This window comes from Alkalihalobacillus sp. MEB130, assembly GCF_032335535.1.
Taxonomy (GTDB): domain Bacteria; phylum Bacillota; class Bacilli; order Bacillales; family Bacillaceae_D; genus Halalkalibacter.
In genome coordinates this window covers 1-57,671 of record NZ_JAOANA010000026.1, presented here as the reverse complement: position 1 = coordinate 57,671, position 57,671 = coordinate 1, and the positions used below count along the sequence as shown (strand labels likewise).

Below are 57,671 nucleotides of genomic sequence, written 5' to 3'. Positions count from 1 at the left end.
AATTACAGCGAATAGATACTATAATTATAAGACTAAAAACTATCGTTAAAATATTATACTAATAACGAATTAATGGCATTTTTCCATTCAGTATAATATTTCTCTCTAGTTGCATAACCCATTTTAGGTTCAAACACTTGTTTTTCGCTAGTGAGTTGCCTGATCTCTTCTATAGAATTCCAGATACTCGTTCCTAATCCCCCAAGGTAAACGGACCCTAAAGCAGATAACTCTGAAACAGATGAAACAATCACTTTAACCCCAAGCATATCAGCAAGATATTGCATTAAAAACACATTTGTTGTTGCACCGCCATCTACTCTTAATTCTTTGACCTCAACATTTGTTTCTTCATATATGAGTTGTAGAATATCTTTTACTTGATAAACGATACTTTCAAGTCCCGCTCTTACAATGTGAGCTTTACTTGTATTTCTACTCATTCCTATAATTCCAGCTCGTGTACTTGGACTCCAGTAAGGTGCTCCTAATCCAACAAAGGCAGGAACTAAATAAACACCTTCGTTATCCTCAAGCTCTTCCACTAATCTCTCTGCTTCTTCAAAACTATTAAATAAGGTAAGATCCTCTTTCATCCAACGGATAATATCACCTGTTGTATTAATAATTCCTTCCAACGCATAATGAATCTTTCCGGAATAACCCCAAGCTATAGAAGTAACTAAACCTTTACTCACTTCTTCCAATTCATCTGTAAAAACCATAGCGGAGGTTCCTGTACCGAAGGTTGCTTTCGCCATCCCTTTTTCAAAGCAATGTTGAGCAAATAGCGCCGCTTGTGAATCTCCTATCACTCCTGATATGGGAATAGAAGGTACTTCTAAATCACTATCTTCTACTAATCCAAAATCATTATCAGATAATTTCACTACAGGTAGCATCGACTTTGGAATTTGAAATATTTTAAGTAACTGATCATCCCAATTCATAGACTTAATATTAAATAATAGCGTTCTACTCGCATTTGTAACATCAGTTGCATGAACATTACCTTGTGTAAGTTTCCAAATTAACCAACTATCAATCGTGCCAAGGAGAAGTTCACCCTTTTCAGCTCTCGCTTTTATACCTGAAACATTATCTAAGATCCACTTCACTTTTGTTGCCGAAAAATATGGATCAATCGTTAATCCTGTTTTCGTATGGACCGTCTCTTCATGGTCTTCTTGTTTCAAGAGTTCACACATCGTGGTCGTTCTACGACATTGCCAGACGATTGCATTATAAACTGGTTTCCCAGTTTGTTTATCCCAAACAACAACGGTCTCCCGTTGGTTCGTTATTGTAAGGGTCTTCATTTTATCTACTATATTATGATTGGCTCGAGCTATTTTATTTATTACGTCCTTTACATTTTCATATATCTCAATCGGGTCATGTTCGACCCAACCCGATTGAGGATATACTTGTTTGTGTGAAGCTGTCTCTTTTGCAATTATTGAACCCTGTTGATTTACAAGAAGAGCTTTGGTCCCAGAGGTGCTTTGGTCTATTGCTAGAATATAACTTTCATTCATAACAGCAACCTCCTAGTTACTTATCATCTTTTTTGCAATGCTTGAAACATTCTCTACACCCAAACCATAATGTTCAAACACCTCTTTTGTATTCCCCGTCACTGCTGGTTCATCAGGAATACCTATAATCTGGACTGGAACAGGATGGTTTTGTGAGACCACCTCTGCCACAGCTGAACCAAGTCCACCATAAATACTGTGTTCTTCAATCGTGATGATACGACCTGTCTCTCTTGCTGCTTTCAAAATTGCTTTCTCATCTAAAGGTTTAATCGTGTGCATATTAAGTACTCTACATTTGAATCCCTCTGCTTTAAGTGCATCAGCTGTATCAAGAGCGACTCTCACCGTTTCACCTGTAGCAATAATGGTTAGATCATTCCCCTCCTGCATCGTAACCGCCTTGCCAATTTCAAAATTATACTCCTCATTTACATAACAATCTTCCACAGGGTTTCTACCAATTCTCAAATAAACAGGGGTATTATAATCTACTAAAGCTTCAATCATTTTCTTCGCTTCGTGACGATCAGCTGGCATCATTACATGTAACCCTGGTATTGCCCTCGTTACAGCTAAATCTTGTAGTGAGTGATGAGACATACCAAGTGCCCCGTAACTAACACCACCACTAATTCCGATTAGCTTAACATTCGTCCCTGAATAAGCAATATCGACTTTAATTTGTTCAATACTTCGCATGCTTAGAAAGCAAGCAGGTGAAGCCACAAAGGGTTTCTTACCAGAAGCAGCCAACCCCGCAGCTATCCCTACTAAGTTCTGTTCTGCAATCCCCACTTCCACTAACTGTTCAGGTAGTGCTTCTCCGAAAGGGACCATGGAAGCAGAACCTCTAGAGTCACTAGTTAACACTAGTATTTCTTTATTTTCAGTTGCTAAATCTAATAATGTGTCACTTATTACTTTCCGATTTGCAATCTTATTCTTTTCAGCATTTTTCTTTAGTGCTACGTTATTCATGCTAATACCTCCAATTGCTCAGAAAGTTCTTGCATTGCTTTTTCATACTCTTCCTTCGTCGGAACATGATGGTGCCAGCTTGCAACATTTTCTGCTATTGAAATTCCCTTACCTTTAACTGTATTGGCAAGGATGATTGTAGGTTTTCCACTTATTTGAGGCGCTTCATTAAAAACTTTCACTAGTTCTCCTACATCGTTACCATCTACTTGAACAACATGCCAGCCAAAACTTTCCCATTTTTTATCAAGGGGCTCATTGCTCATCACGTCATCTGTAGTACCAGAAATCTGCAATCTATTTCTATCAATGATTCCTATTAAGTTATCAAGTTTATACTGCGATGCAGACATCGCTGCTTCCCAAACCGAACCTTCAGCTAATTCTCCATCCCCCATTAAAGTAAAGACTCTATAGGCTTTATTATCCATCTTCGCAGCTAATGCCATACCTACCGATACGGATAAACCATGTCCTAATGCCCCTGTGTTCATTTCCACACCTGGTACCTTATTATTTGGATGCCCTATTAATCTAGAATTATATTTAGAGAAAGTTTTTAACTCCTCTTTCGGGAAGAAGCCTTTGTCAGCCAACACCGCCCAATAGGATTCCACGGCGTGACCTTTACTTTGGATATAGCGGTCTCGATCTTCCCAGTTCGGATTATTAGGATCTACATTCATTACACCATAATATAGAGCTACTAAGATGTCAGTATTGGATAACGACGATCCTGTGTGACCTGTACCAGCTTCATAGATCATTTCAATTAATGACTTTCTAATATCAATGGCTTTACGTTTTAAACTATTTATGTCTGTCATACATGTACCTCCATAGAATTAATGATTTATGTCACTACCTCGTAACCATGCACGAATTTCTTCTTCTGTTGGATCTACAGGGTCTGGATTTAGTCCTGGAATATATTGACACGCTTCAAATATGACCGGTATGACATTGGCATGAATTCCTGTAGAATGATGAATGTATGGGCCCTTTACCAACTTTTCTTCCCATAGTGGCCAATCATTTACTTCAACCCATACATAAGATCCTCTTGAATATGGACCTTCAATACCTTTTGCTTTACCTAAAAAAATAGAGTATTCTCCATGATCGCCATCAAAGCGTGCTATGGTCATTTCTCCACCTTTTATTTCTCCTTCATGTGTACCTGGAGAGTGATCTTCAAACAAGAAATGCTTTTCTAGCCTTGGTTTTTCTTCAACGCTTAACGAAACTGGGAAATTTCCACAATGGAATAACAGTTCCCCGTTTGAATTTTCTGGGTGTCGAATGGTAATATCCGCAAAGAATGTTGGTACAGTATTTAAAGTTGCTGCTTGCACTATAATTGAAGTTATTGCACCATGGATATCTGTTTCACACGTAACTGGAATTTGTTCATCGGTAAGGATCGCATTGGCAAGACATGGCATAATTCCAATAATATCTTGTAATGTAGACCAGCATTGTATCGCAATTGCCGAACAGCCTGTCTCATCGGCATATTGCTTCATCGCCACTTTTAGTGATGCAATACGATAAACACTCTCTTCATCAACCGAACTCCAGTCTAGCGTTTCTTTAATATAGTTCACCGCTTGCTCTAATTCTTCACTTCGTTCTTTTTCAACCTTTAATGTTTTCTGTTTAATTTGATCAAGGGTTATTGGATATATCTGAATTCCAAACTTTTCTAATAGCTCCCCTTCGTTACAAATAACAGACCAGAAATCAGAAGGTCTAGTTGAAATTTGGAGTATTCTCAGTTGTTTAAATTGCTTTACAACATTTGCTGCTCCAATAAAGTTTTTAAATCCTCTTTCGAAAACTTTAGAGTCTACTGCACTGTTCGTTATGTAAGTGAACGGTACATTAAACCTGCGAAGTACCTTACCAGTAGCAAAGATTCCACACTGTGTATCCCTTAATCGCATTCCATTTTCTAGTGGCGCTTCATCTCTAGGACCCCAAATTAATATAGGTTTATCAATCGCTTTCGCTATCTTTGCAACAAGATCCTCCGTACCAAAATTACAATGTGGAAAAAAAACTGCGTCTACCCCTTCTGTTTTAAACCTGTTTACTATTTCCACTTCATCTGAACGGTCGTACAAGAGCCCTTCCTCATTAATTCCTTCTAAATCAACAATTTCTATATTTAACCCAAAACTTTTGATTTTCTCTATGATTAACTCTTTATGCTTATAAGCGTCCTCTTTACTAAATACAAATCTCCTCGTTGGCGCAAAGCCTAATTTCAGCTTATCCATTTCACTCCCCCTACTAATCTCTCACTAAATATTTTTATAAACTACAACTAAAAATAATTAAAAAAATTAATTCCCCCCCGCTTTACAGGAGTAAATCTTGAGTTAACTTTAACACCTTTAATAAACCCAGGTCAATGGATTTATATAAAGTTTATAAAAAAATATAAAATGAAAGTGTTTTCTTTTAGTTCGATTTAGTTGATAGAACTAAACTAAAACCATTTAATTTAGACGGTTCTTCTTAACAAACCCTTCATAAACCTTAATTTCCAATTAGATTGACATAACTAAACTTTATAACTAAACTAATATTACAGATATCTTTTTTGGTAAATAAACTTTTAAATTTATGAAGGCGGTTGATATAAATGAAAATAGATGATATTGCGAGGATTGCCTCAGTGTCCAAATCTGCAGTTTCATTGGCATTAAACGGAAAGCCTGGCGTTAGTCAGGAAACAAGAGAAAGAATATTAAAAATTGCAGAGGAGAACGGGTATACTCTAAAGCCACTTTCAAAGGGACAGAACAATAACCAGTCAAAGGTTTTCCGTTTTGTTGCATGCACTCATACCGGAATCATAACAGAACAATATCATTCCCAGTCCTTCTTTATGGAGTTAATCAATAATATAGATCAGTCATTGACATCGAAAGGATATTCATTAATCATTTCCTCCATTAATGTTGATTTCCTCGAGCAGGAAATCGTAAATCTAGAGAAGCAGCAACGCTCTTCCGGTATTATACTTCTTGGAACTAACTTAACTGAAGAACAAATCAAGACGGTTGCAGATACACAACCTAATCTAATTGTGCTAGATACTTGCTTCGAAACTTTAGATATCAACTTTATCCTTATGAATAATGTCTTTGGGGCTTATCAGGCAGGAGAATACCTTATAAAATTAGGACATAAAGAAATTGGTTATGTTGAATCTAGTTACAGTATGTACAATTTCGATATGAGGAAAAGAGGCTTTAAAAAAGCGATACTAGAAAATAACCTAACTATCAAACCTGAACATACATTCCAAATGTCACCTACCGATATCTCTGTACACGAAGGCTTTAAAGAATCTATTTTAGAATTAAAAGATAACTTACCTACTGCAATATTTTGCGAGTCTGACTATATGGCTATTAGTGTTATAAAATCACTTAACGAATTGAACATAAACGTTCCAGCTGATCTGTCTGTAATCGGTTTCGATAATATCGTTGAGTCTCAAATTGTAAGTCCTGAATTGACTACAATTCATGTAAAAAAAGACAAAATCGCCGCCCTTGCTGTAGAAAAGCTCATTAGAGAAATTGATAATAACGAAGATGATAAAATGAAGATTTTTATCGATACGGAGCTCGTCGAAAGAAAATCATGTATTAAAAAAGAAGAAAGCGTAATAGCTCGTTTAGATACAGATGTAGTCCTTTAAAATAATGTAATTATTAATTAAGTGGTTGCAGTTGTTTAATACCAAGACTGAGTGAAAAGGCGTAACAAGTAGTAATATTTACCCGTTACGCCTTTTCTATAAAAGAACTGATAGCCTATCCAAGATAACTGTTTTTAATACATTTAGTTATTTTGTCCTTATAGTTCAATTCATGACTTAGAATTTGCAGATTTTCAATTAGTGTACCATTACCCTTTCTTTGCTATCCGCCTTGGACTTCCAGAAGATACTAATATCCTTTTATTAGTACTTGTAAGTCTAGTCTCTTTTTAGTTTTATGATTTTTATGTTCTTCAGTACTTTCTACCTGTTTAGTTTCCTCCTTCCACTAGGGGATCAGCAGAAATAGACCATAAACCTCCTCGTCGCTGGTACTTTGTAAATTTCATTGTCATAATCTGTTCTCCTATACTTTCACTAACATTACTTGAAAGGAGGTGAGAAAGTGGCTACCTACAAAAAGTATCCTGTAAGAACTAACTCTAAAGGTTATAAGTGGATGTACCAAGTTGACCTTGGGACTGATCCAGCAACGGGCAAAAGATTACAAAAGTTAAAGAGAGGATTTTATACGAAAAAAGAGGCTGAAGCTGATTGCGCAAAATTAGTCAATCAATATAGCCGCGGTACCGTTGTCACACCAAAGAAACTAATGTTGCATGAGCTGATAGAAAAATGGATCCTTAGCAAAAAGAAGATTCGTGATGTTACCTTAAATAAGTATAAACGTCTTTTAAACAATCATATTATACCGGCTTTAGGTTATATCCAAGTCTCAAAATTAACTGACGAACACTTAAACCTCTTCTATGATCAACTAAAAACAGAAAAAAACCTCTCAAGTACAACCATCAATGATGTCCACAAACTGTGTAAACAAATCCTATCATATGCTGTTAAAAAGAAATTCATTGTTGAGAATGTTGCTAGTATCGTGGAAGCACCTCGTCTAAATAAGAAACAAATCCAAATTTGGGACTATGATGAGTGTAGAAAGTTTCTTGATCACGTTAAAGAGCATCGAGAATATGTAGCATTTCTATTAGCACTAACTACCGGAATGCGGCAAAGCGAGATCTTAGCATTAACCTGGAAACATGTATACTTTGAAAGAAATACAATCTCAGTTGACCAGACATTAGAAAGAGGCACGAGAGCACTAGATCCAAAGGTTAAATCAAAAAATAGTCAACGAAGCATCCGTGTTGATAATGAGACAATGTTAGAACTTAAGAAGCAAAAACGTAGAGTTACTAAAGAGAAGATGTTTTTAGGTGAAGAATATACTGATTTTGACTTAGTGATCCCTACAACAAAAGGAACACCTATTAACCAACGTAACCTGCTGCGAACATTTTACCGCTATATCAAAAAAGCTGGAGTTAGACAAATTGATTTTCATGATATGCGTCACACTCACGCATCGATGTTACTACAAAATGGGGCAAATCCCAAAGCTGTTTCCGAGAGACTTGGACATGATGTTAGAACTCTAATGGAGACATACGCCCACATCATGCCAAATATACAAGAAGAAATTGCAGCCGATTTCGGATCTACTTTTTATCAGAAAAAAACACCTAAAAAACGCAACGCAAAATAATGTGATCAAAATGTGATCAAAACCCTCCTCTCTCTCTTTCAAACACAAAAAAACACGCCTCTCAAAAACTGAGAAGGCGCGTCATTACTGACTTTCTTATAAATGACCCGTACTGGGTTCGAACCAGTGACCTCCACCCTGTCAAGGTGGCGCTCTCCCAGCTGAGCTAACGGATCAAGTTTAGTAATAATTCATAATGATAATTAATAATATACTTGATTACTAGGACAATGTCAATTTAAATTTGGCGCGCCTAGTAGGACTCGAACCTACAACGCAAGAACCGGAATCTTGAATGATATCCCTTTCACCATAGGCGCACAATTCATAAGCGACATATTTTAATATAACGGAAGAGAGAGCAAATGTCAAGCTTACTTGCTCTCTCTCTTCTATTACTTTGCTTCTGATGGACTGCCTTCTTCTAGCATTTTGTTGAAACGTTCACTGATATCTTCTTCCGTGTAGCCAGCTTCTCCTAAACGAGATGCGAGGTTTTTCGCCCATAATTCAAGACGTTGAGCCATTTTCGCATATTTCTTAGATTCAGACCCTTTTACTTGGTTGGCACGGCCTTCTGCATTAGACATCACATTCTCTACGATAAATAAGCTTTTCCAAACCATTTCTTCATCTAGAGTTTCATGAACTTCTCCTAATTCAGCTAAGACGTCACGGTAAAACTTACTAAATTCTTTAAATGAAATTTCCTCGTCCATATTTAAGTAAACTTGAATTTGATCATACAACGCTTGCATGTAATGCACTCTCCTTAATTAACTTATAAATCATTATAGCATATTTTTAAATCAATGTTAGTAATCAGAAAATTACTGACAAAAGAGAAAGAGCTTAAAGGACCTTACCTTTAAGCTCTTTCCAAGACAAATCTGTTTTATTCCTTGCAATAGTCATCAAATGCTTTTTCAAGCTTTTGAACAACTTGGATTGGTTCATGACCTTCAATTTCAAAACGCTCTACCATCGTTTTGATTTCACCATCTTTTAATAAAGCAAATGAAGGGGACGATGGAGCATAGCCTGTAAAGAATTCTCTTGCACGAGCAGTCGCTTCTTTGTCTTGTCCTGCAAAAACGGTAACAAATCGGTCTGGCTTTGTTTCATAATTTTTCATGTAAGCTGCAGCAGGACGAGCAATTCCGCCAGCACATCCGCAAACCGAATTAATCATAACTAACGTCGTTCCTTCTTTTTTTAGTACTTCATCAACCTCTTCAGGAGTTTGTAACTGTTCGTAACCTGCTTCCACCATTTCTTGGCGCGCAACCTTTACTACATCATTCATAAAGAAATTAAATTGTTGCATGGAGTCCTTCACCTCTTAAACGTATGTTACTCTTATTGTAACCCTTTCAGCTAATAAAACCAATTCTTTTGCATATAAAAAGAAAGATCAGCTCGTAAACTGATCTTTCTGCCTATTCTATTGAAGAGCTGTTTCTAGCACTTCAATATTTCTTCTCATTAAACTGAAATAATCATCACCATTTTCAACATCTTCTGCAATAAGGGCCTCTAGATTATGAAGGTAAAGAGCTTCTGCTCCTACTTCCTCTTTCACAACTTCAGCAACCTTCGCCGGGATATTTTGTTCAAACATGACATATTGTAATTCATACTCATTTGCTAATTCGATAATATCAAGCAATTGACGTTGTGATGGCTCATTCGTTGGTGAAATTCCCGCTATTCCAATTTGTTTCACACCATAACGTTCTTCCCAATATCCATAGCCTGCATGTGACACAAGGAATGTATCTTTTTCTGCACTTTCTACCATAGCTTGGAATTCAGCATCGATTGCTTCTAACTCAGCTTTCACATCTTCAAAATTCGCTTGAAATAATTCTTCTTGCTCTGGCAATAGCTCCACAAGGGCATTTTTAATATTCTCTGCAAGAGTAATAGAAAGAATTGGATCTAACCATACATGTGGATCTTCATCATGATCATGGTTATGATCGTGGTCATGACCGTCATGGTCATCATGACTGTGATCGTCATCTTCTTCATGCGCATGGTCATCATGGCTGTGATCGTGATCTTCTTCATGTGCATGGTCATCATGACTGTGATCATGATCTTCTTCATGCGCATGGTCATCGTGGCTATGATCGTCATCTTCTTCATGTGCATGATCATCATGGCTGTGATCGTCATCTTCTTCATGCGCATGGTCATCGTGGCTATGATCATAATCTAATAAATCAATACCTTCAGAGGCCTTGACAATGGCTACCTCTTCACCTTCTAATGTTTCAATTAATGCATCTGCAAAGCCTTCTAGCCCTGCACCGTTGTAAATAAATGCATCTCCTTCTGCCACACTAATCATCTCACGGGCAGTTGGTTCAAATGTATGCGCATCTGCTCCTACAGGGACTATATTTGTGACATTTACAAATTCGCCTCCTATTTTAGTAGCAAAATCTTCTAACGGAAAAATAGTCGTGTATAATTCCAATGTTTCTCCTTCTACTTCCTCAACTGGCTGTTCGTCTGTTGGCTGTTCTGCAGCTTCTTCATTAGCGCCACAAGCAGCTAAAAATGAAGATCCAATTAAAATGGATGCAAATAAGCCTGATAATTTCTTCATAACAATCCCCTTTCGTAACGATTACGTTTTATCACTGTTACAGATTATATCGGAATACTTACGATTTGTAAATATAAAATTACAAACAAAATAAACTTATCTTCAATCACCTTTTGAAGATAAGTTTATTACGTCTATTATGTTTGCTTTGTAAGATCTAAACGTTCTTTGTAGACATCATTTAATTTCTTGTAATGATCAAATAGTTTAGGCATGATGGTACGTAATTGTTCTTCATCACGCTTTTCAATCGCTGCATTAAAAGCATCGGTTAACTTTTTATGTTCATCGACCCACGTTTTATCGATCGCTTCTCCATTTTCAAGTTCGCCTTTTTGTTTCGCTTCCTTTAACTTTTTCTGTAACAAATCACGTTCTGATCGAATCTCTTTCCATTTTTCAATTTCATCTGGAGCATATTTTTCAGCAAGCAACTCATAGTAAAAATCTAAATGGACTTTCAACTCTTGATTCATTTCTTGCTGTTCATGCTGGCAACATTCCTGTTCAGGGTCTTCATTTGGTACTTCTGCTTGTACAGGTGCCAATGAGGTTATCGCGACGGAAGCAAGCAAGACAATTTGTGTAAGTAAAAACAACTGGTGAAAACGTTTCATGAATTGGTCACCCTTTCCTATCTGTTAGTTATAGAGTAACCAGCAGTCACCTTTTTCATGTAATACAAAAAGCTGTTAAGAAAAATGATTTTCTTAACAGCTTTGCCTTTAATAGATAGACGTTGTCTCTTTGCTCATATTTTCTAATATTTCTTTTACTCTTGCTAAGAACCGACCACACACGAGTCCATCTAATACTCGATGATCAAGTGAAAGACACAAATTAACCATACTGCGAATCGCAATCATATCACCAGCTTCGCTTTCCATAACAACAGGTCGTTTCACAATCGATTCTATTGAAAGAATCGCTGCTTGTGGGTGATTAATAATAGGTGTAGAAAGAATAGATCCAAATGAGCCTGTATTATTAACAGTAAATGTTCCACCTTGCATATCTGCTCCACTTAAAGTACCTGTTCGAACTTTATTAGCAAGGTTTTGAACTTCGCGACCAAGCCCTTTGATTGTCTTCTCATCAGCTTGATGAATAACAGGAACAAATAAGGCATCATCTGTTGCTACAGCAAGAGAGATATTAATATCTTTCTTTTGTATGATCTTATCTCCAGCCCACATCGAGTTCAACTGCGGAAATTCTTTTAAAGCTTCCACCGTCGCCTTAATAAAAAATGGAAGAAAGGTTAAATTAAACCCTTCTTTTTCTTTAAAGCTTTGCTTTACTTGATTTCGATAGTGAACGAGTTTTGTAACATCCACTTCTACAGTCATCCAAGCATGCGGGGCTTCGTGTTTACTTTTCACCATATTACTAGCAATTGCTTTTCGAACACCCGAAACAGGAATTTCAATATCTCCCTGCTTTGTCTGAACCAGTTCAGGCTCTTTTTTTACAGAAGGCGTTTGAGTAACCTCGTTTCGAGTTTTAGTATTAGCTACAGGGTCAGTAACTGAACTTACTTTTTTAACTCCACCATTGTCAATAATCTGTTGGAGGTCTTTGCGAGTAATACGACCACCTTTCCCAGATCCTGTTACTTGCTCAAGGTCAATATTATGTTCTTGGGACATACGTAACACTGCAGGTGAGTACCGACGTTTTTGTGATTGATCATTTGCAGGTTCACTAGCCGAACTTTGACTTTTTTCTTCACTTTCTTCTGCCAAAGTCTCACTCGTGCTAGTTTTCCCTTCCACCTCAATCGTACAAATAACCACTCCTACTTCAACCGTTTCGTCTTCTTTCACACGAAGTTCTTTAATGGTTCCTGAATACGAAGACGGTACTTCTGCGTTCACCTTATCTGTCATCACTTCAGCGATCGGATCATACTTATTAACAAATTGACCTGGTTGAACAAGCCATTTGCTAATCGTACCTTCCGTTACACTTTCCCCTAACTGAGGCATTGTCATTTCTGTTGCCACTTCATTCCCTCCTAGCAATTAAAATTCAGCTAGCTCCCGCATTGCTTTCTCAACCTTCTCTGGATTAATCATGAAGTATTTTTCCATCGTTGGTGCATAAGGCATAGCTGGCACATCTGGACCTGCTAAACGTTTGATCGGTGCGTCCAAATCAAATAGACAATGCTCAGCAATGATCGCTGCTACTTCCCCCATAATACTTCCTTCTTTATTATCTTCTGTTATAAGTAAGACTTTCCCTGTCTTACTCGCTGCTTCAATAATCGCATCTTGATCCAAAGGATAAACCGTACGTAAATCAAGAAGATGCACTCCAATGCCTTCCTTTTCCAAGCGCTCTGCTGCTTGCAAGGCAAAGTGTACACATAACCCATACGTAATGACGGTTATATCATCACCTTCCCGTTTCACATCTGCTTTGCCAATCGGAAGGGTATAATCCTCTTCTGGCACTTCCCCTTTGATTAAACGATAAGCACGTTTATGTTCAAAAAACAGAACGGGATCCGGATCACGTATAGCTGCTTTTAACAACCCTTTGACATCATAAGGTGTAGAAGGCATGACAATTTTCAAGCCCGGAACACTTGCAAATATTGCTTCTACAGATTGCGAGTGGTACAGAGCCCCATGAACCCCTCCACCATATGGGGCACGTATTGTAATGGGGCAACTCCAATCGTTATTAGAGCGATATCGTATTTTTGCTGCTTCTGAAATAATTTGATTTACAGCTGGCATAATAAAGTCAGCAAATTGCATTTCAGCAACAGGCTTCATTCCGTACATGGCAGCACCAATTCCGACACCGGCAATCGCGGATTCAGCTAAAGGAGTGTCAATTACTCGTTGCTCGCCGAATTGTTCGTAAAGTCCATTAGTAGCTCGAAATACACCGCCTCTAGCCCCAACATCTTCGCCTAATACAAAGACTTTCTCATCTCGTTCCATTTCCTCTCTTAACGCTTGCGTCACTGCTTCTATATATGAAATAACAGCCATCGTCTTATTCCCCCTTTCTATTCTTCAGCGTACGTATAAAGCATCGTACTTTCTGGGTCTGCATAAGGAGCTTGTTCTGCATATTCAGTAGCTTCATCAATAATTTCTGCTAGCTCTTTTTCGATACTTGTTGCAATTTTTTCCGTTAAGACGCCTACTTCTTTTAAGTAATTTGCAAAAGTAAAAATGGCATCTAATTTCTTCGCTTCTTCTACTTCCTCACGCGAGCGATAAGCCCGATCATCGTCATCACTTGAGTGAGGAGTTAACCGGTAAGACACCGTCTCAATCAAGGACGGTCCTTCACCCTTTCTAGCACGGTCTGCAGCTTGTTTCACGGCTTCAAATACAGCAAGAGGATCATTGCCGTCCACCGTTACTCCTGGCATTCCATATCCAATTGCACGATCTGAGACATTTTTACAAGCCAATTGTTTCTCAATAGGAACAGAAATCGCATATTTATTATTTTCACACATGAAAATAACTGGCAGCTTATGAACTCCAGCAAAGTTTGCACCTTCATGGAAATCACCTTGATTAGAAGAGCCTTCTCCAAAGGTAGTAAAGGTGACAAAATCCTTCCCTTCCATCCTACCCCCCAGAGCAATTCCTACTGCATGCGGGACTTGTGTTGTTACTGGGGATGATCCCGTTACGATACGGTTTTTCTTTTGCCCAAAGTGTCCTGGCATTTGTCGCCCACCTGAATTAGGGTCCTCTGCTTTTGCAAAGCCAGATAGCATAAGGTCCCGAGCTGTCATACCAAATGTAAGTACGACGCCCATATCACGGTAATAAGGTAAGATATAATCCTTATTGCGATCTAGAGCAAATGCTGCCCCCACTTGAGCCGCTTCTTGCCCTTGACAAGAGATTACAAACGGAATTTTCCCCGCACGATTTAAGAGCCACATTCGCTCATCAATTCTCCGAGCAAGAAGCATCGTTTTATACATTTCAAGAACGCTCTCGTCTGATAAGCCTAGTGCATGATGTCGATTTTCAGTCATCTTACTTCCTCCCTCAACAACTATTTAAGAATGTATAGCCAAACCTTCTACAGCTAAAGCAGCTTCCCCGATTACTTCGGACAACGTAGGATGTGGGTGAATCATTTCGGCTATTTCAAAATGAGCAGCATCTAGAACTTTAGCTAAAGCAGCTTCAGAGATTAAATCTGTTACATGCGGTCCAATCATATGAACCCCGAGGACATCTTGATTGCTATCATTAACGATGATTTTAGCAAAACCATCCGATTGCCCATACACCAACGCTTTCCCGACTGCTTTAAATGGGAATTTCCCTATTTTTATCTGGAAACCTTGTTCTGTCGCTTGTTTTTCGGTTAACCCTACACTGGCAATCTCAGGGGAACTATAAATGCATTTTGCAACCGTCTCATAATTAATAGCTTCTGGATTCTTTCCAGCTATATGATCGACAGCGACAATCCCTTCATGCGACGCAACATGAGCTAGCTGCAACCCACCGATCACATCACCGATAGCATACATATGAGATTCTTTCGTTTGATTAAATTCGTTCACAACAATAGCGCCATTCTCTACTTGTATATCCGTATTTTCTAAACCGATATCAGCTACATTGGCACTTCTCCCTACGGAAAGAAGCAGTTGATCAGCATGGTAGACATGTTGTTCTCCGTTGCGCTCAGCTTTAATACTCACGCCTTCGCCTTTTTCTAAGGATTCAGGTAACACTTTCGCGCCTGTTACTAATGTGATTCCTTTTTTCTTCATCAGCCTAGCAGCTTCTTTTGCGATATCCGCATCTTCAGTAGGAAGAATTTGGTTGCTATATTCAATAACCGTCACTTCAACACCAAAATCATTGAGCATGGACGCCCATTCTATTCCAATTACTCCACCGCCCACAATGATGATGGACTTAGGCAAAGATTCAAGAGTAAGAGCATGATCTGAAGTTAAAACATACTTGCCATCGGCACTAAGACCCGGCAACTCACGTGGAGAGGAACCTGTGGCAATGAGTACATATTGTGGAATAAGCATAGTATTTTCTTCACCATCATTATGTTCAATAGAAATCGTACCTGGTGTAGGTGAGAAAATAGACGGTCCAAGGATCCGACCTTTCCCCTCAAACACATCTATTTTCCCTTTTTTCAATAGTTGTTGGACACCACGATGAAGCTGTTCGACGATTGATTCTTTTCTTTCCTGTACTTTTGAAAAATCTAAACTTACATCCCCAGTTAGAACTCCAAAATCACTTGATCGTTTTGCTGTTGCGTATACTTCTGCACTCCTAAGAAGTGCTTTACTCGGGATACATCCTTTATGTAAACATGTACCTCCGAGTTTTTCTTTTTCTACTACTGCTACCTTCATTCCATGCTGGGCTGCGCGTATCGCGGCTACATATCCTCCTGTACCTGCACCCAAAATGACAAGATCATATTCTTCAGCCATCTACCGTTCCCCCTTGCTCTTTCACTCTACAATTGCTTCGAAATTTTATAAAAAGGGAAGATCACCCTTTTTATAAAATTTCTCTATCTTCGTGATAAAATATGTTGTCCGTTTTGTAAGAATTGACGTCTTGAGCGTCTCATTCGTTCAATGCGTTCTTCTGCCATTCGATCTGCGGCTTTAAATGTTGGAATTTGATCGCGTTTTGAGATATCCAACACCTTCTCAATGTTTTGATAAATTCCTTCTACTTTTTTTAGAGCGCGCTCACTGTTGTATCCATTTAGTTCATCAGCAACATTGATAACGCCACCTGCATTAATAACATAATCTGGTGCATAGACAATGCCCATTTCGTGTATAAGGCTTCCATGACGCTCTTCTTTTAACTGGTTATTGGCAGCTCCTGCAATGACCTTTGCCTTTAATTGCGGAATCGTATGATCGTTAATAATGGCTCCTAATGCACAAGGAGCAAAGATATCACACTCAACTCCATAAATTTCGTTCACCTCTACTGCCTTCGCGTTAAAGTCAGTAACTGCACGTTGTACAGCATCCTTATTAATATCAGTTACGATAAGAGAAGCTCCTTCTTCGTGAAGGTGTTTACAAAGGTTATAAGCAACATTCCCGACTCCTTGTACAGCTATTGTTTTCCCAGCTAAATCATCTGTACCAAACGCTTCTTTAGCAGCTGCCTTCATTCCTACATAAACGCCATATGCTGTTACAGGCGACGGATTTCCTGACGAACCAAAGGCCGGAGAAATTCCTGTCACATAATCTGTTTCTTCATATATAGTGTCCATATCTTGCACCGTTGTCCCAACATCTTCAGCTGTAATATAGCGCCCGTTTAAACCTTGAATGTACCGACCAAATGCACGAAACATCTCTTCATTTTTATCTTTTCGTGGATCACCAATAATGACGGTCTTCCCACCACCAAGATTCAAACCTGCCGCTGCATTTTTATAAGTCATTCCTTTTGCCAATCGTAATGCATCCTCAAACGCATCTGCTTCTGTATCATACATCCACATTCTTGTTCCTCCAAGTGCAGGTCCAAGTGTCGTATCATGTATCGCTATAATAGCCTTTAAGCCTGATAATTTATCTTGACAAACAACGACTTGTTCATAATCATAATTTTCCATATAAGAGAATAATTCCATGATGTTTTGTAGCCTCCTTGATTATGTCATCCTTTGATGACACCTTTGCTATCCTCTTTTGCAAAATTCATGCCACAAAAGTAAATTACTTCAATCCTTTTCTAGTCTTCACAAAACGATCACAATCCAAAAACAAACGTGCAATTTTTTTCATAGCCATGCAAGATTTTGCATGCACTTTTATGCAATGTGGTATTTTTCCATTTTATAATAAAGAGATCGTATCGATATTCCCAATGCCTTTGCTGTTTTTGTCCTGTTACCTTCAAAACGTTTTAATGTATCTATGATAACTGACTTCTCGTACTCATTAAGCAAATGCTGAAGATCTCTTTTATCTTCATTTATTAATTCACTTTTTTTATTCGTGTCTTCTACTAATTGACTTGTTGAAGTAAGAGCGGGAAGATGATAGCGCTCCACTTGTCGGCTAGCTGGTTCCATATAAATCATCGTTCGAGCCAAAACGTTTTCTAACTCTCGAACGTTTCCTGGCCATTGATAGTTAGTCAAATACTCTATAGCTTCGGTAGAAATCGCTTGAATATACCTGCCGTAATCTTTATTTAATTTCTGAATCAAATGAATAGCAAGTAGCTCTAAGTCATTCATCCTTTCACGTAATGGGGGAATAGATATCGGGAATTTATTTAACCGATAATAAAGATCTTCACGAAATCGCTGTTCTGCTATTGCCTTTTCTAAATTTACATTAGTTGCAGCAATAATTCTCACATCAATCGATATCGGTTTTGTCCCTCCAACCCTCACGATTTCTTGTTCTTGAAGAACTCGTAATAACTTAGCTTGCATCGAACTAGATAACTCACCTAGCTCATCAAGAAAAATGCTCCCCTTATGTGCTTCTTCAAATAACCCTCTTTTCCCTCCACGTTTCGCTCCTGAAAAGGCACCTTCTTCATAACCGAATAATTCACTTTCTAACAATTGTTCAGATAAGGCTGCACAATTCACACGAATAAATGAATCGTTTTTCCGATTGCTTTCATTATGTATGGCATGAGCAAACAGCTCTTTCCCTGTACCTGATTCTCCTCTCAAAAGAATAGTCGCAGGTGTGGATGCTGCTAACTTCGCTTGTTCAATTGCCACTTTCATTTCAGTAGAGGTTCCAATGATCTCATTAAACGAATACTTGGCCTCAAGAGTTTGAATTCTTTTCTTTGCTTTTTCAAGCTGACCATGTAAGGACTTTAATTCCGAAACGTCATGAATGACCCCAACACTTCCTCTTTTCTTTCCATCAACGATTATAGGAGCTACATTCACGATAACGTCCTTTTTCGTTGGACCAACCTTTAACGAGACGCCTCTTACTGGTTTACCCGTTTCAAGCACTTGTAAATGCATGCTCTCGCCTTCTGAAATATCAGCTGTTGCCGGTTGCCCTATAACATCCTCAGGTTGCAAACCTGTTAAGCGGGTGTAAGCTGGATTTGTCATTAGTCCGATGCCATTCTCATCAACAACGGAGATGGCATCAGCTGATGATTGAATAATGGCCTCGAGCATCGTTTGAATACTTTTTAAGTTCGTTACCTGATCGGCCATATCAACAATATCTGTTATATCTTTAAATACAGCTAACGCTCCAATGCAACGACCTTCCTCAATCATCGGTACTCTTGTTGTAATCACAGTTGCCCCGTTTTTCAGTTGCTGCTTACGGTTATGTTCTGCTTGTTGGGTTTTCATCACACGTGGAAGACCACTTGATTGCATTATCTCAAGTAGAGGCCTGCCAATAGCTTCTTGAGCTTTTGTTCCAGAAATTCGTTCAGCCGCTTCGTTAAATATAAGAATTTGCTCATCTGTATTGATAGCAATCATTCCATCGTGAGTTGAGTTTAATATTGTTTCTTGAATGGACATTTGCTCATTTAGCGTAATGATAAGTTGGTCCTTTTCCTTCAATAACGTATAGAAGAGACGGGCAAGTTGAGAAGGAACAATCATAGTGTCTGGTTGGACTGTTCGTCTAAGTTCTGTTACAACACCCGGATCTCCCGTAGATTCAAAAATAAAGTCTACCTTTTCATTCTGCAAGTCTCTCCAATTAGACCCCGTCTTTACATGGTGTTTCTTTGCTTCAAAAATACCGGGAGCCGCTGAACGAATATCATACACGGCAACAACATAAATGTGTTCCATATTCATAAGCATACGAAACAACGCCGTTCCACCTTGTCCAGCACCAATGATAACCGCTCGTTTCATCACGACTCCTCCTTTTTATGACTTGGTCTTAACTTCTACTATTAATTATCTCCCTTAACTATTACGCAAATGACACAAAAATGCAACTACTAACATGTACACTTTCAAGTTTTTTCGTTAAGATAGAAGTATGAGTTTATTATGAAAGAGGAATGTTCATGGGACGTTTTATTGCGTTAATGATATTAGTTATACCTGGTGTTATTGCTGGTTATGGTATTAAATTAATGCGAGATACCATTTTTCAAATAGTGAATAGCCCATTTCCCAATTTGTCGTTACAATTTCTCATAGGGCTGCTTTTGTTCTTTGCTGGATTAAGCTTTATCGGAGGCTTCATCTTTTACCGCGACCGCAAAAACGGGAAAATCGCACCACGATTTCAAAAGAAGTAAAAATCTTGTAAAGCATCGTAGGGTGACTCTATGTAAGAGTCACCCTCCTTGTTGTTTCTTCATAATTCCAATTTGATCAATCATACGCAAAAATTTCGAGCTATCAACAATTTTAGAAAATGAATATCTTTCAGCAATAAGCACAAAAAGCGCTGACAGACAAAGTAAAACAACCTGCATTCCTAATGGCAAATGATACACCGAAAAAACCGCCATAATTGCACCTACAAGTGTTGCCCCATTATCGCCAAGCATCGCCTTTTTATATCCTTCTAACACATACCAAATATAAAACGCAGCTAAAAGCATCAGGATAAACCGAAACGAAGGCAGAGGATTAACAAGTAGCGTCACTAATACAAATGAAAATGTTACTTTCCAGACCCGTAGCGGCCGTGTATCAAATAAATTCATAACATGAGGCAGTCCTACACATAAAGAGAAAGCTATAAATGCTACTAGGAGAGAAAATGGAAAGGCTCCTGTTACAAACAACACAGAAAAGATAATCGTTCCTACTGCTTTTACTAAACCAGTTGTGATCGTTTTTTTGTGTAGAGCATAACCAACATGCCCCCTTAACCCTTTTGGATATGGTTTTCCCCATATATCATCAATGAGCCCTAATATCCAGATCGAAGTAATGAATAAAAAGGATAGAAGCGAAAATGACTGTAATCCAGTAGAAAGAGCATAAAAGTAACCATAACTATAAATAATGACGATACCTAAACTATATGGAACAAACTTATTTTCAAAGTTGTAGGCACCGAGCTTCATTGTTTGGAATGCGATCATACTTAAATAAGCAATGATTGGCATAGAAACAAAGAAAGCGATCATGATTGAACCCCTCTAAGTTGTCTTTCAATATCAACCCATTGTTTTAAGCGATGATAAAATCCTTTCACATCTCGTCCCATTTCGCGATGCTTCATCGTTGTTGGAATTTCTAGACAAGTTGCTCCCGCTTTCAATAAATCAATGGTCATTTGTGTCTCAACTCCAAATCCGTGGTACGTTTTTGTAAGCAAGACTGGAAGCCACTTTCTATGAAAAGCTCGTTGCCCTGATAAAGGGGCTTCTAGTTTGACACCCGTCTTCTTATAAACAATGGATTGTACCCGCCTTTTTACAACACCCATCCCAGATTTTTTTCCAGGATTGATTATCGAAATAGTCATATCTACTTCTCCATTTTGAATTGGCTGAAGAAGGGAAAAAGCTTCACTTGCGGACTCTTCAAGATCTGCATCCAGACAGACGATGTACGTCCCTCTAGCTTCTTTCCAACCTTGTTGAATGGCATATCCTTTTCCGCGATTCGTTGGATAGGAGACCACTTTATCAGCATGTTTCTCCGCTATTTCCTTCGTACCGTCACTACTTCCATCATCAACAACAATTATTTCACTCTGCTTCTCGTTGTTAGCCTTGAGCGCAAGTAATGTATTTTCAATTGTTTTCTCTTCATTAAAGGCCGCAATGACAAATGATGTTTCAATCATGACGTAGTACCTCCTTCTTTCTCCACCCTCCAAAGCGTTCTGATACAAGTTGTTGAATGGTTTCGAGCAACGAAGGTTTTAACGAATTTTGTCGTTGCCCATGTATAGAGAAGATAGATGAATGCGCAAGCTGATGGATTCCTTTTAAGTCTGTAATCTTATCCCCGGCTTGAATTCGGCATAGCCAAGTCGACCCCATTCCCGCTCGACCCTTTTCAAGAAATTCGGTCATTCCTATTCTACAACCTATTAAATAAAGTCGACTTGCTCCTGACCAATAAGTCGCAGTTATCGCCACGTCTTCACTTGTTCCTACGAAGCGTATGGTTTCAACGATTAAGCCCATATTCTCTAGCCGTTCTTTCCCCGGCGAAGTCCCATTGGGATGTTCATGACAAATTAACTGTGCACCGCAATAGACGGCTTGTTCACTTATTGAATCCATATCACCTATTATATAGTCAGGAATAATTTTATGTTTCAACAGTCCATCTGCTGCACCATCTACTGCAACTATGACCGTTCCTTTTCTCATCAATGCGTGGCGAACAGCCTTGATATCTTTTTCATAATGCGTATTTCTTGCTACAATGAATACTTCCTTCTTATCGATCGCAGCAAAGGATAAAGGAATATCAGGGATCTGTTGGAACCACCCACACTCTTTTTCGGCATAACGTAAAGTATTACGAACGAATTTATCATATTGCGCAGAGTAATTCGTTTGAGCTTGGTTTGTTTTTTCCTCAATCATTCCCTTCGTATACGGAAGCAATGTTGCTACAAATATCGGTTCAAAATCTTTATTATCTACATATAATTCATCTTGAAAAATAATCGCTTCTTCACCTTGATATGGTTTCTCCTGTTTAGCAGAAGAAATCACATCAAAGACTGGAATTCCAGCTTGAAGAAGAGTATTTACATGTTGTTGTGGATAACTGCCTGTCATGGATGCTCTTCCGTTGACGACCGCTTTTACCTGTGCATTTATCAAGCCATCGACCGCAACTCCATCAAGATCCTCATGCCAGAGAAAAACAATACTTCTCTTTGGCAAAAAATGTAGCAATTTTTTCGTTTGTTCATGCTCATAGATAGGTCCTTTTATTAGATTCATCATTTGAAAACCCTCTTTGCACCGTTTGGTCATAATATGAGCAATTTTTACGATTTTATTTATCTTTTCAATGCATTCCCTTTCTTAGTCTTTTATGTTATAAAACGAAAAAAGCACTCCCTATAGTCGGAATGCTACCATCGCCCTTTTTCTTTTCCTTTTTTCCATAAACGAAAAATGACTAACACTACAATTAACTTTACAGCCATTGCCAATCCGACCGTGAATACGGCTGTTACTTTACTACTGAACAAAGGATCCCTCCTCTCCTATCTATTTATTACTATATAGATAGTGGAAACCCTTTTATTTTTTAAGAATATTACTTTTTCACTTTATTTCCCACAAAAAAAACACTTCATTTTGAAGTGTTTTTCCTTAATCATCTTCTTGCTGTTTCTTTCAAGAAACTTTGTGCTCAATTCTTAGTTTGTCAGCCACCATCGCAATAAACTCACTGTTAGTTGGTTTCGCTTTAGAATGACTAACTGTATATCCGAATAAGCTAGAAATAGAATCAATATTACCGCGACTCCATGCAACTTCAATCGCATGACGAATCGCACGTTCTACTCGGCTCGAAGTAGTATTAAATTTCTTTGCAATATCTGGATAAAGAACTTTTGTAATAGACCCTAATAATTCGATGTCATTATATACCATTGTAATGGCTTCACGAAGGTACATATACCCTTTAATATGAGCAGGGACACCAATTTCATGAATAATACTAGTGATACTCGCATCTAAATTAAAGCTTTGAGGTTCTACTGATCTAGCCGAATTATTCGAGATAAATGAGCTCGTCGGCGCTTGTTGAATGAAGGACCTTGATTGACCACTAATTTCCCGGATATTTGAGATTAACACTTCCATATCAAATGGTTTTAATACATAATACGCTGCTCCTAGATCAACCGCTTTTTTCGTCACATCTTCTTGACCAAATGCTGTTAACATAATAATGTTCGGCTTTTTCTTTAGATTTAATTTGTGAATTCTTTCTAATACCGCCAAACCATCTAAATGAGGCATAATAATATCTAATATCAACACGTCTGGTTCTTTATCCTCAATCAAACTTAAGCATTCCTGGCCATTATATGCTGTCCCCACAACCTCTAAATCATTCTGAGCTGATATGTATTCATTGAGTAGATTAACTAACTCACGATTATCATCCGCAATACAAACTTTAACTTTTTGCACAATAATGCCTCCTCTGTCCTTTTTTTTGTCATAAATTAACGTTTTCGACAACGAATTTTAATTCCCTTTATTTTTTTTTATTTTAATTAGATTTTTTTAGATTTTCTTATCTTTCCTTCACTATACTACGTTTTTCGACCTCATTCGAACGTTGACAAAACTTTTTTATCCTCTTTGTCGAATTTTCTTTACTCTTTAATCATATCACAAAAATTAGAAATGAAAAGAAGCCAAAACGAATTAACTCGCTTTGGCTCCCTGTGTATTTGAAAAATGATCCGTTACTCCCGCTTCTTCTAACATCCAACTTATGTGACATCCATATCCACTCGTTGGATCATTAACGAAGACGTGTGTAACAGCACCAATGATTTTGCCATCTTGAATAATTGGACTTCCACTCATTCCTTGTACGATCCCACCTGTAGCTTCTAGTAGCTTAGGGTCCGTTACTTTGATAACCATGCCTTTTGTTGCTGGTTGCTTCTGAGGAACCGAACTTACGATTTCAATATCGTATTCTTCTACCTCTTCCCCTTCTACAACCGTTAATATTTTGGCAGGGCCCTCTTTTACATGAGTCGAATGAGCAATTGGCATTTTCTTATCATGAATTTCATTTTTTAAATTTGCTTCTTTTAACGTTCCAAATATCCCAAAGGAACTATTTTTTTCAATTGTACCTAAAACGTCTCGTTGATCAGATAAACTTGCTAATTTTTCACCAGGATCTCCATTGCTTCCCTTTTCAATAGATGTGACAGAAGAACGGATAATCTGTCCATCATGAACAACAATTGGTTTTTGTGTATCTACATCTGAAATAACATGACCCAATGCCCCATATTTCTTTGATTCTGGATCATAAAAGGTTAAGGTTCCTACTCCGGCTGCTGAGTCACGTATATAAAGACCCATCCGGTAAGAATGTTCTCCTTTTGCCTTAATTGGCGTTAACTCTTTATTAAGCGTTTGTTGATCTCGCTTAATTTCAAGTTTCAATGAATTACCTTTTTCTCCTGCTGATTGGACGTATTCTCCAACCTGACTCATACGTTGAATCTCATGATCATCAATTTTGGTGATCATATCTCCTACCTCAATACCGGCAATTTCACCAGGAGATGTGTTTCCATCATCACCTTCAATTAAATGATGACCCACAACAAGAACTCCTTCGGTATTCAGTTTTACACCAATTGATTGACCGCCAGGAATAACTTCCGTTTTTGGTAAAACATTTACATCGATACTTTTTACAGGAAAACCTGCGACCTCTACCGATGCATGATTCGTAATTTCTGTTTCACTTGCTCCACTCATTTGAAAAGTAAGTGCTGATGGCGCAGTAGTTGCAGTTATAGCTTTTAGTGATTTGGTTGCATCCACTATTGGTGTCATTTCCCCTTCATAAACAGTCATAGCTGTGGGAATCTTAACCCATTCACGTACACCATCCGAAAAACCTAAACTTACGACAAATAGTAAAACAAGAATACCCAATGTTTTTCTTACTGCATCGCCTCTCACTCACTTCACTCTCCTAGCTCCTTGCCCACACCTCCGTTACTGGCTGTACTATTAATGTTGCCTTAGAGTTGTACATTTATAACTGGAACAAAAAGAAAAAAGCTATCCTTTTTTGGCTAGCTTTTCATGCAGGCTGTTTGAGCGATTCAGCAAGTTCTAAGAGCTCTTTTGCGTGTTCTCTCGTCAACTCTGTAACCTCTACACCAGAAATCATACGTGCAATTTCGTTTATTTTTTCTTCTGTTGTTAATGCCTTAACAGAAGTTTTTACACGATCATTCTCTTCTTGTTTTTGAATATAGAGATGAGAATCAGCCATTGCAGCAACTTGAGGCAAGTGTGTAATGCAAAGCACTTGCGAACCTATCGAAATGGCATGTATCTTCTCGGCAATGGCTTGAGCAACACGACCGCTTACACCGGTATCAACTTCATCAAAAATAACAGCTGTAACCCCTTGTTCATTTGAGAAAATTGATTTAATGGCGAGCATGATCCGCGAAATCTCTCCTCCAGAAGCTACCTTCGAAAGAGGTTTCATCGGTTCTCCAGGGTTTGTCGATAAATAAAATTCAACTGCATCCATTCCGTCTTGGCTAAAAGGAACCTTTTTTCCATCAATAACGGGAGATAGTTTACTTGCAGGCTTTTCCATCACTCGTACATCAAAAATCGTTTTCTCCATATATAACGATCGTAATTGCTCATGAATGGAATTTGTTAACTCTAAAGCCGCTTGTTTTCGAATATTGCTTAATGCTTTTGCTTCCACTAATAAGTCTTGCCACAAACCATCGAGTTCATTTTGCAACTTGGATATTCGATCATCTTTATGAATGATGGAGTCTAATTCCTCTTCCACTTTCGAAGAATAAATCAAAATATCATCCACTGTTTCTCCATATTTTCGTTTTAAACGCTGGATCTCATGCAGTCGTCCTTCAATAAATTCAAGGCGATTCGGATCAAATTCAATCTGTTCGACTCGATCTCGTAAAGCGTAAGCCGCTTCTTCTAATAAGTAATAGCTGTTACTAACAGATTCAAATACGTCTTTGAGCTCTTGATCAATAGAAAGAGCTTCTTCCAGATGGGATACAGCATGATTGATAAAATCAAGGCCTTTCCCCTCTCCATATAAGCTCAAATAACTATCCTGCAAAAGAGAGTATAATTTTTCACTATGAGCAAGCTTATGTCTTTCATTCATCAATTGAACGTCTTCTTCTGGCTTTAATCCTGCTTGTTCGATTTCTTCTAATTGATATTGATATAAATCCACTTTTTGAGCGAGTTCTTGTTCATTTTCACTCAATGAAAGAACTTGTTTTTGAAGATGCTGTGCTTGTTGAAATAACGTCTGGTATTCCTTAAACGTATCTCCAAGCTTCTTAAAGGCAAATCCATCCAACATAGAAATATGCTCTTCTGCTTGCATCAGGCTTTGATGTTCGTGCTGACCATGAATATCGACAAGTGCTTGTCCAATCTCACGTAAAATCGCCAAAGTAACCAACTTTCCATTTATTCTGCAAATGCTTTTACCTTGTGATGTAATATTTCTTCTTAAAATAAACATAGAATCCTGTGCATCAATGCCAAACTCCATTGCTTTTGTAATGATCGGATGGTCATCTTCCACTATAAATAAACCTTCAATTTCCGCTCGTTTTTCACCATGTCTTACATATTCGGCAGATCCACGGCCGCCAAGTAGGAGCCCAATTGCATCAATAATAATCGATTTCCCAGCCCCTGTCTCTCCCGTCAATACGGTTAAACCTTTTTCAAATTGTACAGTTAATTCATCTATTATGGCAAAATGTCGAATAGATAATTCGATTAACATTTCACGATCCCACCCTTATAACATATCTAAAAATCGTTGAGTTACTTCTGGTCCGTCTTCTTTGTTCTTACATATGATTAAAATGGTATCGTCCCCACAAATCGTTCCCATGACCTCAGTCCAATCTAAATTATCAATCAAAGCACCAATCGAATTGGCGTTACCCGGTAGAGTTTTCATCACAATAAGATTATCTGACCTGTCAATACTAACAAAGCTATCCATTAAAGCACGCTTTAACTTTTGTAATGGATTAAACCTTTGGTCAGCTGGTAAGCTGTATTTATAACGTCCATCCAACATTGGTACTTTAACAAGATGAAGTTCTTTAATATCTCTAGATACAGTAGCTTGCGTAACATTATAGCCCTCTGTACGCAGCTGTTCCACTAAATCATCTTGAGTTTCAATCTCATTATTCACAATGATATCTCTAATCTTAATATGTCTTTGTCCTTTATTCATCTTTATCACCTATTTCTACACTGTCTCATATCTTCATTATCTACGTAATGTAGCAACAATACAACATTTGTATCGACAATTTCTTTCAAAAAAAATAATTTGTGCCCTTATTTCATACAAATTAGTGAATAAATAATCATTTTCTTTAATCTTTAATAAAAGTGAGAGGTCAGATGCCGCTCCCGGGATGGGGGGCACGCTTTCCGCAGGCGGGCGTTGAACTAACCGGCACGCCGGTGGATTTCAACCTGCCCTATCCTCCTGCAGGAGTCGGCCTCTCCATCCCGTCCGCTAAATGTTACTTCCTATCAAAAACACAAAAAAAATCGCTCAATACTTTAGAATAGAGTTATCACACAACATACTAAAGAGAAACGATTTTTATACGTAACCAAAAAAATAAAGATAACATAAACAACTTTGTTCCTTATAGATTATACCAATTTATCAGATTGTACATGAGGCCAATTAATTGGTTAACTAACCTGCCTTAAAAAGATGAAAACCTGGAGACAAATCCTATGTCTCCAGGTTTCTTCTTTTAAGAGGGCGCGTGTGAGACGCCTCCGAATTATTCTTCAAGTTTTGCTTTTAATGATTCATGCGCCTCTGCCACTACATCACGTACGGCTATTGATTCATTTACGGAACCATTATCGCCGAGATATTGTAGATGCATTAAAAATTCGATGTTTCCTTCTCCTCCTTTGATAGGAGAATAACTTAGTCCAGAGACAACATATCCTTCTCTTGATGAAAATTCAATGATTTGATTCAATACGTCTTCATGAACAGATTTATCACGTACAATTCCTTTTTTTCCAACCTGTTCTCTCCCTGCTTCAAACTGCGGTTTTACTAATGCAACTACTTCACCGTTTGGAACAAGAATCGTTTTTAAAACAGGCAAAATGAGCTTTAAAGATATGAAGGACACATCAATGGTGGCAAATTGTGGTAAGCCTTCATGAAGATCTTCTGGCTTAACATACCGAAAGTTCGTTCGTTCCATTACAGTTACTCGCTCATCTTGTCTGAGCTTCCAAGCGAGTTGATTGTATCCAACATCTAAAGCATATACAGATTTAGCGCCGTTTTGAAGAGAGCAATCCGTAAATCCGCCTGTTGATGCCCCTATATCTAACACGATCTTATCTGCTAAATTAAGATTGAACTGTTCAATTGCTTTTTCAAGCTTTAAGCCACCTCGACTGACATAAGGAAGTGGGTTCCCTTTTACCTCAAGGGGCGTGTCACGATCAATTTTTACACCTGGCTTATCCATTCTCTCCGTTCCAGAGTAGACAAGCCCAGCCATAATCGAGCGCTTCGCTTTTTCTCTTGTTTCCATTAACCCACGTTCAACGAGCAACACATCTATTCTTTCTTTCTTAGTCAATATGGTTACGCCCTTTGCTTTTTTTTCGGTAGCATCGTTAGTAATTGATCTGATACATTCGCAGAAGTTAGGCCAATTTCCTCCAAAAGCTCCGAAACGCTTCCATGTTCGATGAATTCATCCGGAATTCCCATTCGTTTCACTTCAACGTTATGATAGCCATTATCATGGAAAAACTCTAAAACCGCACTTCCAAAACCAGCTTGAAGTGCTGCTTCTTCTAGCGTTAAAATAGGTACTTTCATTTGAGCTATTTCATGCAAGAGCTTTTCATCAAGCGGTTTTGCAGAATTGGCATTCACCACTTTTACGGATAAACCTTGTTTTGTTATTTGAGTTACCGCTTCTTCTGCTACCGGGATCATTGTCCCAAACGTGAGAATACAGGCGTCAGAACCTTCATGTAACGTTTCCCATTTACCAATCGGCAATTGTTTTAGTTCATCATCCATTTTAATTCCATATCCATTTCCACGTGGGTAACGAACTGCAATTGGACCGTCATCGTATTGGGTAGCCGTATAAATCATGTGTTGAAGTTCATTTTCATCTTTAGGCATTAAAATAGTCATATTAGGTAAGTGACGAAGATAAGCAATGTCAAACACCCCTTGATGGGTTTCGCCATCGGCACCAACAAGTCCAGCACGATCAATCGCAAAGATGACATTTAAATTTTGTCTGCAAATATCATGAACAACTTGGTCATAACCACGTTGCAAGAAGGTTGAATAGACTGCAAATACAGGCTTCATCCCTTGTGTAGCTAACCCACCAGCCATCGTTGTGGCGTGTTGTTCTGCAATCCCAACATCAAACATTCGCTTTGGAAACTCTTTTGCAAACACGTCGAGCTTAGTTCCACCTGGCATAGCGGCAGTAAGTGCGACAATTCGTTTGTCTTCGCGCGCAATCTTTTTAAGTGTTTCGGCAAACACTCCACTGTAACTAGGAGGTCCAGGTTTTTTTACAACTTCTCCAGACTCAATCTTATACGGGCCAAGTCCATGCCATGTCCCTTTCGCATCATTTTCAGCTGGTTCATATCCTTTGCCCTTTTTCGTTAAAACATGAACAAGAACAGGACCTTTTGTTTTCTTCGCATACTTAAGATTCTCAGCCAAATCATCAAGGTCATGTCCATCTACAGGTCCTAAATAAGTAAAGCCTAATTCTTCAAAGAAGATGCCTGATACAAGTAAGTACTTTAAGCTATCCTTTACACGTTCAGCGGTAGAAGCTAACTTTCCTCCAAAAGCAGGAATCTTCTTAATTAGTTGCTCCAATTCCTCTTTGGCCTTATGATACTTTCCGGCTGTTCGCAAACGTCCTAACACATTATGAAGCGCCCCTACATTCGGAGCAATTGACATCTCGTTATCATTTAATATAACTATTAAATCCGTTTGTTCATGCCCAATGTGATTTAATGCTTCAAGAGCCATTCCACCTGTTAATGCTCCATCTCCGATAATAGCAACGACATTATCATCTGTCCCTTTTAAATCTCTTGCTGTTGCCATTCCCATTGCGGCAGATAAAGAGGTTGAGCTATGTCCCGTTTCCCATACATCATGCTCACTTTCATTGCGTTTAGGGAATCCACATAAGCCTTTATATTGACGTAATTTATCAAATTGATCAGCACGACCTGTAAGAATTTTGTGAACATATGCCTGATGTCCTACGTCCCAAATAAATTTGTCCTTTGGACTATCAAAAAGATGGTGCAGGGCAAGCGTTAACTCGACCACTCCTAAATTCGGACCGAGGTGACCACCTGTTACTGACAATTTCCCAATTAGAAAATGTCTAATATCTTCTGCCAATTCTTCAAGTTCTTTTTTCGAATAATTTTTAAGGTCGTTTGGGTCTTTAAATTCCTCTAGTTTCATAAAGGAACCCCTCACTTTCGAGTCAGTTTTTCTTTTTCTTTGATTTTCCATTCGCTGAAAAAACTTTTATTTTCAGTTTTACCTCTAACAAATATAATAATCTACCCACTTGATAGATAATTGGAGTTGCATAATGAATCGCCAATGTCTTTCCGACTGCTTTTCCTCCTACTGTTAAAGCTGCAACCACACTCGTAAACAAAATAGAGATAGAAAATTGTTGAATCGATGTATCTCCATATCCTAATTGAAGAGATAGTTGTAAGACAACGTAGGCTGAGGCAGTCCCACTAATAATACCAGAAATATCACCAATAACATCATTACAGAAATTTGCAAATTTATCTGCATTTCTAGTGATTAACACAGCATGTTTTGCACCATGTAAACGTTCTGACGCCATTGCATGAAATGGTTTTTCGTCTGCTGCTGTAGCGGCTACCCCTATTGTATCAAAGAACACACCTAAAAAGACAATAATAAAGACAATCACCATACCGATTGCCCACGTTACTCCACTTAATATAAACGTAGAAATAACTGAAAAAATAGCCGCTAGCACAAGCGTGATAACGGCGATTCCCAAACTCCAATGTATTGATTTCTGAAGAGGTTTCATAATTATCTATCGATCACCTTTTTACAAAGTTCTATGTATAATAGAGTGGTCATTTAAAGAGTAAACTCTGTAGCTTAGGTCCAGTAGGATTTCCCAGTTCAGCTCCACTGCGTCGCCGCAAGAGGCGGTTTCCCTTTATACTGAACTTGACGTTGTCACCAAGCGTCAGACTGGATTACCACTTAGTCTACACTGCAATCCTCTTTAAATGTCAAAATGAACAGTCTAGGAGATTTCCTCAGCAGTTCCTTGCCATTCTTTTATCCTCTTTTGCAGAGTAGATTTCATATGGGTAAAGTCAATGCGTGTTGGCCGACACGTCTTGACCTCATTTCCATAATCCCCTCTCCCTCCACTCAAGGCAGGCTACGCTGCAGACAAGCTCCCTAGCTTGCCGTTGCAGGTTCATACCCTTTGCCCTAGTACCATACTCGTGCATGGACCGAACAAAAGGCCTCCACAGTAGGAGGGTCAACGCCCACATGCCTTTGTGGATCGCCCTACTACCTTTTCTCCCAGTTAAGACCCAAGGCTGGGCGCCTCAAGCCCAAACAAGGAGCTTCATCGATGTGCCCTTTGGCGGATTTTTAGCCCCGCCTTCAAGAATGGAGAACCGACTAGAATACTGCACCACTCATTTGTCAGGCTATTATAGCATGAGCTAATTACAAGCTCAATGGTAATGCTTTGAAATTAATGATCACGCTCTGCCACATAGTTTGTTAACGTTAAAAGTAATTCATGATTCATATCTACTCTATATAAGTATTCCTTTGCTTGTAACATATGCTCATTAAGCTTCATTTTTGCTCCGTCCAACCCTAATAGATTCGGGTACGTACTCTTATTATTGCCATCATCACTGCCAATCGGCTTACCTATTGTCTCTTGGTCTCCTTCGACATCAAGTATATCATCCTTTATTTGAAACATGAGACCAAGCTCTTTTGCAAACATACGAAGGTTACCTATATCACCTTCTGAAGCACCTGCAATAATAGCGCCCGAAACAATGGAAGCTGTTAGCAGATCCCCTGTTTTATGATGATGGATATATACAAGTTCTTCTAATGAAAGAGATTTATTTTCTCCCTCAATATCAGCAACCTGTCCACCTACCATTCCCTCTGGTCCTGCTGCTTTTGCTATTTCTTGGATTAATAATAGCTTTTGCTCAGCTGATACTTCAGCCTGTTCCATTTTTGCAACAAGTTCAAAGCTATATGTAAGTAAAGCATCTCCTGCCAATATGGCTAAGGCTTCTCCAAAAACTTTATGATTTGTTGGTTTTCCACGTCTCATATCATCATCATCCATCGCAGGTAAATCATCATGGATTAAAGAATATGTATGAATCATTTCCATTGCACAAGCTACATCTAAGCCTGATTCAATCCGTTTATCAAAACATTGAATTGTTGCTAATAGTAAAGCAGGTCTTATTCGCTTTCCGCCTGCCTCTAGAGAATAAATCATAGCTTCTGCCAGTCTTTCTGGTACGGATAATCGCTCAATATGTTGAGGTAGACGTGCCTCAACTTGACCTTTTATTTCTTTTAAGAAAGAAGTAAGCTCATGATTCACGTTTACTCATCCTCCTGAAAATGTAACAGCTCCAATTCCCCATCTTCATGAAGGATTTGATCCATTTGTTTTTCCACTTTTTCTAATTTTTCATGGCATTGCTTTGACAAGGCCATTCCATCTTGAAACATGGCAATCGCTTTTTCTAGAGGAACGTCCCCTTGTTCAAGCTTCTCTACAACTTGTTCCAATTCTTTCATTGCCTCTTCAAAAGTCAGTTCCGTTTTTTCTGTCATCTTTTCGTTCCTCCTATTCCATTTGATCTGTCTCTTCTACTACACAATGAATTTTTCCATCTTTCAATTGAATATCCAACTTGCTGCCAGCGGCAACCTGTTTTGTTGATTTTATTAATGAATTCTTTTCTTGATCGTAGACTAAGCTATAACCACGATCCATTAATCGTAAAGGACTTAGAAGATTTAATTCACCGATAGCTTTCTCAAAAGGAATTCGTTTGCTCTTAATTTGTTCGCGCATTGCCTTTATAAGAGAAACTTGCAGCTGATTGGTTTGTTCAGTTGCTTGTCTTACTCTTACTTGAGGATGAAGCATAGTTAATGTTTTGTCCAAATGTTGTAAGTGTTTACTAGGTTCAGTGATGGTTTGCGAGATCGATCGCTTAAGCCTCTCCATATATCCATCAAGTTGTTGCTCTTTTTGACGAATGAGTTGCTCAGGGTATCGGAAAGCATAGGAGCGTTTGAAACGCTCTAATTTAGCTTTTTCATCCAATACTCTGTCACTCATTACCTTCTTTAGCCTTCTTTTCATCATGGCTAGGTTTCTTTGCACTTCTTGATGATCCGGAACAGCAAGTTCGGCCGCTCCTGTAGGGGTAGGAGCGCGTAGATCGGCAACAAAATCACTAATTGTAAAATCTGTTTCGTGTCCCACCGCTGATATAATTGGTACTTGAGCTTGAGAAATGGCTCTTGCAACCCCTTCATCATTAAAGGCCCATAATTCTTCAATAGAGCCACCGCCACGCCCTACAATTAAACAATCAAAACATGCTGCAAGATCAGCTTGTTCAATAGCTCGCTTAATAGAATATGGAGCTTGGTCACCTTGAACTAAGACAGGCAGTAACGTAATTTGAGCAACAGGATAACGGCGCTTTAACGTAGTAATAATGTCTCGAATGGCAGCTCCTGTCGGAGACGTAATGACCGCAATACGTTCTGGAAAAAGCGGTATAGCCTTTTTTCTTTCTGGAGCAAACAACCCTTCTCTTTCCAGTTGAGCCTTTAGTTTCTCATAAGCTAAATACAAGCTCCCAATTCCGTCTGGTTGCATTTCTTTTGCGTAAAATTGATATTGGCCATAGGGCTCGTACACATTGACTTCGCCACGTAACAATACCTTCATTCCATTTTCTGGTTTGAAGGTCAAATATCTATTGTGACCAGCAAACATAACTGCTTGCATTCTTGATTTATCATCCTTAACTGTAAAATAAAGATGACCACGACTATGCAACTTTACATTCGAAAGTTCTCCTCTAAGCCAAACACTTTGCAGTCTTACATCTTCTTCCATCAATGACTTGATATAACGAGTCACCTCAGAGATCGTTAGCACATCTTTAGCCGTCATTTAAAAAACCTCTATGAACGCTTTCTTGCTGACAGAACCGTATTCTCTAACAGCATGGTAATCGTCATCGGGCCTACTCCACCTGGTACTGGCGTGATATAGGAAGCTTTGTCTTTCACACTATCAAAATCAACATCTCCTACAAGCTTTCCATCAACACGATTAATGCCTACATCCACTACGACGGCTCCTTCTTTCACGTCCTCAGCTCCAACAAATTCTGGTTTACCGATGGCTACAATTAGAATATCAGCTAGATTCGTTAGTTCGCGTAAGTTCTTCGTTCTAGAGTGCGTATATGTAACTGTTGCATTTTCATTTAATAACAGTTGTCCTACTGGTTTACCAACGATATTGCTTCGTCCCACAACAACAGCGTGTTTTCCAGCTATGTCAATTTCAGCTTCTTTTAACATTTCAACTACCCCAAAAGGCGTACAAGGTAGAAATGTATCTTCTCCTGTCATCATTTTTCCAATGTTAATAGGATGGAATCCGTCAACATCTTTGTTTGGAGCAATCTTTTCAATAACAGCTTGTTCAGAAATATGTTCAGGAATAGGAAGTTGAACTAAGATCCCATCAATAGATGAATCATGATTTAAGCGCTCGATTTCAGCCAAAAGTTCTTCTTCGGTAATAGTATTTGGTTTTTTTATAAGAACAGAATGAATTCCAGCTTGCTCACATGCTTTTTCTTTTGCACGTACATATGTTTGTGATGCTGGATCTTCTCCTACTAAAATAACCGCTAAACCCGGAACCACTTGTTTGGAAGCTAATTGTTCCACATCTTTTTTCAACTGTTCCCTTTTTTTAGACGCCAATTCTTTTCCATTTAACAATAATGCTGTCATGATCAAATTCTCTCCTTTTTATTCCTCTATTTATTTACGTTTTCCATTGCTTTTGATAGTACACCATTCACAAACTTTCCAGATTCTTCCCCACCGAACGCCTTAGCTAATTCAATTCCTTCATTCAACGTAACATTGACCGGAATGTCTTCAATAAATTTCATTTCGTAAATGCTCATACGCACAATTGCCCGATCAACGAGCCCCATACGATCAAGTGTCCACCCTTGTAAGCTAGAAGAGATAATCGGATCGATCGTATTTTTATGTTCTAGAGTTCCGTGAACGAGATCAAGCATAAATGAACTTGGAGTCTCGCCTTCATCGACTACACTCTCAATCGCAACATTTGCTTCACTCTCGGTTAAATCTATTTGATAGAGCGCCTGAGCTGCTCTAAGTCTTGCCACTCTTCGATTCATTAGTCAAACTCCTTCTGCACGTTTAATATGTTGATAATAGCATAACACGTAGTCCTAAAACAGAACAATTTATAAATAATTTGTTCACAATATTCGCTTTCCTTCAAAACTACCAGTTTTGAATCGTGTTGACTCTCTGCTAGCTAGTATAGCCAAAAAAGTTACAATTCAAAAAAAACAAAAAAGAAGGTGTTCCAATTCGTCAAATTTGACAGTTGGAACACCTTACGTACATATTAAACTTCTTCTTGTTCAGGTAATTCAGTTGATTCAAATTGTACTCCAACGACATGAACATTAATCGCTTGAAGTTCGATAGCTGTCATCGTTTGTAAAGCTTGTTTAATATTTTGTTGAATTAAATTAGCCACTTCAGGTACTGCCACACCATAAGTGATAACAACCGATACGTCAACAGTAATTCCATCCTCTGCTAACTCTACCTTTACACCTTTACCGTGGTTTTTTCTACCTAATCTTTCTGCCACGCCTGTTGCAAAATTCCCACGCATAGTGGCAACCCCATCCACTTCAGAAGCAGCAATTCCTGCTATTACTTCTATTACTTCAGGTGAAATTTCCACTTTGCCTAGTTCTGACTTTTGCTCCTCTAGTTCGAGAATATGATTTTCATTCATTTGATTTCCCTCCTATTTATTACGTATTTTTTTGAAATAAATACTTGTAAGAAATTGTTAGAGCTTTAATGACATCACATCGTAATGTTCAAGGAACTTTGTGTTAAAATCACCGGAAATAAATGTTTCATGGTTCAAAAGACGAAGGTGAAACGGAATCGTTGTCTCGACACCTTCCACTTCAAACTCTTCAAGAGCTCGTTTCATCTTTGCAATTGCCTCGGCACGTGTTGCACCGTGTGTGATTACTTTAGCAACCATAGAATCATAAAACGGAGAAATCATATAACCAGGGTATACCGCTGAGTCAACACGAACACCTAAGCCACCTGGTGCTAAGTAGTTTGTAATTCTTCCTGGAGACGGCATAAAATTCTTTGCTGGGTTCTCCGCATTTATTCTACACTCAATTGACCATCCTTGAAACGTTACATCTTCTTGTGTAAGTGTGAGTTTCTCATTGCTTGCTACTCGAATTTGTTCCTTTATCAAATCAACACCCGTGACCATTTCTGTAACAGGATGCTCTACTTGAATTCGAGTATTCATTTCCATAAAGTAAAATAGGTCATTATTGTGATCATAGATAAACTCAACCGTCCCAGCACCAGAGTACTCTACTGCTTTCGCGGCATTTACAGCAGCTTCTCCCATTGCTTTTCTTGTGTTTTCTGAAATAGCAGGTGAAGGTGTTTCTTCAAGAAGCTTTTGCAATCGACGCTGAATGCTGCAATCTCTTTCGCCTAAATGGATGACATTGCCATGGTTATCAGCTAAAACCTGAATTTCAACATGTCTGAAATCCTCGATGTATTTTTCAATGTACACACCTGGGTTTCCAAAGGCAGTTGCAGCCTCTTGTTGTGTAATATTCATTCCCTTCTTTAACTCATCAGGGGTTCTAGCTACACGAATTCCTTTTCCACCGCCGCCAGCTGTTGCTTTAATAATAACTGGATAGCCAATTTCTTCAGCTACGCTCAGACCAGCCTCAATGTTTTCAACAATCCCACTTGAACCTGGCACAATAGGAACTCCTGCTTTAGCCATTGTTTCTCTAGCAACATCCTTCGTTCCCATTTGATTAATGGCCCAAGGACTTGGACCTATAAACGTGATGTTACATGCTGCACATATTTCTGCAAAATCTGCGTTCTCCGCTAGAAAGCCATATCCAGGATGAATGGCATCTACTTCGGTTAATGTAGCTGCACTCATAATGTTAGTAACATTTAAGTAACTTTTACTTGAGAGTGTCGGGCCTATACAAATGGCTTCGTCTGCTAGTCTTACATGTAATGAATCTTTATCAGCTTCTGAATAAACGGCCACTGTTTCAATATCTAACTCTCTGCAAGCACGAATAATTCGAACTGCAATTTCCCCACGATTTGCAATTAAGACCTTTTTTATCATCGTATCTCTCCTATGTTAACCAAGCTCTACCACAAATAATGGTTGTCCATATTCTACAAGTTCACCGTTTTCAGCTAGAACTTCCGTAACTTTCCCTTTTACTTCAGCTTCAATTTCATTCATTAGTTTCATTGCTTCAACGATACAAACAACGGATTCTTCAGTAACTTTATCCCCTTGTTTTACGTATGGCGCAGAGTCTGGAGATGGCGCAGAGTAAAACGTTCCGACCATTGGTGAAGTGATTGTATGTACATTAGCATTTGTTGCAGTAGCAGGTTCTTTAGGTTCTACACTTGTTGGAGCTTCTTTCGCAGGCATTTTTGTTTCAACTGCAGCAGGTGCAGAAACAACTGGAGCTGCTTCTCTTGAAACCTCAACTACTTTTTCAACGGTTTGAACAGGAGCTTGTTGTTTTTTCAAAACAAGCTTTGTTCCTTCTTGTTCGAATTTAAGTTCATCTACATTAGATTGATCTAGCGCTTTAATTAATTCTTTTAACTCTTGAACTTTTAGCATGAAACATGCCTCCCTCTCTTTCCCTCATTAATTTGTTGCTTCGATAAGGGATATCTAATCATCGTAATATTTTAAGAATATAGCGTAATAGTATCTTCGACAAGTCGTTTTAAATCCCTTCCATCTCACAATGGTCTTAGAGATTTAGTGACATAAAAGGTTAATCAGACTTCAATCTAATTAACCTGATTTTTTATGCTTGTTCCTCTGACGCTTCTTCCACTTCGGCCTTCACTAAAGCATCCTTTTTATACTGACGGAAGACAGGAAATTCGGATAAGTTATCAGGTATCTTCCCGTTTTCAAGTAGAATAATTTTTACGATATTTTTGTTACGAGCCATATGAAATTTATCTCCATATTCATTCTCTTGTGTATATCGTTTTAAATTTTGATAGTCTTCTTCCTGAATAGAAACAGCATATGTATCTTCGTCACCTTCTTCAGGCACTTGTTCAAATCCAATTTCAAATTCAACAATTTGAATATTATCATTTTTAATATTTCTTGTTTGCTCTAGAACAGCTTTTGCTCCTTCTGTTAAATCATTCCATTCCATTACAATCGCTCCTTTTTTGTTACTTTGCGTATTATATCATAGACAAATAACTCGAAGCCATTGCTATATAAAAATATGTCCTTTTTCTGCGAAATGAAACCTTCTTACCACGTGATATATGAGGAGAAAATAGCAAAGCCGCCAAGAAGGCGGCTCTACATTTTTATTGAGATGATTGGTGAGCTACAGTAACTGTATTTCCTGATCCTAAGTGAGCATACGTCATGCTAAGAATTTCATTTGCTTGTTCGCGTGAAAGCTCTTCAGTTTGAACGATGACACGTACTTGATCTTCTTCTGCCATAACCAATGCATCTTCAAATCCTTTAGCCATAATTAATGTTTCTAATTGTTGCTCCTTTTGTGCTAAACGTTGTAATTCAATGCTTTTATCATGAGCTTCAGACTTAAGTTCAGCAGATGCGTCTGATGATGCGACAATTTGCGTAAACTCCTCAGCCATACGATCACGTGACGCTCGAAGCTCCATTCGAATCGTTGCAAAAGCTTCATTTGTTGAGATGCTAGAGATGACACCTGATTCCGTTTCTTCCGCAGCAGCCTCGTCTAATTCCTCAGCGACATTAACAACTACTTCGTTTGCATCTCCATTAGCCATTTCTTCAAGGTTTAATTCGCTATCTTCTTGCACTTCGTCAAATGCAACCTCTTCACCTGGAACTGGACCTGGGGATTGTACATAGTACACTGAAAGTACAATAATTAAACTCAACATTGTTAATAACCAAACTGTTTGCTTTTTTAAGACCATTATAAGTCCTCCTTTGTTTTCTTCGGCATAACCGAAACTCTATGTGTTGGAACATCAAGTGCCCGACTTACTGCTTCTACAACCCAACTTTTCACTTGAGCGTTTTCCACTCCTTTGGCCACAACTAGCACCCCACGGACGGAAGGTTTCTCTTGCTCAACTAAAATAGGTTCTTCCTTATCACCATTTCGCCTAATAACAAGCTGTTCATCTCTAGAAATATCTTCTACTTTTCTCGTTCCACCTTCACGATCCGTTTCATCTGTGTTTTGTTTCGTTTCGTTTGTGTTTCTTTCATACACATTGCGCTCTGTATTAGCCAAATTGACCATAACCGAGACATCCGATATGCCTACAATTTGTTCAAGCGCTTCTTTTAGCTGATTTTCATAGCGCATTTCATAGTCTTGCATTGAATTAGGTTCAGCTGAAGAGGTATCTCTCCCAAAAGCTGGTTCTACCTCTTCCTCTTCATCACTAAAGACGGGTAAGGATTGTTCTTCGTCTCCTGCTGGATTGGTCAGAAGGTTGCCCGTAATCATGAGCGCTACACCTACACAACCAAGAAGCAAAATGTAATGAAGAGGCAATCGTTTCTTCTTTCCATTTTCAGGCTTCTTAAATAGGGCTTGTAGCCATTGTTGATCCTTCTGTTCGTCGCGATTCATTGTGCTTGTTTCCCCCCTTCCCAAGCTAATAAAATCTTATCTTGTGGGATCTGCCAATTTTCTGAGAGAAAGGATTGAACAGGTTTTAAGTCATGATTCGTCTCCTCAATCCCTTTGTCCATTGTTCTCGGTGTAGAGGTATCAATATGGACAACTTGAACCGGTGAAACATCTTCTGACCTTTCGTTCTCACTCTCTTCTTCAGGAGTGGATGAAGACTGCACATAGACATGAATCGCATGAATTTGTTCTACAATTTGCTCTTCATCTATGATTTGATTTAAGTCCCCATTCAGATCAATTTCAACTTGTTTTATTTCCATTGAATGTTGATCTTTTAATGCTCCTTCTACTTGTCTCTTCAATTGGACAGCCACCTGTTCTAAGGTATATGCACGTACACCCGACTCTATATCTCTTTTTTGTAAATTTATTGTTTCATTTATAGATTTTTCTTGTTGGTCCGTTTGTTCAGACAAGGCAAAGAGCCATTCGTCCACATCTTCCGTAAAAATGGTTAATAAAGGTTGAAGCATCACTACTAATAAGAGAAGACCTACTACCATTTTGACGTATCTTTGCATATTCGAATTTGGCAGCATCAGTTCTAAAATAGTGGCGAGTAAGATTAATAAAATGATATTCGTTAGCCATTCCGTCAAAAATCCCAAGGTACTCTCTCCTTTCTAGAGACTTTTTTCTTTCTTAGTGCGAACATAGTTGCGATGGCTTCACTCGCCGTGCGCCTTTTAGGAGAAGTTCACTCCTAAAAGGCTTAAAATCGTTACGGCGTATAGCTCTCGCTCCTAGTTTGGGTTAAGTGGTAACTGTTCTTTGTCTTTACTAGTGCGAACATGGTTGCGATGGCTTCACTCGCCGTGCGCCTTTTAGGAGAAGTTCACTCCTAAAAGGCTTAAAATTGTTACGGTGGTTCCGCTCATCGCTTCGAGTTTATGAAAAAAGGAAAGTTCGCCTTTTTTCATAAACTCTCTATCTCATCATGATCGATAAATTCCCTGCTGCTACCATGATGGTGATGGCTAGGAAGAACATGAGGCAGACAACAGCCATGGCGGCGAAGACAAAGATGACTGCTTTTCCGATGATGGATAAGCATTCAATGATTGGACCTCCTCCTAACGGCTGAAGGACAGCGGCAGATAAGTTGAAAATAATGGCTAATGACAACACTTTTATTGCTGGAAATGCACATAGCATTAATAAAATCCCAAGTCCTGCAATTCCAATCGTGTTTTTCAACAATAATGACGCACTTAAAACCGTATCTGCTGCATCTGTGAACATTCGGCCAATTACAGGAACAAGATTTCCGGCAATGAATTTTGCTGTTCTAACGGTTATTCCATCTGATACAGCAGTCGCTGCTCCTTGCACAGAAATTACTCCAAGAAAGACGGTTAAAAACACACCTAAAGTTCCAATTGCGATGTTTCTTAAAAACGTTGCCAGTTTTGTCACCTTATAATGATCAGTTAATGTACTGACAATGCTTAATACGGTTGATAAAAATAACAGTGGTAACACAACATGTTGAATTAATAAACCACTTGTATTCACTAAAAAGATAATAAGCGGGTGAAACAAAGCTGCTGATGTAATGTTTCCGATTGCTGCCATCATCGCCAATAATAGCGGAAGCATTGCAATCATAAAGTGAACCATACTTCCAATTGCATCTTGTGCATAAGAAATCGCTACCTGAAAACTATTAAGTGCTATGATCATAAGGACCATATACGTAATGGCATAAGCTACTTTGCTGACCGTTTGTTGTTCAAAAGCATTTTGAAGTGATTGTAATATCATACAAAAGACGGTAAGAAGAATGAGTGAACCTAGTAACTTTCCATTCACTAACAATTCATGTAATAGATACCGAACAAGACCCAATCCCCACTCTTTAAATGAAAATTGCTTGTCCCCTCGGACAAATTCCATGAACGTACCTTTTTGACTTTCAGGTAAAAAACCACCATACTCTGTAGAGATTTGTTCCCAATAAGCTCTTACTTCGTCGAGCTGAAGTTGTTCCAATTGTTTGTCAACAAATCCTTGCTCGTCCAACGGTTCTGTTTCAGCAAAGCTGATTGGTGCAAATAGTAATAAGACGGTAACTACGATAATTCCTTGAACGATGAACCGTATATTCACGCTTGTCCCTCCAATCTCCCTCTCCTACGATGGTAATAGAGAAAGAACCATTTCAATGACTGCAGTTAAGATTGGGATGGCCATCACTAATATAAGAATTTTTCCAGCAAGTTCAATTTTTGAAGCGATAGCAGCTTGTCCTGCATCCTTCGCAATTTGGGCACCGAACTCTGCTATGTATGCAATACCAATGATTTTTAGTATGGTTTGCAAGTACATCATGTTCATGTTTGCTTGTTCAGCAATCCCCTCAAGCATGCTAATAATCTTGACAATCTCATCAATTAGAAATAAAAAAATGAGAATACCAACAAACACTGTTAACATAAAAGCAAATAATGGCTTTTGTTCTTTAACGACTAGGGCTAGGAAGGTTGCGATAAGTCCTAACCCGACAATCTGGATAATATCAATCGCAACTCACCCCCCTACCCTTGAAACAGGAAGACCCCTTTTATTTTCTGAAATAAATCATCAACAATAGTGGCCACCATATATAGGACTACGACAAATCCAATCAAAGTGACCCAATGCGCCCAGTCTTCCTTCCCCATTTGTTTCAAAACTGTATGAATCATGGCTACTACAATTCCAATTCCTGCTATTTGAAAAATGGTGTTAACATCATACACCACAACCTCTCCTCCTCCTGTCCTTTACAACATCAAGATGACGATTAATAGACCTGACAAAAATCCCAAGCTTTTGATCATCCGCTCATACCGATGTTGACGATCTTTTGCCTCTTGTTCTTCTCGCTCTAGATGCGAAAGTGTGAGCTTAATTTGCTTTTGTTGTTGTTCTCGGTCATGCTGCCCAAGCGTTGCACCAAACTGCATCATCACTTCCCTTTCACTTTCTAACATCGAAGTTTGTCCCCATGTTTCTTTTAAACTTTCTTCCCATGCTTCAAATGCAGTTTCTTGTTTATTTAGCAATCTGTATGCAAATTGTTCAAAGAAGTTTGAGATAGGTTTTGGCATTTGTTTGGCTATATGCTCACTTGCTTCAGCTAAAGGTGTTAACCCATACATGATTTCTGCTTCTAAAGATTGAATTGCTACTTTTAATTGTCTAAGCTGCTTTGGTCTATCACTCAATCTTTTGGCGCCTTCAAAACCGACCCACGTTGTTGCAAGGATGATCAAAATTGCGCCGATTAGCTTCACGTTACTTTCACCACGTCTTTCCTGTCTTGATTACGAATTCTTCTAATGACACCGGCATGAGTCGTTCTTGTGAGTTCAATGCATCGTTCAAACACACCAAGCTCCATTAGTGTTCGTAGAGCAGGTCGACGTTCTACATCTTCTACTGAGAAACCATGAGCTGTCGTCATCACCTTTACCCCTGCATGTAGAGCTTCTTGCACAGCCACTACGTCTTCCTCCCGTCCAATTTCATCAACAATAAGGACATCTGGACTCATCGAACGAATCAGCATCATCATTCCTTCAGCTTTCGGGCAACCGTCAAGCACATCCACTCTCGAACCTAGTTCTAGTTGGGGGATTCCTTTCATACTTGCTGCGATCTCTGATCGCTCATCTACAATTCCTACTTTAAGAGGAGGAATGTTTCGCCTTGGCATTCCGTTGCTAATTAACCTAGCCACATCTCGAAGCATAGTTGTTTTCCCTGACTGTGGCGGGCCAATAAAAATGGTGTTTAACCATCTATGATCATACAAATGAGAAATGATTCCCTCTGCGACTCCAATCGTTTGTCTGGCAATTCGTATATTAAATGAACTAATATCTCGTAACGTCTTCACTTGTCCGCGATCTAAAACGACTTTTCCTGCTAGGCCGACTCTATGACCACCTTTAATCGTAATAAATCCACGTCGCAGCTCTTCTTCAAAGGCATACATTGAATACTGACTAAGCTGATTTAGTAAGTATTTTGCATCCTCAGCCCGAACGAGATATGATTGGTTTTTTATTTGAGGATAGTGGGGTCGCCCTCCCGAGATAACTTCAAGAGGTCGACCAACTCGAAGACGAACTTCTTCTACATTTTCAGCAACATATGCGTCTAAGTGGTTGATCATTCGTTGGATATTTTCTGGTAAAATGAATGCTATATCTCGTAACATGTTTTTTCATCTCCCTCTACTTTCTAATTCCAATTAGAATCAGTGCGACCCCAGCTCCTATAAACAAAAATTTTGATAACGATAATTTGTCTGACATCCCTATCAGGCCTAAAGCAATAGATGCAATAAAAATAGTAGGACCAATAATAGCAAGCATGGCATTTAACGCAACGGCCTTTTCAATACTATTAAATTTCAAGATCAAACCAGCAACCGTTAATTCAATTAAACCGGAGATCACTCTCAACCCAACCATTACTAACAATGTCATTTCAATCGTGTAGAACCACGTTTTCATTCTTCCACCTCAACAATATTCGCTTTGTACAACCTTATGAATGAAACACCTTATTCAGAACAAAAAAAAGACGAGCTTATTAAGCTCGTCCCACAAATCATTCATATAATAAAGAAAGAGGTTATTCCATAAGGGTCTTTCCCACAATATGGATAACCTCTTTATTGTTAATTAAGCACGCGAAACATAAGAACTACTTCTTGTATCAATAATTAGTACGTCACCTTGATTAATAAAGAATGGAACTTGTACAGTTAAGCCCGTTTCTAATGTAGCTGGTTTCGTACCACCTGAAGCAGTATCCCCTTTAATTCCAGGCTCTGTTTCCGTCACTTCAAGCTCTACTGTATTAGGAACTTCAACACCAAGAGTTTCACCTTGGTATGTCATAATCTGAACAACCATGTTTTCTTTTAAAAATTTCAATTCATGTTCAATTTGAGCTGTAGGTAATTCAATTTGCTCGTAAGATTCATTATCCATAAATGTATGCATATCTGCACTAGCATACAAGTAAGCCATGCGACGGTTTTCAATATGAGCTTTTGATACTTTCTCACCTGCACGGAATGTTTTTTCTTGTACAGAACCCGTACGAAGGTTACGCAATTTAGAACGTACGAATGCAGCTCCTTTACCCGGCTTTACATGTTGGAACTCCATTACTTGCCAAATTCCACCATCAACTTCAATTGTTAAACCTGTCTTAAAATCGTTTACAGAAATCATTGTATCTTCCTCCATATTTCCATCCAATGCTTGGACGTTCAGTCACAATCACTACTATACCACAGCTTGGAAAAAGTTTCTTATCTTATTTTCTTATCAATGATAGAAACAGAAATCTTACTCCCCAACAATTAATAATTCTTTCGGTGAATGCGTAAAAGAACGATTTCCATCTTGTGTAATCAATGTATCATCTTCAATTCTCGTACCACCGACACCAGCAACATAAATACCTGGTTCGACAGTAACAACCATACCGGGTTCTAATACAGTATTGGATTTCAGTGAAAGAGACGGTCCTTCGTGCACTTCCATCCCAAGACCATGCCCTGTAGAGTGTCCAAAATATTCTCCATATCCTTTAGCTTCAATATAATCTCTTGTCAATGCGTCCGCTTCTTTTCCAGTTAGGCCTGGCTTGATACCTTTCATTCCTAAGAGTTGTGCCTGTAATACAGTATGATAGATATTTTTCAATTCATCACTTACATTTCCTACAGCAACCGTTCGTGTAATATCAGAACAGTATCCTTTATAATAAGCACCAAAATCCAGCGTAACGAGTTCCCCTTTTTCTATAATCTTATCACTCGCAACCCCATGCGGGAGAGCTGAGCGATAACCAGAAGCAACAATAATGTCAAAGGAAGAACTACTAGCCCCTTGCTTTCTCATAAAAAACTCTAATTCATTTGATACAGCTAATTCCGTAATACCTGGACGGATAAAAGACGTAATATGCTGAAAGGCCGCATCAGCAATATTAGCCGCTTCCTGTATAATGTTAATTTCTTCTTCTGTCTTAATGAGGCGAATCGCTTCAACCATTCCTGATACTGGAATAAGCTCTATCGATTCCATTTGCTTTGCGTAAATTTGATGTGCTTCATATGTAAGATGAGATTGCTCGAAACCAAGTTTTTTCAGACCTAATTTCTCAACTTGCTTAGCCACCTCTACAAAAATAGGACCCGTGTGTTGAATAATTTCGAATTCTTTTGCTTGTTCTTGAGCTTGTTCCATATAACGAAAGTCTGTTATAAACAAGGCTTTTTCTGCAGAAATAATGGCAACCCCAGCTGTCCCCGTAAATTGGGTCATATATTGTCTGTTGTAACTACTTGTCACGAGCAATCCATCAATTTGTTGTTCTTTTAACTTTGAACGTAATGCCTCGATTCGATTCATTGTATCGTTCCTTTCTCTTTTTAACTTGTGCACGTCACACTTTACAAAACTATTGTAGCATAAACCGAAGTGGAACAAGCACGATCAAAAGAGAAGCCTAAGCATTTTGATGCTGTTCTGCATATTCATAGGATATAGAGTACCCGATAAATGCACCGTACAAGGCATACAAGCAAATAGAGGTAATAATGGAATTCATATCTAAATTATTTAACGACTTTAACCCAGGAAAAAGGGGATTTAGCACATAAAAAACCAGTAGCCATAGGACAAGGCCAAATCCAATTCCAACCCACAATTTATTTATCTTTTGTAAAAGCAATTTATATAAGAATGCAACCCCTATAGATAATACTGAGATTATCGCTATCCCGACTAATTGTCCAATGTACGTATCTTTCCAATCACCTAGCACAAACGGCATTAAGGCTAGAGCCGGGCCAACTCGAATAAAATTAAAATAAAAAGCAAAATAACCAACGAGTGACCAGATTAAACCACCGAACAGACCAATTAATGCTACTTTTGCCGCAAATGACATTTCATCATTGTTTTTATCCACATATTGTTTTTCCATCTTGTCCACCTCCGAACTTTAGTATGTCCGATAATAAAGTTGAAAAGTCATGTAAATTTATATTGTCCAACTCGAATGAAGCCTGCGCCACTTGGGTATAATGTAACGAAAAAGTATTTTTGTTAGAATTAATGACTAGTAGCTTTAATAGAGGATTTTTTCAGTCATCTGTAGAATAGATAAAGTAACAAAGTTACCTTATTATAAAAAGCAAAAGTATTGCAAAAAATCTATCGACCAACCGTTTTAGGCATGAATTTTTCATTCCTTAATCCGCCAAATGTGTAATAATTGGCGTTAGCATAAAAAATCTAACGAACAAGACTTACCATCACTGTTTGAAACAGTTCATGTACTTTGGGTTGTGTAGCATGTTGTAGTAGTTTTCTCTATACACTAGTGAGATATTCATCGATTCATCTAGTACCCATGTACCTTATAGAACTTTTTTGTGACAGCAGAGATTGTGTAGCCTTTGATCGCTAATATTATTGGAGGTGCAGACAAATGCGTTCAGCCATGAAGTACATCATACCCGTTGTTGTATTTTTTGCTTTTATTGGACTCGGTTACGAGCTGATTTTTAACCCATTAGGCTTCTTAACAAGAATCCTCATGATAGTTGGTTTTGTTGCAGTTATTTTCTTAATTTATCGTTGGTATATGGCTCGTAAATATGGAACTTCTCTTTTCCCATCGCAAACAGGGCCAAGTCGAGCGCAGCTTCAAAAAGCAAAACGAACAAGTACGAAGCATTCGTCTTCTCCCTCACCAACAGCTGTTTTCAAACCGAAACGATCCAACCCTGCTAATGAAAAGAAAAAAAACACTCGCCCAAAAACCCGAAGAGAAGGGCATAATTTGACTGTAATAGAAGGCAAGAAAAGCAAAAAGAAGAAACGAGCGTTTTTTTAAACGCTCGTTTCTTTTTTGATTTTATAAAAAAGGGCAAGACCGGCCCTTTTTTGCCTTATGTGTGCGAACATGGGCGATGGCTCCTCTCGCCGTGCGCCTTTTGACAAACCCACTCAAAAGGCTTAACACCTTTACGGCGGCTCCGCTCATCGCTTCGATTTTATAAAAAAGGGCAAGACCGGCCCTTTTTTATAAAATCTTTAGTAACACCAATTTTTTAGGAAGTGATTGGTTTCTTCTCTTCCTAAGATGATGAGTTTCTCCTTTTGTTCTTCGGATAATTCAAAGTCTGTTGCTTTTACATTTAGGACAGGGATGAATACGATATTGCGTGCATGGTCTTCATCAATGTATTTAATATCGTGTGCTGATGTCATAGTTTCAAATAAGGCACGATACATGGATATTGCATTTTTAATTTTTTTTGGAGGCATCTCACTTAGTTCCGGTTTTAATTGAAATCCAATTGCCGGTTTTCTCCACCTTTTTGGGTTGCCATCCATAAATAGCCACATCGGAAAATTACTGAGTAATCCTCCATCTACTATATATGATGCTTTTCCTCCACTTCCTCGATCATATATTTTTACTGGTTCAAAGAAGTATGGAATGCTGCAGCTCATCCGAATAGCTCGAGCTACAGGGAATTTTTCAGGAATCACACCATACTGTTGTAAATCATCAGGTAATACGAGTAACTTTCCCTTCGTTAAGTCAGATGCAATCACTTTTAACGATCCACTTGGTAAATCACCGAACGTTTTTATCCCTTTTGCTTCTAAGACTTGTTTGATCCAATTCTCTAATGCGTTGCCTTTGTATAACCCTAATCGAAAATACATGTGCACCCATTTAGTAATAGCAAATGGAAGGACTGACATTCGCTCATCCTTGAAGGATTCTATATCTAATTGATCGAGCATTTCAAAAATTTCTTCGCTTTTATATCCTGCTTTTATAAGCGCTGCTATTATAGATCCAGCACTTGTGCCAGCGATTCGATCAAATTCATACCCTTTTTCCTCCATAACCTGGAGTGCTCCAATAAATGCAAAAGCTTTTACTCCTCCACCGGCAAACACACCATCAACCTTCATAAGATGTCACCTCCTCCTACAACCATATGTATGGGTAAGAGGAGGACAACCTAAAAATATAAAAAACATCCGCAAACTTTTTTGCGAATGTCTTTATTTTATGCCTCTTCTTCATTGCGCTTTTGAATATCTCTTAATGCTTCCACTCTAGTTTCTTTTTCTTGAAAATATTGTACCAAATCTCCAATTCGATCAATAGCGTCCCAACTTAAATGATGTTCGATCCCCTCTACATCTTGATAAATATGAGAATTATTAACCCCTATTAGTCGCATGAAATCTTCTAGTAATTCATGTCTGTAAACTAGCCGTTTTCCGACTTTCTTTCCTTTTGCCGTCAATACCAATCCCCGGTATCTTTCGTAAATTAAATATTCACTTTTATCCAACTTTTGAACCATTTTAGTAACCGAAGATGGATGGACTTCTAATGCCTCTGCAATATCGGAGACCCTTGCATAACCTTTCTCCTCAATCAACATATATATTCGTTCTAAATAATCTTCCATACTAGGTGTTGGCATAGTGTCCCCTCCAATTATCATCAAAGCGTATAGCCTTTGACTTATACATAAACGATAAATCTATATCATTTTGTATCTTGTTTTATCCCAAAAATGAACAACACCTTTTATTTTACAATAGAATATAGGAAGAGGACAATGAAATTAGCCAAGTTTATGTGAAGTATTCCATTTTTGCTTCTGGGAAAAATTTATCGATATAGGATTGAATGGTTTCTCTTAAATCTCCCGCTTCTTCATCTTTATATACATATTTGCCCCGTCCGTATCTTCCCCACTTATATTTCCGCTCTTCTTCATTCATTTCTAGCTTTGACTTAGGATACCTTTTTTGAATAATGTTCTTCGCTGTTTTTGTAAAGCGATGCTGTATCAATTCAAAGGTTAGATCTCTTTTCGCATAAGCTGGTAAAATGGCTTCCAATCGTTCAAATAACTCATAATACCCTTCTTTCCATTGATCGTGCAAAATTAACGGAGCTACAATGAATCCTAAAGGATAATCTGCTTTGGCTACTTTTCCCGCCGCTTCTATTCGCTCTAGAAATGAAGATGTGCCTGGTTCAAAGTGCTTGATAACATGATCTGAATTTACACTAAATCGAAATCTTGTATTTCCATTATGTTTCGCATCAAGTAAATGATCGACATGATGATACTTTGTAACAAAACGCAATCTTCCTAGGTCCGTCTGTCCAATATGTTCAATTGTCTTCTTTAATGAATGAGTTAAGTGATCAAGCCCCACGACATCAGATGTACAAGCAGCTTCAAATCGAGTAATCTCAGGTTCTCTCTCTTTAATATATTTATCAGTTGCTTCAAAAATATCTTCTAAATTTACATATGTGCGAATATAGGGTTTGTTGCCGAGAGTCGTTTGTAAATAACAATAATGACAATGCCCCATACAACCTGTTGCAAGTGGCAACGCATATTCAGCTGATGGTTTTGACGTATCAAACTTTAACGTTTTCCTCACCCCAATGACAAGGGTTGATTTTGCATTCCGGTATTGTTGAAGTTCATTATTACCTGGAATATTTCGGACTTGGTTGTGAGAGGTAGTTTCTCTAATTTCAACACCTTTTTTCTCAAATTTCTCTTTTAACTCACGACCTAATGGGTACTCAAGTGCCCCTGGTTCTATATATACAAGCTGTGGCTCAAACGCCTTCATGTTCACACCTCAATTTCTTCTTAATAAGCGACCCTTTTTTACACTTTTTCTCCGTCACTTTAAAATCCATTTCAATCGCTAATAGGGTGTGCTACATATGAAAAATTCAGCCTGTCATTTACTAGAAAAAAGGACTAAATCTGTATGATTTAGTCCTTTTTTAAACGTCCTTATAGACCGCACTTTAGTTGCGCACCACAACTTGTGCATGTATTACATCCACCAAGGTCTTCAACTTGTCCTTCTCGACAAACGGGACAAGTATTTCCAACTTCTGAACCAATTGTCACATTTGTAGATCTAATTTCAGAGATCGTATCAATGAGGACCACTTTCTTTTTATCTGGATTAGTCGTTTTTTCATCTTCAAAGCGATTTTCTTCCGCTTTTAATGAAAGAACTTGAGCATCACGACTACCATCAACATACACTGTACCACCTTTTGCACCGCCACGGTACAGACGCTCATATACAGCTTGTACTTGTTCAACTGTATAGCCACGAGGAGCATTTACCGTTTTAGATAATGAGCTATCTACCCAGCGTTGAATAATGCATTGTACATCGGCATGAGCTTCTGGTGGTAACTCCATTGTTGAAATAAACCACTCTGGCAATTCATTTGCATCCGCATCAGGATTTGCTTGTAAATAATCTTCTACAATCCCTGCTTTTACTTCAATAAATTTACCAAGGCGTCCGCTACGGAAATAAGAGAATGAAAAATACGGTTCGAGCCCCGTTGATACACCTACCATTGTTCCCGTACTTCCTGTTGGAGCAACCGTTAGCAAGTGTGAATTACGAATTCCATGCTCCACAATTCCTTGACGAATGTCTTCTGGCATTGCTTTCATGTATCCAGTATTAATAAATGCGTTACGAAGCTCTAACGTTTCTTCCTCAGTTGCACCAACCAAGAATGGGAAGCTTCCTTTTTCTTTTGCAAGTTCAATGCTTGTTCGATATGCTGTTGTCGCAATTGTCTCAAACACTCGATCCACTAAATCGTTTCCTTCTTCGGAACCATATACGGATTCACAATAAATAAGTAAATCATGAAGACCCATAACACCTAAACCAACACGGCGTTCTCCTTTGGCCTGCTTTGTATTTTGTTCTAAGAAGTATGGCGTTGCATCAATGACATTATCTTGCATGCGAACCCCAACTTGAACGGTTTTCTTTAGCTTCTCAAAATCGACTTCTTTTGTTACTTTATTAGCCATTTCCGCTAAATTAATTGCTGCAAGGTTACAAACTGAATATGGAGCTAACGGTTGCTCTCCACATGGATTCGTCGCAACGACTTTTTGACCATATGCTTTTGCATTTGTTTTGTCGTTTGCATTATCGATAAAGAAAATACCTGGTTCTGCACTATATGTTGCACAAATATTAATCAAATTCCATAATTCTTTCGCTTTAATAATACGGTACGTACGTACACCGTATCCTTGTTCTTTCCATTCACGAACATCGCCAACTTCATGCCAGTTCTCATTATATGCTTTCATTTCCGCTTCATCGTAGTTCTCCACGTCAGGGAAACGAAGAGCATATTCTTCATCATTTTCTACAGCTTCCATAAATTCTTTCGTTAAACAAACGGAAATATTGGCACCAGTTAAAAACTCCGCGTTATTTACAGAGTACGTTCCACCAACACGTAATTTTTCTTCCGCATCTTCAATAACTTTCGGATCGAAACCACCGTGACCAGCAATGGTCTTGTAGTTAACAATACCTTGGTACATTGATTCTTCAACCACTGTTAGTGGTGTGAAGGAAAGTTTATCTTTAACAAGCTTTCGAATATGTTCGTCTTCTGTATTTTCTAACAAGAAACGCAAAATGCGTGGATTTTGCATTTTAGAAATGATGAATTCTAAAATATCAGGATGCCAGTCAGAAAGCATGATCATTTGAGCTCCACGTCTAGACCCACCTTGTTCCACAAGATGCGTAAGTTTTGCAATATCATCAAGCCATGAAACCGATCCAGATGACTTACCATTCACTCCACGAGCAAGTGTATTACGCGGGCGTAATGTTGAACCGTTCGTCCCCACACCTCCACCACGACTCATAATTTCCATAACTTGCTTACGATGTTCAGAGATGCCTTCACGTGAATCTTGAACGTAAGGCATAACATAACAGTTAAAGTACGTAACATCTGTCTCCGCTCCAGCACCATACAAAACACGACCTGCTGGAATGAAATTCATGGAAACGAGTTGCTCAAAAAACTGTTCGAAAACTTCTTGACGTTTTTCTTCCGTTGTTTCAACTGAGGCAAGACCAGTTGCATTACGTTTAGCAATTTGCTCATAATAAATTTCTAAAGGCTTTTCAATAGTATCTAGTGAGCGAGTAACAACACCTGAATCTGCCTCTTCTCCTTCAAGTACTCCACGAAACTCTTCATCAATGAGTACCTTCGCTTGATTTTGGTCACGGTTAAGCTCTGTAACGAATCCATATCCGCGTGCTGGGAACTTCGGGTCGTCTTTTACAGTTAAGACAACGAAATCCCCTTCTTTTAATGTTTTCTTTTCTGTATCTTTAAACGTGTAACGGTCTAACATTACGAGTCTTGATACGCCTTTTTGAGTAATATGCATGTCGCTTGTAATTGAGTGAACTTGCGAAAATTGCTCAATATCCTCATTTAGTCTTTCCGTATTCAGGCGCATCACATTTGACATCGTCATTGCCATTCGCGTCTCCTCCTCTTTCACATGGAAATCTATATTTAACTAGTATTTCTAGTTGATCTCTTATAACTGTTGTGCTTGTCCATGTACGATATTCTTGGGTAAGCTTACCACAAGATCATCACTAGATTCAATATATTGTGCTTAAATTTATTTTCCATACACCATATATTGTGTTGGATTATATTTCGATTTCATTTGTCAACTTTGTAATGGCTAAAAAAAAGAAGGATTTACGAGTTTAGTAGAATGTTATCCGCTTTTTTTCGACATTTTGAACGAATTCGTCTCTTGCCAGAATAAAATTGATTTCAATGTCTTATTTCATCATAGTTTCGGCGGCGATACAAAATCTTTGACAAAATTTTTAATCGGTGATAATCATAATTATGTTATTCTTGATGCATACATCGGTAAGAAAATAAATCAACATTTAGATATTGAATAGCTGGAGGAACAAAATATGGAATACATTATACAAAATGAAAAAATCATTCCTAAAACGGAGGCTTCCATCCATTTTGATGACAGAGGATACTATTTTGGTGATGGAATATACGAAGTAGTTAAAGTATATGCAGGCCAGCCTTTTGCTATGGACTTACACCTTAATCGTCTTATTGAAAGCTCAAAGAAATTAGACATCACCCTTCCTTATTCAAAAGAGAAGATTACACAATTCATCACTACATTAATTGAAAAAAACTCCATTCAGGATGGTCTAGTTTATTTTCAAGTCACTCGTGGGGTAGAACCTCGCAACCATTTATATTCAAGAGAATCAACTCCGATTTTCACAGCTTTCACACAACCTGCTCAAACACTCGAAGATTCACAAAAAAACGGGATTGATGTTTGGTTGACAGATGATATTCGCTGGCTACGCTGTGATATAAAGACCATTAACTTATTAGGAAATGTAATGGTCAAACGTGAAGCAGCTGATAACAAATGCCAAGAGGCGATTCTACATCGCAATGGGACAATTACTGAAGGTTCCTCATCCAATCTTTTTCTTATAAAAGATAAGGTGCTGTACACACACCCGGCAACCAACCTTATTTTAAATGGGATTACACGCCAATTAATTATTGATGTTGCTCAAAAACATGATTATTCTGTAGTAGAAGAGCCTTTTCCTGTTGACGTACTAGAACATGCAGATGAAGCATTTATTTCAAGCTCCTCTGTTGAGATTACACCAATTAAGGCCGTTTACGGACAACTATCTACCACTTTTCCAGTAGGTCCTGTAACTAAAGATCTTCAAAAGAAATTTAAGGAATTGCTCCCAAAAGTTAAATAGCAGCAAAAGAGGACTGGTCACTAACAACCAGTCCTCTTTTTTCATATAGTTACTTCCTATAATTCCATTCATCTGTCTCATAGCGATCTCTCGCTATTTGATTCACGATTTCTTCTTCATCTTTTGTTAACGTATATGGCTCTAAATCAATGTTTAATCCTTTTTCAAACCCTCTTTTAAAAGCTGCCTTTGCTTGTTCCATTGTGAGAGGCTCACTTCTAAGTGCATTGATAGCTACCGCTTTGTTTTTAAAATTCTTTTGCATTCGTTCGCGTAAACGTTCACTTGAGTAATTAAATAAATCAAACAGCTTATCCTCATCTATATCTAAGATTATTGATCCATGCTGTAAGATGACTCCTTTTTGTCTCGTTTGAGCGCTCCCTGCCACTTTCCTTCCTTCCACAACAAGCTCATACCAAGAAGGCGCATCAAAACAAACAGCTGAACGAGGATTTTTCAATGCATTTTTTTCTTCATCCGTTCTCGGTATCGAAAAATAAGCATCCAATCCAACATCTTTAAATCCTTCTAAAATCCCTTCCGATATGACACGATACGCTTCGGTCACTGTCTTTGGCATCTCTGGATGTTCCTCTGAAACGATCACACTATACGTTAATTCTTGATCATGCAATACTCCACGCCCACCCGTTGGTCTGCGAACAAACCCTAGGTTGTACTCTTTCACTTTTTCCATATTGATTTCTTTTTCTACCTTTTGGAAGTATCCAATGGAGAGAGTTGCAGGGTTCCATCCATAAAAACGTATCGTTGGAGGGATGATCCCTTTGCTATGCCAATCCAACAAAGCCTCATCCAAAGCCATATTATAAGCAGGAGAGCAATTACCTGAATCTATGTACCGCCACGTTTCTTTCACTATACATCGCTTCTTTCCAATTAATCTCTATGTTATTCTAACAAAGGATTTGTTTTCTAGCCAAGTTATTTGAGTTATTGCGTATTTAAGAAGCGGATATTATAATGGATAGGGACGCAGTACGTAAAGGAGTGTAAACGACACTGATGGAATTTTTATGGCTTATCTTACTTGGATTTGTAGTATATCTCGTTTTTAAGCGCTTTTACAATCCAAAATATTTAAAAACATTAACCCAAGAAGACTTCATTAAAGGATATCGAAAAGCTCAATTAATTGATGTTCGAGAACCACGTGAATACGAAGGTGGTCATATTCTTGGAGCTAGAAACATCCCAATGTCACAACTTCGTCAACGAATCAATGAAGTTCGAAATGATCAACCTGTCTATCTATACTGCCAATCAGGCGCTCGTAGTAGACAAGCCGCACAATTAATTAAAAAGAAACGTGGCGCAGAAGACATTTCACACCTTAAAGGTGGATTTAAAAAGTGGTCAGGGAAAATCAAGAAAAAATAATAACGCAATGAACTTGAAGATGAAACCGGTTGGGGTCATCTTCTTTATTTTTCCGAGAGAAAATTTGATGAAAAAACTGTATAACCACCTAGCCTGTCTAGTTTCTCAAGAATCCCCGGTCTTTGATTCTTCCTTTCTGACTTTAGGAATCCATCTCGCTTTTCTTTCTCAAAACCTTCGAGCTCCTCCATCTTCAGGAATCCATCTCGCTTTCTTTCCCCAATTCTTCGAGCTCCTCCATCTTCAGGAACCTATTTCTCTTTTGTTTCCCCAATTCTACAAGCCCCTTCATCTTCAGGAACCTATCTCTCTTTTGTTTCCCCAATTCTACGAGCTCCTCCTATTCCAGGAACCTATCTCTCTTTTGTTTCCCAAAATCTTCGTACTCCTCCTATTTCAGGAATCCATCTCTCTTTCCTTTCCCCAATTCTACGAGCTCCTCCTATTTCAGGAACCTATCTCTCTTTTGTTTCCCCAAATCTTCGTACTCCTCCTATTTCAGGAATCCATCTCGCTTTTGTTTCTCAAAACCTTCGAGCTCCTCCATCTTCAGGAATCCATCTCGCTTTCTTTCCCCAATTCTTCGAGCTCCTCCATCTTCAGGAACCTATTTCGCTTTTGTTTCCCCAATTCTACAAGCCCCTCCATCTTCAGGAACCTATCTCTCTTTTGTTTCCCCAATTCTACGAGCCCCTCCAATCTCAGGAATCCGTCTCTCTTTTGTTTCCCCAAATTTTCGAGCTCCTCCAATCTCAGGAATCCATCTCTCTTTTGTTTCCCCAAATCTTCGAGCTCCTCCTATTTCAGGAACCTATCTCTCTTTTGTTTCCCCAAATCTTCGAGCTCCTTCTATTTCAGGAACCTATCTCACTTTTTTTTCCCCAAATCTTCGTGCTCCTCCAATTTCAGGAATCCATCTCTCTTTCCTTTCTCCAATTCTACGAGCTCCTTCTGAATAGGCTACACTTAGTTGGACAATAAAAATAAGGGCTAGTAGAATAACCATATAACAAGTGAGGAGCGAATCTACTATGTCCAAAAAAAGAAGAACGTTTACCACAGAATTTAAGAAGCAAGTG

Annotated in this window: 59 protein-coding genes and 2 tRNA genes; 6 read left to right on the top strand and 55 right to left on the bottom strand. The window is 38.5% G+C overall.

The genetic code is table 11. The features are described 5' to 3' along the window. Positions 1–53: 53 nt before the first annotated feature. Genes glpK through N0O92_RS20345 form a run of 4 tightly spaced genes read right to left on the bottom strand, consistent with a single transcriptional unit; the run spans position 54 to position 4,801 of the window. Positions 54–1,538 carry a glycerol kinase GlpK gene (gene glpK / locus N0O92_RS20360; protein ID WP_315616476.1) on the bottom strand — a complete coding sequence of 495 codons (1,485 nt, stop codon included), beginning with the start codon at positions 1,536–1,538 and terminating at the stop codon, positions 54–56. Positions 1,539–1,550: 12 nt separating this feature from the next. Then, positions 1,551–2,519 carry a transketolase family protein gene (locus tag N0O92_RS20355; RefSeq protein ID WP_315616475.1) on the bottom strand — a complete coding sequence of 323 codons (969 nt, stop codon included), beginning with the start codon at positions 2,517–2,519 and terminating at the stop codon, positions 1,551–1,553. After that, positions 2,516–3,346: a transketolase gene (locus N0O92_RS20350; RefSeq protein WP_315616474.1), complete on the bottom strand. Its 831-nt coding sequence runs from the start codon at positions 3,344–3,346 to the stop codon at positions 2,516–2,518. The genes N0O92_RS20355 and N0O92_RS20350 overlap by 4 nt, the downstream gene beginning before the upstream one ends. A gap of 18 nt (positions 3,347–3,364) precedes the next feature. After that, a complete protein-coding gene (locus N0O92_RS20345; RefSeq protein ID WP_315616473.1) occupies positions 3,365–4,801 on the bottom strand; it encodes an L-fucose/L-arabinose isomerase family protein in 1,437 nt (478 codons plus the stop codon). A gap of 368 nt (positions 4,802–5,169) precedes the next feature. Here N0O92_RS20345 and N0O92_RS20340 point away from each other — a divergent pair, with 368 nt between their 5' ends. Together N0O92_RS20340 and N0O92_RS20335 are read left to right on the top strand one after the other, a co-directional pair. Next, complete coding sequence (locus N0O92_RS20340; RefSeq protein WP_315616472.1) at positions 5,170–6,237, top strand: LacI family DNA-binding transcriptional regulator; 1,068 nt, start codon at positions 5,170–5,172, stop codon at positions 6,235–6,237. 466 nt (positions 6,238–6,703) lie between these two features. Beyond that, on the top strand, positions 6,704–7,861 hold the full coding sequence (locus tag N0O92_RS20335) for a site-specific integrase (protein WP_315616471.1): 1,158 nt from the start codon (positions 6,704–6,706) through the stop codon (positions 7,859–7,861). 103 nt (positions 7,862–7,964) lie between these two features. Here the strand turns inward: N0O92_RS20335 and N0O92_RS20330 are convergent. The 12 genes from N0O92_RS20330 to N0O92_RS20275 form a co-directional block, all read right to left on the bottom strand. Beyond that, a tRNA-Val gene (locus N0O92_RS20330) sits at positions 7,965–8,037 on the bottom strand. Between the two features lie 69 nt (positions 8,038–8,106). Next, positions 8,107–8,181: transfer RNA gene (locus N0O92_RS20325), tRNA-Arg, on the bottom strand. 75 nt (positions 8,182–8,256) lie between these two features. Beyond that, a complete protein-coding gene (locus N0O92_RS20320; protein WP_315616470.1) occupies positions 8,257–8,619 on the bottom strand; it encodes a hypothetical protein in 363 nt (120 codons plus the stop codon). 137 nt (positions 8,620–8,756) lie between these two features. Next, entirely contained in the window at positions 8,757–9,188 is a 432-nt protein-coding gene (locus N0O92_RS20315) for a BrxA/BrxB family bacilliredoxin (protein ID WP_315616469.1), read from the bottom strand. Positions 9,189–9,305: 117 nt separating this feature from the next. Then, positions 9,306–10,478 carry a metal ABC transporter solute-binding protein, Zn/Mn family gene (locus N0O92_RS20310; protein WP_315616468.1) on the bottom strand — a complete coding sequence of 391 codons (1,173 nt, stop codon included), beginning with the start codon at positions 10,476–10,478 and terminating at the stop codon, positions 9,306–9,308. Between the two features lie 137 nt (positions 10,479–10,615). After that, on the bottom strand, positions 10,616–11,095 hold the full coding sequence (locus tag N0O92_RS20305; RefSeq protein ID WP_315616467.1) for a hypothetical protein: 480 nt from the start codon (positions 11,093–11,095) through the stop codon (positions 10,616–10,618). A 108-nt stretch (positions 11,096–11,203) separates the two neighbouring features. Continuing rightward, a complete protein-coding gene (locus N0O92_RS20300) occupies positions 11,204–12,484 on the bottom strand; it encodes a dihydrolipoamide acetyltransferase family protein (protein ID WP_315616466.1) in 1,281 nt (426 codons plus the stop codon). A gap of 18 nt (positions 12,485–12,502) precedes the next feature. Then, the gene (locus N0O92_RS20295) at positions 12,503–13,486 is read right to left on the bottom strand and encodes an alpha-ketoacid dehydrogenase subunit beta (protein ID WP_315616465.1); all 984 of its coding nucleotides are present in this window, start codon (positions 13,484–13,486) and stop codon (positions 12,503–12,505) included. 17 nt (positions 13,487–13,503) lie between these two features. Further along, positions 13,504–14,499 (bottom strand): thiamine pyrophosphate-dependent dehydrogenase E1 component subunit alpha, encoded by a 996-nt coding sequence (locus tag N0O92_RS20290; RefSeq protein WP_315616464.1) that lies wholly within the window; start codon positions 14,497–14,499, stop codon positions 13,504–13,506. 24 nt (positions 14,500–14,523) lie between these two features. Beyond that, positions 14,524–15,945, bottom strand: coding sequence for a dihydrolipoyl dehydrogenase (lpdA, locus tag N0O92_RS20285; protein ID WP_315616463.1), 1,422 nt, complete (start codon positions 15,943–15,945; stop codon positions 14,524–14,526). Between the two features lie 83 nt (positions 15,946–16,028). Next, positions 16,029–17,123, bottom strand: coding sequence for a branched-chain amino acid dehydrogenase (bcd, locus tag N0O92_RS20280; protein WP_315616462.1), 1,095 nt, complete (start codon positions 17,121–17,123; stop codon positions 16,029–16,031). A 180-nt stretch (positions 17,124–17,303) separates the two neighbouring features. Continuing rightward, a complete protein-coding gene (locus N0O92_RS20275) occupies positions 17,304–19,361 on the bottom strand; it encodes a sigma 54-interacting transcriptional regulator (RefSeq protein ID WP_315616461.1) in 2,058 nt (685 codons plus the stop codon). Positions 19,362–19,519: 158 nt separating this feature from the next. Between N0O92_RS20275 and N0O92_RS20270 the strand changes: the two genes are divergently transcribed. After that, positions 19,520–19,756: a DUF2627 domain-containing protein gene (locus N0O92_RS20270; protein WP_315616460.1), complete on the top strand. Its 237-nt coding sequence runs from the start codon at positions 19,520–19,522 to the stop codon at positions 19,754–19,756. A gap of 39 nt (positions 19,757–19,795) precedes the next feature. Here the strand turns inward: N0O92_RS20270 and N0O92_RS20265 are convergent, their stop codons facing one another. The 31 genes from N0O92_RS20265 to N0O92_RS20115 all read right to left on the bottom strand — a co-directional run bounded on the left by N0O92_RS20265 (position 19,796) and on the right by N0O92_RS20115 (position 47,446). Further along, entirely contained in the window at positions 19,796–20,599 is an 804-nt protein-coding gene (locus N0O92_RS20265) for a hypothetical protein (protein WP_315616459.1), read from the bottom strand. Then, positions 20,596–21,264 (bottom strand): glycosyltransferase family 2 protein, encoded by a 669-nt coding sequence (locus N0O92_RS20260; protein WP_315616458.1) that lies wholly within the window; start codon positions 21,262–21,264, stop codon positions 20,596–20,598. The genes N0O92_RS20265 and N0O92_RS20260 overlap by 4 nt, the downstream gene beginning before the upstream one ends. Then, the gene (steA, locus tag N0O92_RS20255) at positions 21,257–22,387 is read right to left on the bottom strand and encodes a putative cytokinetic ring protein SteA (protein WP_315616457.1); all 1,131 of its coding nucleotides are present in this window, start codon (positions 22,385–22,387) and stop codon (positions 21,257–21,259) included. The genes N0O92_RS20260 and steA overlap by 8 nt, the downstream gene beginning before the upstream one ends. A gap of 399 nt (positions 22,388–22,786) precedes the next feature. Then, positions 22,787–23,593 carry a sporulation transcription factor Spo0A gene (gene spo0A, locus N0O92_RS20250; protein ID WP_315616456.1) on the bottom strand — a complete coding sequence of 269 codons (807 nt, stop codon included), beginning with the start codon at positions 23,591–23,593 and terminating at the stop codon, positions 22,787–22,789. A 240-nt stretch (positions 23,594–23,833) separates the two neighbouring features. After that, positions 23,834–25,123 carry a SpoIVB peptidase gene (spoIVB, locus tag N0O92_RS20245; protein WP_315616455.1) on the bottom strand — a complete coding sequence of 430 codons (1,290 nt, stop codon included), beginning with the start codon at positions 25,121–25,123 and terminating at the stop codon, positions 23,834–23,836. 124 nt (positions 25,124–25,247) lie between these two features. After that, a complete protein-coding gene (gene recN / locus N0O92_RS20240; RefSeq protein ID WP_315616454.1) occupies positions 25,248–26,972 on the bottom strand; it encodes a DNA repair protein RecN in 1,725 nt (574 codons plus the stop codon). A 15-nt stretch (positions 26,973–26,987) separates the two neighbouring features. Continuing rightward, the gene (gene ahrC, locus N0O92_RS20235) at positions 26,988–27,437 is read right to left on the bottom strand and encodes a transcriptional regulator AhrC/ArgR (RefSeq protein ID WP_315616453.1); all 450 of its coding nucleotides are present in this window, start codon (positions 27,435–27,437) and stop codon (positions 26,988–26,990) included. Positions 27,438–28,008: 571 nt separating this feature from the next. Then, complete coding sequence (locus tag N0O92_RS20230; protein WP_315616485.1) at positions 28,009–28,839, bottom strand: TlyA family RNA methyltransferase; 831 nt, start codon at positions 28,837–28,839, stop codon at positions 28,009–28,011. Between the two features lie 2 nt (positions 28,840–28,841). Next, complete coding sequence (gene dxs, locus N0O92_RS20225; protein WP_315616452.1) at positions 28,842–30,731, bottom strand: 1-deoxy-D-xylulose-5-phosphate synthase; 1,890 nt, start codon at positions 30,729–30,731, stop codon at positions 28,842–28,844. A 22-nt stretch (positions 30,732–30,753) separates the two neighbouring features. Then, positions 30,754–31,350, bottom strand: coding sequence for a hypothetical protein (locus tag N0O92_RS20220; protein ID WP_315616451.1), 597 nt, complete (start codon positions 31,348–31,350; stop codon positions 30,754–30,756). 693 nt (positions 31,351–32,043) lie between these two features. Next, complete coding sequence (locus tag N0O92_RS20215; protein WP_315616450.1) at positions 32,044–32,934, bottom strand: polyprenyl synthetase family protein; 891 nt, start codon at positions 32,932–32,934, stop codon at positions 32,044–32,046. 2 nt (positions 32,935–32,936) lie between these two features. Beyond that, the gene (locus N0O92_RS20210; protein ID WP_315616449.1) at positions 32,937–33,170 is read right to left on the bottom strand and encodes an exodeoxyribonuclease VII small subunit; all 234 of its coding nucleotides are present in this window, start codon (positions 33,168–33,170) and stop codon (positions 32,937–32,939) included. Between the two features lie 13 nt (positions 33,171–33,183). Then, positions 33,184–34,533: an exodeoxyribonuclease VII large subunit gene (gene xseA, locus N0O92_RS20205; RefSeq protein ID WP_315616448.1), complete on the bottom strand. Its 1,350-nt coding sequence runs from the start codon at positions 34,531–34,533 to the stop codon at positions 33,184–33,186. Between the two features lie 11 nt (positions 34,534–34,544). Beyond that, entirely contained in the window at positions 34,545–35,390 is an 846-nt protein-coding gene (gene folD / locus N0O92_RS20200; RefSeq protein WP_315616447.1) for a bifunctional methylenetetrahydrofolate dehydrogenase/methenyltetrahydrofolate cyclohydrolase FolD, read from the bottom strand. Positions 35,391–35,416: 26 nt separating this feature from the next. After that, positions 35,417–35,812 carry a transcription antitermination factor NusB gene (gene nusB / locus N0O92_RS20195; protein WP_315616446.1) on the bottom strand — a complete coding sequence of 132 codons (396 nt, stop codon included), beginning with the start codon at positions 35,810–35,812 and terminating at the stop codon, positions 35,417–35,419. 236 nt (positions 35,813–36,048) lie between these two features. Then, positions 36,049–36,450 (bottom strand): Asp23/Gls24 family envelope stress response protein, encoded by a 402-nt coding sequence (locus tag N0O92_RS20190; protein ID WP_315616445.1) that lies wholly within the window; start codon positions 36,448–36,450, stop codon positions 36,049–36,051. 57 nt (positions 36,451–36,507) lie between these two features. Next, a complete protein-coding gene (gene accC, locus N0O92_RS20185) occupies positions 36,508–37,866 on the bottom strand; it encodes an acetyl-CoA carboxylase biotin carboxylase subunit (RefSeq protein ID WP_315616444.1) in 1,359 nt (452 codons plus the stop codon). Positions 37,867–37,881: 15 nt separating this feature from the next. Further along, positions 37,882–38,385 (bottom strand): acetyl-CoA carboxylase biotin carboxyl carrier protein, encoded by a 504-nt coding sequence (accB, locus tag N0O92_RS20180; RefSeq protein ID WP_315616443.1) that lies wholly within the window; start codon positions 38,383–38,385, stop codon positions 37,882–37,884. A 193-nt stretch (positions 38,386–38,578) separates the two neighbouring features. Beyond that, entirely contained in the window at positions 38,579–38,944 is a 366-nt protein-coding gene (locus N0O92_RS20175; RefSeq protein WP_315616442.1) for a hypothetical protein, read from the bottom strand. Between the two features lie 163 nt (positions 38,945–39,107). Continuing rightward, positions 39,108–39,716: a SpoIIIAH-like family protein gene (locus N0O92_RS20170; protein WP_315616441.1), complete on the bottom strand. Its 609-nt coding sequence runs from the start codon at positions 39,714–39,716 to the stop codon at positions 39,108–39,110. Next, entirely contained in the window at positions 39,716–40,384 is a 669-nt protein-coding gene (gene spoIIIAG, locus N0O92_RS20165; RefSeq protein ID WP_315616440.1) for a stage III sporulation protein AG, read from the bottom strand. The genes N0O92_RS20170 and spoIIIAG overlap by 1 nt, the downstream gene beginning before the upstream one ends. Next, on the bottom strand, positions 40,381–41,055 hold the full coding sequence (gene spoIIIAF / locus N0O92_RS20160; RefSeq protein WP_315616439.1) for a stage III sporulation protein AF: 675 nt from the start codon (positions 41,053–41,055) through the stop codon (positions 40,381–40,383). The genes spoIIIAG and spoIIIAF overlap by 4 nt, the downstream gene beginning before the upstream one ends. Before the next feature lie 319 nt (positions 41,056–41,374). Next, complete coding sequence (spoIIIAE, locus tag N0O92_RS20155; protein ID WP_315616484.1) at positions 41,375–42,529, bottom strand: stage III sporulation protein AE; 1,155 nt, start codon at positions 42,527–42,529, stop codon at positions 41,375–41,377. 51 nt (positions 42,530–42,580) lie between these two features. Beyond that, on the bottom strand, positions 42,581–42,970 hold the full coding sequence (spoIIIAD, locus tag N0O92_RS20150; RefSeq protein WP_315616483.1) for a stage III sporulation protein AD: 390 nt from the start codon (positions 42,968–42,970) through the stop codon (positions 42,581–42,583). A gap of 14 nt (positions 42,971–42,984) precedes the next feature. Next, entirely contained in the window at positions 42,985–43,191 is a 207-nt protein-coding gene (spoIIIAC, locus tag N0O92_RS20145; protein WP_034630453.1) for a stage III sporulation protein AC, read from the bottom strand. Positions 43,192–43,212: 21 nt separating this feature from the next. Next, the gene (gene spoIIIAB, locus N0O92_RS20140; RefSeq protein ID WP_315616438.1) at positions 43,213–43,725 is read right to left on the bottom strand and encodes a stage III sporulation protein SpoIIIAB; all 513 of its coding nucleotides are present in this window, start codon (positions 43,723–43,725) and stop codon (positions 43,213–43,215) included. Next, entirely contained in the window at positions 43,722–44,654 is a 933-nt protein-coding gene (spoIIIAA, locus tag N0O92_RS20135) for a stage III sporulation protein AA (protein WP_315616437.1), read from the bottom strand. Before spoIIIAA ends, spoIIIAB begins: the two co-directional genes overlap by 4 nt. 16 nt (positions 44,655–44,670) lie before the next feature. Next, complete coding sequence (locus tag N0O92_RS20130) at positions 44,671–44,952, bottom strand: YqhV family protein (protein WP_315616436.1); 282 nt, start codon at positions 44,950–44,952, stop codon at positions 44,671–44,673. 171 nt (positions 44,953–45,123) lie between these two features. Next, positions 45,124–45,681, bottom strand: coding sequence for an elongation factor P (efp, locus tag N0O92_RS20125; RefSeq protein WP_315616435.1), 558 nt, complete (start codon positions 45,679–45,681; stop codon positions 45,124–45,126). A gap of 117 nt (positions 45,682–45,798) precedes the next feature. Beyond that, positions 45,799–46,869, bottom strand: coding sequence for a M24 family metallopeptidase (locus N0O92_RS20120; protein ID WP_315616434.1), 1,071 nt, complete (start codon positions 46,867–46,869; stop codon positions 45,799–45,801). 97 nt (positions 46,870–46,966) lie between these two features. Continuing rightward, entirely contained in the window at positions 46,967–47,446 is a 480-nt protein-coding gene (locus N0O92_RS20115; RefSeq protein ID WP_315616433.1) for a YqhR family membrane protein, read from the bottom strand. Positions 47,447–47,953: 507 nt separating this feature from the next. Here N0O92_RS20115 and N0O92_RS20110 point away from each other — a divergent pair. Further along, positions 47,954–48,361 carry an SA1362 family protein gene (locus tag N0O92_RS20110; protein ID WP_315616432.1) on the top strand — a complete coding sequence of 136 codons (408 nt, stop codon included), beginning with the start codon at positions 47,954–47,956 and terminating at the stop codon, positions 48,359–48,361. 200 nt (positions 48,362–48,561) lie between these two features. Here the strand turns inward: N0O92_RS20110 and N0O92_RS20105 are convergent, their stop codons facing one another. From N0O92_RS20105 to N0O92_RS20090, 4 genes are all read right to left on the bottom strand, one after another. After that, on the bottom strand, positions 48,562–49,458 hold the full coding sequence (locus N0O92_RS20105) for a patatin-like phospholipase family protein (protein ID WP_315616431.1): 897 nt from the start codon (positions 49,456–49,458) through the stop codon (positions 48,562–48,564). A gap of 98 nt (positions 49,459–49,556) precedes the next feature. Beyond that, positions 49,557–49,982: a transcriptional regulator MntR gene (gene mntR, locus N0O92_RS20100; protein ID WP_315616430.1), complete on the bottom strand. Its 426-nt coding sequence runs from the start codon at positions 49,980–49,982 to the stop codon at positions 49,557–49,559. A gap of 154 nt (positions 49,983–50,136) precedes the next feature. Next, a complete protein-coding gene (gene splB / locus N0O92_RS20095) occupies positions 50,137–51,162 on the bottom strand; it encodes a spore photoproduct lyase (protein WP_315616429.1) in 1,026 nt (341 codons plus the stop codon). 170 nt (positions 51,163–51,332) lie between these two features. After that, entirely contained in the window at positions 51,333–53,885 is a 2,553-nt protein-coding gene (locus tag N0O92_RS20090; protein ID WP_315616428.1) for a vitamin B12-dependent ribonucleotide reductase, read from the bottom strand. Positions 53,886–54,345: 460 nt separating this feature from the next. Between N0O92_RS20090 and dat the strand changes: the two genes are divergently transcribed. Next, entirely contained in the window at positions 54,346–55,188 is an 843-nt protein-coding gene (dat, locus tag N0O92_RS20085; protein WP_315616427.1) for a D-amino-acid transaminase, read from the top strand. Between the two features lie 49 nt (positions 55,189–55,237). Here dat and N0O92_RS20080 read toward each other — a convergent pair whose 3' ends face one another. After that, positions 55,238–56,074, bottom strand: a complete 837-nt coding sequence (locus N0O92_RS20080; RefSeq protein WP_315616482.1) for a lipoate--protein ligase family protein — start codon at positions 56,072–56,074, stop codon at positions 55,238–55,240. A gap of 143 nt (positions 56,075–56,217) precedes the next feature. Here N0O92_RS20080 and N0O92_RS20075 point away from each other — a divergent pair, with 143 nt between their 5' ends. Further along, the gene (locus N0O92_RS20075; protein ID WP_315616426.1) at positions 56,218–56,592 is read left to right on the top strand and encodes a rhodanese-like domain-containing protein; all 375 of its coding nucleotides are present in this window, start codon (positions 56,218–56,220) and stop codon (positions 56,590–56,592) included. A 193-nt stretch (positions 56,593–56,785) separates the two neighbouring features. Here the strand turns inward: N0O92_RS20075 and N0O92_RS20070 are convergent, their stop codons facing one another. From N0O92_RS20070 to N0O92_RS20060, 3 genes are all read right to left on the bottom strand, one after another. Continuing rightward, positions 56,786–56,917 carry a hypothetical protein gene (locus N0O92_RS20070; protein WP_315616425.1) on the bottom strand — a complete coding sequence of 44 codons (132 nt, stop codon included), beginning with the start codon at positions 56,915–56,917 and terminating at the stop codon, positions 56,786–56,788. A gap of 224 nt (positions 56,918–57,141) precedes the next feature. Further along, positions 57,142–57,375 carry a hypothetical protein gene (locus tag N0O92_RS20065; protein ID WP_315616424.1) on the bottom strand — a complete coding sequence of 78 codons (234 nt, stop codon included), beginning with the start codon at positions 57,373–57,375 and terminating at the stop codon, positions 57,142–57,144. Positions 57,376–57,454: 79 nt separating this feature from the next. Next, a partial coding sequence (locus N0O92_RS20060) for a hypothetical protein (RefSeq protein WP_315616423.1) occupies positions 57,455–57,671 on the bottom strand: 217 nt, incomplete at its 5' end.

Bases quoted from the DNA above. Each gene is read 5' to 3' on its own strand.
- glpK (WP_315616476.1), bottom strand. From the start codon at position 1,538: ATGAATGAAAGTTATATTCTAGCAATAGACCAAAGCACCTCTGGGACC.
- N0O92_RS20355 (WP_315616475.1), bottom strand. From the start codon at position 2,519: ATGAATAACGTAGCACTAAAGAAAAATGCTGAAAAGAATAAGATTGCA.
- N0O92_RS20350 (WP_315616474.1), bottom strand. From the start codon at position 3,346: ATGACAGACATAAATAGTTTAAAACGTAAAGCCATTGATATTAGAAAG.
- N0O92_RS20345 (WP_315616473.1), bottom strand. From the start codon at position 4,801: ATGGATAAGCTGAAATTAGGCTTTGCGCCAACGAGGAGATTTGTATTT.
- N0O92_RS20340 (WP_315616472.1), top strand. From the start codon at position 5,170: ATGAAAATAGATGATATTGCGAGGATTGCCTCAGTGTCCAAATCTGCA.
- N0O92_RS20320 (WP_315616470.1), bottom strand. From the start codon at position 8,619: ATGCAAGCGTTGTATGATCAAATTCAAGTTTACTTAAATATGGACGAG.
- N0O92_RS20315 (WP_315616469.1), bottom strand. From the start codon at position 9,188: ATGCAACAATTTAATTTCTTTATGAATGATGTAGTAAAGGTTGCGCGC.
- N0O92_RS20310 (WP_315616468.1), bottom strand. From the start codon at position 10,478: ATGAAGAAATTATCAGGCTTATTTGCATCCATTTTAATTGGATCTTCA.
- N0O92_RS20305 (WP_315616467.1), bottom strand. From the start codon at position 11,095: ATGAAACGTTTTCACCAGTTGTTTTTACTTACACAAATTGTCTTGCTT.
- N0O92_RS20295 (WP_315616465.1), bottom strand. From the start codon at position 13,486: ATGGCTGTTATTTCATATATAGAAGCAGTGACGCAAGCGTTAAGAGAG.
- N0O92_RS20290 (WP_315616464.1), bottom strand. From the start codon at position 14,499: ATGACTGAAAATCGACATCATGCACTAGGCTTATCAGACGAGAGCGTT.
- lpdA (WP_315616463.1), bottom strand. From the start codon at position 15,945: ATGGCTGAAGAATATGATCTTGTCATTTTGGGTGCAGGTACAGGAGGA.
- bcd (WP_315616462.1), bottom strand. From the start codon at position 17,123: ATGGAATTATTCTCTTATATGGAAAATTATGATTATGAACAAGTCGTT.
- N0O92_RS20275 (WP_315616461.1), bottom strand. From the start codon at position 19,361: ATGAAACGAGCGGTTATCATTGGTGCTGGACAAGGTGGAACGGCGTTG.
- N0O92_RS20270 (WP_315616460.1), top strand. From the start codon at position 19,520: ATGGGACGTTTTATTGCGTTAATGATATTAGTTATACCTGGTGTTATT.
- N0O92_RS20265 (WP_315616459.1), bottom strand. From the start codon at position 20,599: ATGATCGCTTTCTTTGTTTCTATGCCAATCATTGCTTATTTAAGTATG.
- N0O92_RS20260 (WP_315616458.1), bottom strand. From the start codon at position 21,264: ATGATTGAAACATCATTTGTCATTGCGGCCTTTAATGAAGAGAAAACA.
- steA (WP_315616457.1), bottom strand. From the start codon at position 22,387: ATGATGAATCTAATAAAAGGACCTATCTATGAGCATGAACAAACGAAA.
- recN (WP_315616454.1), bottom strand. From the start codon at position 26,972: ATGTTAATCGAATTATCTATTCGACATTTTGCCATAATAGATGAATTA.
- ahrC (WP_315616453.1), bottom strand. From the start codon at position 27,437: ATGAATAAAGGACAAAGACATATTAAGATTAGAGATATCATTGTGAAT.
- dxs (WP_315616452.1), bottom strand. From the start codon at position 30,731: ATGAAACTAGAGGAATTTAAAGACCCAAACGACCTTAAAAATTATTCG.
- N0O92_RS20220 (WP_315616451.1), bottom strand. From the start codon at position 31,350: ATGAAACCTCTTCAGAAATCAATACATTGGAGTTTGGGAATCGCCGTT.
- N0O92_RS20210 (WP_315616449.1), bottom strand. From the start codon at position 33,170: ATGACAGAAAAAACGGAACTGACTTTTGAAGAGGCAATGAAAGAATTG.
- xseA (WP_315616448.1), bottom strand. From the start codon at position 34,533: ATGACGGCTAAAGATGTGCTAACGATCTCTGAGGTGACTCGTTATATC.
- folD (WP_315616447.1), bottom strand. From the start codon at position 35,390: ATGACAGCATTATTGTTAAATGGAAAAGAATTGGCGTCTAAAAAAAGG.
- nusB (WP_315616446.1), bottom strand. From the start codon at position 35,812: ATGAATCGAAGAGTGGCAAGACTTAGAGCAGCTCAGGCGCTCTATCAA.
- N0O92_RS20190 (WP_315616445.1), bottom strand. From the start codon at position 36,450: ATGAATGAAAATCATATTCTCGAACTAGAGGAGCAAAAGTCAGAACTA.
- accC (WP_315616444.1), bottom strand. From the start codon at position 37,866: ATGATAAAAAAGGTCTTAATTGCAAATCGTGGGGAAATTGCAGTTCGA.
- accB (WP_315616443.1), bottom strand. From the start codon at position 38,385: ATGCTAAAAGTTCAAGAGTTAAAAGAATTAATTAAAGCGCTAGATCAA.
- N0O92_RS20175 (WP_315616442.1), bottom strand. From the start codon at position 38,944: ATGGAATGGAATGATTTAACAGAAGGAGCAAAAGCTGTTCTAGAGCAA.
- N0O92_RS20170 (WP_315616441.1), bottom strand. From the start codon at position 39,716: ATGGTCTTAAAAAAGCAAACAGTTTGGTTATTAACAATGTTGAGTTTA.
- spoIIIAG (WP_315616440.1), bottom strand. From the start codon at position 40,384: ATGAATCGCGACGAACAGAAGGATCAACAATGGCTACAAGCCCTATTT.
- spoIIIAA (WP_315616437.1), bottom strand. From the start codon at position 44,654: ATGTTACGAGATATAGCATTCATTTTACCAGAAAATATCCAACGAATG.
- N0O92_RS20130 (WP_315616436.1), bottom strand. From the start codon at position 44,952: ATGAAAACGTGGTTCTACACGATTGAAATGACATTGTTAGTAATGGTT.
- efp (WP_315616435.1), bottom strand. From the start codon at position 45,681: ATGATTTCTGTAAACGATTTTAAGACAGGTTTAACAATTGAAGTTGAT.
- N0O92_RS20120 (WP_315616434.1), bottom strand. From the start codon at position 46,869: ATGAATCGAATCGAGGCATTACGTTCAAAGTTAAAAGAACAACAAATT.
- N0O92_RS20115 (WP_315616433.1), bottom strand. From the start codon at position 47,446: ATGGAAAAACAATATGTGGATAAAAACAATGATGAAATGTCATTTGCG.
- N0O92_RS20110 (WP_315616432.1), top strand. From the start codon at position 47,954: ATGCGTTCAGCCATGAAGTACATCATACCCGTTGTTGTATTTTTTGCT.
- N0O92_RS20105 (WP_315616431.1), bottom strand. From the start codon at position 49,458: ATGAAGGTTGATGGTGTGTTTGCCGGTGGAGGAGTAAAAGCTTTTGCA.
- mntR (WP_315616430.1), bottom strand. From the start codon at position 49,982: ATGCCAACACCTAGTATGGAAGATTATTTAGAACGAATATATATGTTG.
- splB (WP_315616429.1), bottom strand. From the start codon at position 51,162: ATGAAGGCGTTTGAGCCACAGCTTGTATATATAGAACCAGGGGCACTT.
- N0O92_RS20090 (WP_315616428.1), bottom strand. From the start codon at position 53,885: ATGGCAATGACGATGTCAAATGTGATGCGCCTGAATACGGAAAGACTA.
- dat (WP_315616427.1), top strand. From the start codon at position 54,346: ATGGAATACATTATACAAAATGAAAAAATCATTCCTAAAACGGAGGCT.
- N0O92_RS20075 (WP_315616426.1), top strand. From the start codon at position 56,218: ATGGAATTTTTATGGCTTATCTTACTTGGATTTGTAGTATATCTCGTT.